This is a genomic window from Micromonospora sp. NPDC049047, from assembly GCF_040649135.1.
Classification (GTDB): domain Bacteria; phylum Actinomycetota; class Actinomycetes; order Mycobacteriales; family Micromonosporaceae; genus Micromonospora.
This window is the reverse complement of the sequence record NZ_JBEZEY010000017.1, coordinates 46,738-104,128: the sequence shown is the minus strand read 5'-3', so window position 1 is coordinate 104,128 and position 57,391 is coordinate 46,738. Positions and strand designations below refer to the sequence as shown.

The following is a 57,391-nucleotide window of genomic DNA, read 5'->3' as shown; positions in this document are numbered from 1 at the left end:
GCCAACGTCCAGCCGCACTCCGGGGCGAGCGCCAACCTGGCCGCGTACGCGGCGCTGGTGCAGCCGGGCGACACGGTGTTGGCGATGGACCTGCCGCACGGTGGGCACCTCACCCACGGCAGTCGGGTGAACTTCTCCGGCAAGTGGTTCCACCCGGTCGGTTACCCGGTCCGCCCGGACACCGAGCTGATCGACTACGACGAGGTACGCGACCTGGCGCGCACGCACCGACCCAAGCTGATCATCTGTGGCGCGACCGCGTACCCCCGGCTCATCGACTTCGCCCGGTTCCGGGAGATCGCCGACGAGGTCGGCGCGTACCTGATGGTGGACGCGGCGCACTTCATCGGCCTGGTGGCCGGCCGGGCGATCCCGTCCCCGGTGCCGTACGCGGACGTCGTCTGCGCCACCACCCACAAGGTGCTGCGCGGCCCGCGCGGCGGCATGATCCTCTGCCGCGAGTCGCTGGCCCAGCGGATCGACAAGGCGGTCTTCCCCTTCACCCAGGGTGGCCCGCTGATGCACGCGGTAGCGGCCAAGGCGGTCGCCCTGCGCGAGGCCGCCCAGCCGGAGTTCCAGACGTACGCCAAGCAGGTGGTCAGCAACGCCCAGGCGCTCGCCGCCGGGCTGGCCGACGAGGGGATGCGCCCGGTGTCCGGTGGCACCGACACCCACCTCGCCCTGATCGACCTGCGGGAGGTGGGGGTGACCGGCGCGGAGGCCGAGGCCCGCTGCGACGCCGCCGCGATCACGCTCAACAAGAACGCCATCCCGTACGACCCGCAGCCGCCGCTGGTGGCCTCCGGCATCCGGGTGGGCACGCCGAGCGTCACCACTCAGGGGATGCGCGAGGGGCAGCTGCGGCAGGTGGCCGCCCTGATCGCCCGCGCGGTGCGCACGGACCCGGGGGCACCGGGTGGCACCGATGCGCTGACCCGGATCGGCGCCGAGGTGGCCGAACTGGCCGCGGCCTTCCCGGCGTACCCCCGTGGCTGAGCCCGGGGTGGTCGAGCCCGCCGCCGACCGGCGGTGGCGGTTGCGGCACCTGCCGGTGCTCCTCGGCGCGTCGCTGGCGCTGGCCGTTGTCGCGGCGGTCGTCGGTGCGGTGACCGGCGGCGCGACGGCGGCGATCGGCGCGGCGGCCGGGGTCGGCGTCACGGTGCTCAGCTACACGCTCACCACTGTGGTGCTGGCCCGGGCCGACCAGGTCAACCCGCAGTTGCTGCTGCCGCTCGGCCTGGGTCTGTACGTGCTGAAGTTCAGCCTGCTGGGTGGGGTGCTGGTGGCGGTGGCGTCCACCGGCTGGGCGGGGTTGGTGCCGCTCTGCCTCGGCATCGTCGCCGGGGTGGCAGTGTGGACGGCAGTGCACATCTGGTGGCTGACCACGGTGCACGCCCGTCGGGTGCACGGCTGACCCGTCGGGCGTCCCACGTTTCGGACGCGCGGGAATGTGTCGGCCTCCGGTCATTTTCCGACGGGCGGAAGGGGAGTAGCGTGCCCACAGACGACGGCGCCCACGAGATGCCCACACAACGATGGTTGTGCGGGGGGTGAGGCACAGCCTCGTCTTCCCGGCTGATATCGTTCGCCCCGTCATGGCTGATGACCAAACCCCCCGTCCTGCCGGTGACCCGGACGATTATCCGTCCGGTGCCGGCCAGGGTTGGACCGCGCTCAGCTACCTCATCGGAGGCATGCTCGTGTGGGGTTTCATCGGTTGGCTTGTTGACCAGTGGCTCGACACCGGCGGCGTCGCCACCGGGATCGGCGTCGTGCTCGGTATGGCCGGGGGCATCATCCTGGTCGTCCGCCGACTCGGCACGCCTACTTAGGAAGGGACGCGGTGTTCGGACAGGCGAACGTTCTGGCAGCGGGCCAGGCGGCATTCCCACCCAGCGTGGAGGACTTCTACCTGCCCAGCATCCTGCCCTGGGGTGCGCACGACTCGTACTGGTTCACCAAGATCACGGCGATGGTCTGGGTCGCGGTCGGCGTCCTGATCATCTTCTTCCTGGCGACGTACCGGAAGCCGCAGCTGGTGCCGACCAAGAAGCAGTGGCTCGCCGAGTCGATCTACGGCTTCGTGCGCAACAACATCGCTGTCGACATGATCGGGCACCAGGGTGTGCGGTTCGCGCCGTACTTCACCACGCTGTTCTGCTTCGTGCTGCTGACGAACTTCTTCGCGATCGTGCCGTTCTTCCAGATCTCGCCGAACTCGCACATCGCCTTCCCGGCGTTCCTCGCGATCATCAGCTACGTGCTGTTCAACTACGTCGGCATCAAGAAGCACGGCTTCGCCAAGTACTTCAAGAACTCCCTGGTTCCGCCGGCGCCCTGGTTCATCCTGCCGCTGCTGATCCCGATCGAGCTCTTCTCGACCTTCATCGTCCGGCCGTTCTCGCTGGCCGTCCGTCTCTTCGCGAACATGTTCGCGGGGCACATGCTCCTGCTGGTCTTCACGCTCGGCGGCTTCGCGATGCTGAGCGCCAACGCCTGGCTGGCGCCGGTCTCGGTGCTCTCCTGGGTGATGACCATCGCGCTCACCTTCCTCGAGTTCCTGGTGATCTGCCTGCAGGCATACGTCTTCACCGTCCTGACCGCGAGCTACGTGCAGGGCGCGCTCGCCGACGAGCACTGATCCACCGCACCAACCGTTGTCGTCCCGCGTGAGAGACACGCGTGATAACCAGGAGGAACCACTAATGGATTACGTCGCCGCCGCAGAAGGTGTCGTTGGCAGCACCGCCGCCATCGGCTACGGCCTCGCGGCCATCGGTCCGGGTATCGGCGTCGGCCTGGTCTTCGCCGCCTACATCCAGTCGACCGCCCGTCAGCCGGAGTCGTCGCGGATGACCCTGCCGTACGTCTGGATCGGCTTCGCCGTCATCGAGGCGCTCGCGCTGCTGGGCATCGCCTTCGGCTTCATCTGGCAGGGCCAGCTCTAATCTCGCCCCTCGACCGGGAGGTCACCCATGTTTCTCCTCGCCGCTGAGGGTGGTGAGTCCACCCACAACCCGATCATCCCGCTCTGGCAGGAGGTCGTGGTTGGGTCGATCGCCTTCATCGTCCTCTGCTTCGTGCTGATGAAGTTCGTCTTCCCGCGCATGGAGCAGACGTTCCAGGCTCGGGTCGACGCGATCGAGGGTGGCATCAAGCGCGCCGAGGCCGCCCAGGCCGAGGCGAACCAGCTGCTCGAGCAGTACCGTGCCCAGCTCGCCGAGGCTCGGACCGACGCCGCCAAGATCCGTGACGACGCTCGGGCCGACGCCGAGGGGATCCGGCAGGACATCCTCGCCAAGGCGCGGGAGGAGTCCGACCGGGTCATCCAGGCGGGCAAGGACGCACTCGCCGCCGAGCGGGCCACCATCGTGCGCGAGCTGCGTGCGGAGGTCGGCACCATCGCGGTGGACCTGGCCAGCAAGATCGTTGGTGAGTCGCTTGCCGACGAGGCGCGACGCAAGGGCACCGTCGACCGGTTCCTGAGCGGCCTCGAGAGCACGGGGGCCCGCTGATGCAGGCCGCCAGCCGGGAGTCGTACCAGGCCGCGGCGGAGCAGCTGGAGACGTACGTCCGCGGAGCGGAGCCGTTGGCGGTGGCCAACGCCGCCGCCGGGATCCTCTCCGTGGCCACCCTGCTGCGGCGTGAGCCGCGGCTGCGTCGGGCGCTGTCCGAGCCGGCACGGTCCGGCGCGGACCGTGCCGGCCTGCTCGGCGACATGCTGCGCGGCAAGATCGACGCGGAAGCGTTGGACCTGCTCGCCACGCTGGTCTCCGGCCGATGGTCGGCACCGTCGGAGCTGCTCGACGGCGCCGAGCGGCTCGGCGTGGAGGCGCTGCTCGCCAGCGCCGACTCGGCTGGCGACCTCGGCGAGGTCGAGGACGAGTTGTTCCGCTTCGGTCAGGTCGTCATGGGTCAGTCGGCGCTGAGCAACGCGCTGGCCGACTCGGCGGCTCCGATCGAGCACCGGGCCGCCCTGGTCCGTGAACTGCTCGCCGACAAGGCCCACCCGATCACCGTCCGCCTCGTCGAGGCGGCGCTCGGCGGGTTCGGGGGCCGCTCCTTCAGCGGATCGCTCACCCGGCTCGTGGAACTCGCCGCCGCACGGCGGGACCGTCAGGTGGCGTACGTCACCGTGGCAGCCCCGTTGAGTGACGAGGAGGAGCGCCGGCTGGGTGCGAGCCTCGCCGGGATATACGGTCGAGAGGTCTCCGTCAAGCAGACGGTCGACCCCCACGTCCTGGGTGGCGTGAGCGTGCGGGTCGGCTCCGACCTGTACGACGGCACCATCCTTCGTCGCCTCAACGAGACCCGCAACGCGCTCGCGAAGCGCTGAACGGCTCGCCGCCCAGCGGCTGAGCGGCTCCGCCGCCCAGCGTCGGGGCGGCTGCGCCGCTCAGCGCCCGGATTGACAGACGCCATTCGGACCGGTCGGTACTAGGTATCCCGGGCCCCTGAATTTTAAGGAAGCAGAGGATGGCCGAGCTGACCATCTCGACGGAGGAGATCCGCGGCGCCCTGGAGCGCTACGTCTCCTCTTACTCGTCCGACGTCTCCCGCGAGGAGGTCGGCACCGTCGCCGACACCGGCGACGGCATCGCCCACGTCGAGGGCCTTCCCTCGACCAAGACCAACGAGCTCCTGGAGTTCGAGGACGGCACGCTCGGCGTGGCGTTGAACCTCGACGTCCGGGAGATCGGCGTCGTCGTCCTGGGTGACTCCGCCAAGCTGGAGGAGGGGCAGCGCGTCAAGCGCACCGACCGGGTGCTCTCGGTTCCGGTCGGCGACGCCTTCCTCGGCCGCGTGGTCAACGCGCTCGGCCAGCCGATCGACGGTCTCGGCGACATCGCCGAGGAGGGCTACCGCGAGCTGGAGCTGCAGGCTCCGAACGTGATGTCCCGGCAGTCGGTGTTCGAGCCGCTGCAGACCGGCATCAAGGCGATCGACGCGATGACGCCGATCGGTAGGGGTCAGCGGCAGCTGATCATCGGCGACCGCAAGACCGGCAAGACCACTGTCGCCCTGGATGCCATCCTCAACCAGCGGGACAACTGGAAGACCGGCGACCCGAAGAAGCAGGTTCGCTGCATCTACGTCGCCATCGGCCAGAAGGCCTCCACCATCGCCTCGATCAAGGGCCAGCTGGAGGAGGCCGGCGCGATGGAGTACACCACCATCGTGGCCTCCCCGGCGTCCGACCCGGCCGGCTTCAAGTACATCGCCCCGTACACCGGCTCGTCCATCGGGCAGCACTGGATGTACGGCGGCAAGCACGTCCTGATCGTCTTCGACGACCTGAGCAAGCAGGCCGAGGCGTACCGGGCCGTGTCGCTGCTGCTGCGTCGCCCGCCGGGCCGCGAGGCGTACCCGGGTGACGTCTTCTACCTGCACTCCCGCCTGCTGGAGCGCTGCGCGAAGCTCTCGGACGAGCTGGGTGGCGGCTCGATGACCGGTCTGCCGATCATCGAGACGAAGGCCAACGACATCTCGGCCTTCATCCCGACCAACGTCATCTCGATCACCGACGGCCAGATCTTCCTGGAGACCGACCTGTTCAATCAGGGCGTCCGTCCGGCGATCAACGTCGGCACCTCGGTCTCCCGGGTCGGTGGCGCCGCGCAGGTGAAGCCGATGCGCAAGGTCGCCGGTTCGCTGCGGCTCAACCTGGCCCAGTACCGCGAGCTGGAGGCGTTCGCCGCCTTCGCCTCCGACCTGGACAAGGCATCCCGGGCCCAGCTGGACCGCGGTGTCCGGCTGGTCGAGCTGCTCAAGCAGCCGAACTACTCGCCGTTCCCGGTGCAGGAAGAGGTCGTCACGGTCTGGGCCGGCACCGAGGGCAAGCTGGACGACATCCCGGTGGGGGAGATCCGGCGCTTCGAGTCGGAGTTCCTCCAGTACCTGCGGCACAAGCACGCGGGTGTGCTGGCGTCGATCGCCGACAACCAGTGGGGCGACGACATCGTCAACTCCCTGGACGCGGCGATCACCGAGTTCAAGCAGGTCTTCCTCGGTAAGGCGGACGAGCGCAAGGTCAACGACGCGCCGGCCGCGCCGCTGGAGGGTGAGCAGAACCGCGAGACGGTGACCCGCTTCCGCGACGGCACGACCGACCGCCCGGCCGAGAGCTGATCCGATGGCGGCCCAGGTACGCGTTCTTCGTCAACGGATCCGCTCGGCGAAGTCGATGAAGAAGATCACCAAGGCGATGGAGCTCGTGGCGACGAGCCGGATCGCCAAGGCCCAGGCCCGGGTGCAGGCGTCCCTGCCGTACGCCCAGGCCATCACCGGTGTGCTCACGGCGCTGGCGTCCAACGCGCGGATCGACCACCCGCTGCTCACCCCGCGTGAGCGGGTGCGGCGGGCGGGCGTCCTGCTGGTCACCAGCGACCGTGGCCTGGCCGGCGGCTACAGCTCCAACGCGATCAAGACGGCGGAGTCGCTCATCGCGCGGCTCCGGGCGGACGGCAAGGAGCCGGTGCTCTACGTCATCGGGCGTAAGGGCGTCGGGTTCTACCGGTTCCGCGACCGGCCGATCGAGGCGAACTGGACGGGGTTCAGCGAGCAGCCCTCGTTCGAGGACGCCCGCATGGTGGGTGAGACGCTGATCAAGGCGTTCACCGCAGGTGCGGACGACGTCGACGGCGGGGCCGGTGCGGACGGGGTGCTCGGCGTCGACGAGCTGCACATCGTCTACACCGAGTTCCACTCGCTGATGACGCAGACCCCGGTTGCCAAGATCCTCGGGCCGATGCAGGTCGAGGACCGGCCGCGCTCCGAGGGGCTGCTGCCGGCGTACGAGTTCGAGCCGGAGGCGGAGGCGCTGCTCGACGCGCTCCTGCCGAGGTACATCAACACGCGGATCTACGCGGCGTTGATCGAGTCGGCGGCGAGCGAGTCGGCGGCACGGCGGCGAGCGATGAAGAGCGCCACCGACAACGCCGAAGACATGATCGACAAGTACACGCGTGAGATGAACTCGGCACGCCAGGCCGGGATCACCCAGGAGATCAGCGAGATCGTCGGCGGCGCGAACGCGCTGGCCGCGTCGGGAAGTGAAGTGTGATGACTGCACCAGTAGAGACCAAGACGGCCACGGGTCGCGTGGTCCGGGTCATCGGCCCGGTCGTCGACGCCGAGTTCCCGCGCGACGCCATGCCGGCCCTTTTCAACGCGCTCAACGTCAACGTGAACCTGTCCGGCGGTGAGAAGACGCTGACCCTGGAGGTCGCCCAGCACCTGGGTGACAACCTGGTCCGCGCGATCTCGATGCAGCCGACGGACGGCCTGGTTCGCGGTGCTGAGGTGCGTGACCGCGGCGAGCCGATCACGGTGCCGGTGGGCGACGCGGTCAAGGGCAAGGTGTTCAACGCGATCGGCGAGGTGCTCAACCTCAAAGAGGGCGAGACGTTCGAGGCCGACGACCGGTGGGGCATCCACCGCAAGGCCCCGGCCTTCGCGGACCTGGAGCCGAAGACCGAGATGCTGGAGACCGGCATCAAGGTCATCGACCTGCTTGCCCCGTACGTCAAGGGCGGCAAGATCGGCCTGTTCGGCGGCGCGGGCGTGGGCAAGACGGTGCTCATCCAGGAGATGATCACCCGTGTTGCCCGCAACTTCGGTGGTACCTCGGTGTTCGCCGGCGTGGGTGAGCGCACCCGTGAGGGCAACGACCTCATCGCCGAGATGACCGAGTCCGGCGTCATCGACAAGACCGCGCTGGTCTACGGCCAGATGGACGAGCCGCCGGGCACCCGGCTGCGGGTGGCGCTCTCCGCGCTGACCATGGCGGAGTACTTCCGGGACGTGAAGAAGCAGGAGGTGCTGCTCTTCATCGACAACATCTTCCGCTTCACGCAGGCCGGTTCCGAGGTGTCCACCCTGCTCGGCCGCATGCCGAGCGCCGTGGGTTACCAGCCGACCCTGGCCGACGAGATGGGCGAGCTCCAGGAGCGGATCACCTCCGTCCGGGGCCAGGCCATCACCTCCATGCAGGCGATCTACGTGCCGGCGGACGACTACACCGACCCCGCCCCGGCCACCACGTTCGCCCACCTGGACGCGACCACCAACCTGGAGCGGTCGATCTCCGACAAGGGCATCTACCCGGCCGTGGACCCGCTGGCGTCCTCGTCCCGGATCCTCGCCCCGGAGTTCGTCGGTCCGGAGCACTTCCAGGTCGCCACCGAGGTTAAGCGGATCCTGCAGCGCTACAAGGACCTGCAGGACATCATCGCCATCCTCGGTATCGAGGAGCTCTCCGAGGAAGACAAGATCACCGTGGCCCGGGCCCGGCGGATCGAGCGCTTCCTGTCGCAGAACACCTACGCGGCGGAGCAGTTCACCGGCGTGCCGGGCTCGACGGTCCCGATCAAGGAGACCATCGAGGCGTTCCGGAAGATCAGCGAGGGTGAGTACGATCACTTCCCCGAGCAGGCGTTCTTCATGTGCGGCGGTCTCGAGGACCTGGAGAAGAAGGCTGAGGAGCTGATGAAGGGCTGAGAAGCCCCCATTCGCCCCGTACCAAAAAGACTGCCCCGGCAATGCCGGGGCAGTCTTTTGTTCACTTTCACGTCCTACCATCGTCGCGGTCCGTTACTCGGGGTCGTCCAGAGCGAAGAACCCGAGATACGTTCTATCCGCACGCTCACCCGAACGAGCGTTGATCTCTGCAACCTTTCGACGACGTGCGCCCGTCTTCCTCTCTGTGGGCGTAACGAACGGAGCTGCTCGTGGGTAAGGCCGGCAAGCGTGGCCGCAAGTCCTCCGTCTGGCGCGGCGTCCCGCGCTGGGCCAGGCTCTGCACGGTGTTCGGCACCGTGCTTGTCGTGCTCAGCGGCGCGGTGCTGGTCGGCACGGAGGCCCTGATGGCCCGCTACGAGGGTGCGGTCGGCAAGGCGGACCTCTTCGGTGACCAGGCGGCGGGCGCCCAGCCGAAGAAGAGCGACATCAAGGGTCCCCTCAACATCCTGCTCGTCGGCATCGACCCCCGTACGCCGACGGCCGCCCCGCTGGCCGACTCGATCATGGTGCTGCACGTGCCGGCGTCGATGGACCGGGCCTACCTCTTCTCCCTGCCGCGCGACCTCTACGTGCCGATCCCGCCGTTCAAGAAGGCGAACTTCCCGGGCGAGACCACGAAGATCAACGCAGCGATGTCGTACGGCAGCAAGGTGCCCGGGGCCAACCCCGACGCGGCGCGGGGCTTCGAGTTGCTCGCCACCACCGTGCAGAACGTGACGGGCATCAAGCGGTTCGACGCCGGTGCCATCATCAACTTCACCGGCTTCCAGAAGATCGTCGACGCGATGGGTGGCGTCGACATGTACATCGAGCGCGAGGTCAAGTCCGAGCACAAGCAGCCGGACGGCAAGCCGCGGCCGGGCAAGACGTACGGCGAGGGTTACGTCGGCCCGCAGGCGGTGTACAAGAAGGGCAACCAGCACCTCAGTGGGTGGCAGGCGCTCGACTACGTCCGGCAGCGCTACCCGAAGAACGGTGTGCCGGACTCCGACTACGGCCGGCAGCGCCACCAGCAGCAGTTCGTCAAGGCCATGGTCGGCCAGGCGTTCAGCGCCGACGTGGTGGCCAACCCGCTCAAGCTGGACAAGGTGCTCCGCGCCGCCGGCCAGTCGCTGATCTTCAACGGTCGGGGCAGCAGCGTCGTCGACTTCGGGCTCGCCCTCAAGGACATCCGCCCCAACACCATCCAGATGATCAAGCTCCAGGGTGGTGAGCTGAAAAACAGCCGGGGCGCCTACCTCGGTGAGCAGTTCCAACCGGACGTCCCGGACTTCTTCACCGCCCTGCACAACGAGCAGCTCGACCCCTTCCTGCTGGAGCATCCGAACTTCGTGAACAAGACCAAGTAGTCGTGGCGCGGGTTCGCCCACCCGCGTTGGGAGCCCGGGCGCGTCAGGCTAGACTTTCGGCAATCCGTAGCCGCAGCAAGGAGACAGCGTGGCAAAGCAGCTTCACGTCGAGCTCGTCGCCGTCGAGGAGAAGGTCTGGTCCGGTGACGCCGAGATGGTCGTCGCCCGGACGACCGAAGGCGAGCTGGGCGTTCTCCCGGGGCACGCCCCGCTGCTCGGCCAGCTCGCGGAGCCCGGTCAGGTCCGGATCAAGCTCGCCGGCGGTGAGCAGGTCTCCTACGAGGTGGCCGGCGGCTTCCTCTCGGTGAGCGCCGACGGCGTCACCGTGTTGGCCGAGAGCGCAACCCCGGTCTCCGCGCAGAGCCGCTGAGCCACACCGGGGATGGACATCGTCGAAGGAATCGGGATCGGCGTAGTCGTCATCCTCGGCGCGCTGCTCACCCTCTTCGTCCGGCGAGCCCTGGTCACCCGCAGCGGTGGCATCATCCGGCTCAGCGTCCGCGTCACCACCATGCTCGACGGCCGTGGCTGGTCGCCCGGCTTCGGCCGGTTCGCCGGTGACGAGCTGCGGTGGTACCGAATGTTCAGCTTCGCGATCCGACCCAAGCGGGTGCTCTCCCGCAAAGATCTGGCGGTCGAACGCCGCCGGCTGCCGGAGGGTCAGGAACGCCTCTCCATGCCGGCCGACTGGGTGATCCTCCGCTGTACCAGTCACCACGCACCGGTGGAGATCGCCATGGCGCGGTCTACCGTCACCGGTTTCCTCTCCTGGCTCGAGGCCGCCCCTCCGGGGGCGGTCTCGCCGCGTATGGCCTCCCAGGACTGGCCGGCTGCCTGAGCGTCGCCTCTGGCCGATCCCGGCGTCTGTGGTTGCGGCCGGGCTATCCGGGACCGCGACCACGAACAGCCGCACCCGCTCCCGGAAGCCCGGACCACGAACAGCCGCACCGCCGCCGGAAACCCGGACCACGAACAGCCGCACCCACAGCCGGAAGCCCGGACCCGCGACCACGAACAGCCGCGCCGCCGCCGGCAACCCCGGGTTTGCGCGGGCGGATGCGGCTGTCTTCGGTTGCGGTCCGGGTTTCCGGGGAGCCCACCCGGCTCCGGGCGGTCAAGCTTGATCCCTGCGCCGGGCGGGCTCCCCGGAAACCCGTCGGGGGCACTCTGTGTCACGTCGGCGCGGGGTTTCGTCACCTACCGTTGCTGGTGCGGCTGGGTCTAGCCGCTCCCGGCTCCCAGGCGGCCTTGATCGACACGGTTTTCATGATGTCGGGGTGTCCTGGCGACTTGATGCCGCGGTTTCAATGAACACGAGTGGATCATGCCCCAGCCGCGCCCGGCGTGCCGGGCCAGGGCTGACGCCCGGCTGGACCCAGCCGGCCAGGGCTGACGGGCCCAGCCGCCCAGGGCTGACGGGCCGGCGGTCGGCGTGCTGGTGGGCGAGCCGGCCGGCTGTCTTGGTTACGCGTGGCGGCGGCCAGAGTGGGAATTCAGACCTCGACGTGGTGCGGTGCACCGACGGTCAGCGCTTGCCGCCCGGCACCCATAGCACATCTCCTGCCGGATTTGCCGTTCTTGACAGGATAAAGAGCAGATCGGAGAGCCGGTTGAGATACTTTGCCGGGAGGGTGCTGGTCCGGTCCGGATCGTGGCTGACCAGCGCCCACGCCGCGCGTTCGGCTCGCCGGGCGGTGGTCCGTGCCACGTGGAGCAGCGCCGCGCCGGGGGTGCCGCCGGGGAGGATGAAGGAGTCGAGCTTGCTGAGGCGTGCGTTGTACTCGTCGCACCAACCTTCGAGGCGCTCGACGTACTCCTCGGTCACCCGCAGCGGCGGGTACTTCGGCTCCGGCTCGACCGGGGTGGACAGGTCGGCGCCGACGTCGAACAGATCGTTCTGCACCGACGCCAGCACGTCGCGAAGCTCCGCTTCGAGGTTTCCCAGTGCGAGTGCGACGCCGATCGCGGCGTTGCACTCGTCGACATCCGCGTACGCGGCGATCCGAGGATCGGTCTTCGGCACCTGCTCGTTGTTGCTCAGCCTGGTCATGCCGGCATCGCCGGCCTTGGTGTAGATGCGCGTGAGGTGGACGGCCATGACGCACAGCCTACGGATACCCGACCTGACGATCCCGGCGCCGCCGGAGAGCGCGACCGGTTGGCCGGTGGTGGTGGGCGCCGGCGACGCGGGCGACCCGGCGGTAAACGATGTCGACGTCATCCGGGTGCACGGCGACGCCCGGCTCACCGGCACCGTGCACGTGGTGGGGGCGAAGAACTCGGCGTTGAAGCTGATGGCCGCCGCGCTGCTCGCCCCGGGCCGCAGTGTGATCACGAACGTCCCACGGATCACCGACATCGCGATCATGGGCGAGGTGCTGCGCCGGCTGGGCTGCGACGTCCGGTTCGACGCGGATGACCCGGTCGACCCGATGGTGGCCCGGGGCGGGGTGGCCCGGTCCCGCTCGGTGACCATCGACGTACCGGAGCAACCGGGCGCGGAGGCCGACTACGACCTGGTCCGGCGGTTGCGCGCGTCGATCTGTGTGCTCGGCCCGCTGCTGGCCCGCCGGGGGTACGTGCGGGTGGCCCACCCCGGCGGCGACGCGATCGGCTCGCGTGGCCTGGACATGCACATCTCCGGGCTGACCCGGATGGGTGCGGAGATCTCCGGCGAGCACGGGTTCGTGATCGCCGAGGCCCCGCACGGGCTGCACGGCGCGGACATCGTGTTGGACTTCCCCAGCGTGGGCGCGACCGAGAACCTGGTGATGGCGGCGGTGCTGGCCCAGGGCGTCACGACGATCGACAATGCCGCTCGGGAGCCGGAGATCGTCGACATCTGCACGATGCTCAGCCAGATGGGCGCGCGGATCTCCGGTGCGGGCACCTCCACGTTGCGGATCACCGGGGTGCCCGGTCTGCACGCGGTGCGGCACGCCACGGTGGGGGACCGGATCGTCGCCGGCACCTGGGCGTTCGGGGCGGCGATGACCCGCGGCGACGTGACGGTGACCGGGCTGGACCCGGCGTACCTGGAGGTCGCGCTGGACAAGGTGGTGGCGGCCGGCGGCCTGGTCGAGACGCGCGGTGACGGCTTCCGGGTACGCATGGACGACCGGCCCCGCGCGGTGGACGTGGTGACCCTGCCGTATCCCGGCTTCGCCACCGACCTGCTGCCGATGGCGATCGGGCTGGCCGCGGTCAGTGACGGGGCCTCGCTGATCACCGAGAACATCTTCGACGGTCGGTTCATGTTCGCGAACGAGATGATGCGGCTCGGCGCGGACATCAAGACCGACGGGCACCACGCGGTGGTCCGCGGGCGGGACCGGCTCTCCGGCGCACCGGTGCAGGCGACCGACATCCGCGCCGGCGCTGGGCTGATCATCGCCGGGCTGTGCGCACAGGGGGTCACCGAGGTTTCCCACGTGCACCACGTCGACCGCGGTTACCCGGACTTCGTGGCCGATCTCCGCGCGCTCGGGGTGGCGGTCGAGCGGGGCACCACCCCGGAGGAACCGGCGCTGGAGATCTGAGACCCGCGGACCACGCGACCGGTGCCTGTCGCGGCGCTCGTGCTGTCAGGCGGCCCGCAGCGAGGCGCGTACGTGCCGTCGCGCGTCGTGGATGCGTGACTTCAGGGTGCCGACCGGAATGTCGAGATGGTCGGCGATCTCGTCGTAGGTCAACTGGCACAGGTCACGCATCACCAGTGGGGCGACCAGTTCGGGTCGGTGCGCCTCAAGCCGTTCCAGTGCGTCGAGCAGGTCGAGCCGGGAGCCCGCGATCACGCTCGTCGTGCGCGGGTCGGCGGCGTCGAGGGGCAGCACTCCCGTGGACTGCTCGTCGGCCCGGCGCTTGAGGCTCCGGTACGTCTGCCGGGCGCAGTTGGCCGTGACGACGTACAGCCAGGTGGAGAACTTCGAGCGTCCCGCGAAGCTGTCAATCTTGCGTGCGACCTGCAGCAGGGCGTCCTGGCACGCCTCCTCGGCGTCCTGCCGGCACGGGAGCAGGCGCAGGCACTGCCGCAGGACCTGCGGGCCGACCCTGATCAGCAGCGCGTCGAGAGCGGCGGCGTCGCCCGTGGCGGCACGGCCGGCAAGCTCCTCAATTTCAAGATCGTCTGACATGCTCCGGCCCCGTTCGTCCCCGTCCTGGGGGCCATAATACGGGCGTGTCAGTACCCGACAAGATCGGCCGATATCGCGTTCTGCGACGAATCGGTTCCGGAGCGTTCGCCACCGTGTGGCTCGGCGCGGACGACGCCCTGGACGCGTCGGTGGCGATCAAGGTGCTGGCCGACAACTGGTCGTACCACGCCGATCTGCGGGAGCGCTTCGAGCAGGAGGCGCGGATCATGCGGCGGACGGATTCCAGCCTGCTCGTGCGTGTTCTCGACGTCGGTGAGCTGCCCGACGGTCGGCCGTACCTGGTGATGCCGTACGCGGCCGGTGGCACCCTCGCGGATCGGCTGGTCTCGGGGCCGATGCCGGTACGGGAGGCCCTGCTCGTCGCGGCCGACATCGCCGGTGCCGTCACGGTGCTGCACGAGGCCGGTGTGCTGCACCGTGATCTCAAGCCGTCCAATGTGCTGTTTCAGCCGGGGGCGGATCGGGATCGGGTGCTCGTCGCCGACCTCGGCCTGGCCAAGGCGCTCGCGAACGCGTCAGGCTTCACCATCGCCGCCGGCACACCCGGCTACATGCCGCCGGAGCAGGCCACTCCTGGCGGCGGCCTGGACATCCGCGCCGACGTGTACGCGATCGGCGCGACCCTGTACCACATGCTGACCGGGAGCCCGCCCGAGCAGGTCAGCCGCGCGGGCCGGGGTGGGCGGTCGGTGCCCAGGCCGTCCCAGGTGCGACCCGGAGTGCCGTCCATGGTGGACGATCTGGTGCGACGCGCGCTGCATCACGATCCCCGGCAACGGTGGGCGTCCGCCGCGGTCCTGCTCGACGAGCTGCACCGGGTCATCGCGTCGATGGAACGACACAGGGGCCGTGGCCGTTTCGTGCGGTGGTCGGGAAGGGTTGTCGGGGTCGGGGTCGCACTGACCGCGGTGCTGGCGACGGCGGGCTCCAACGCCACACTGGCGACCCGGTCGGGTTGGGTACGCGTGTACGACGTCTCTGGTGCCCTGTCGGTCGCGGTGCCGTCGAGCTGGGCCGGCGAGGTGAAGGACGCCGGCTGGGATCCTTCGGTGCTGCGACTCCCCGCTGGCCAGGCGCCGGGTCTCGTGATCGCCCCGGACCTCGGCGCCTGGCCCGACCCGGCGAGCGACATACCCGGGGTGTTCGTCGGTGCGAGCAAGGCGTTGCTTGCCGGCGGCGCGGCACCCGCGCTGCCCAGCCACACCTCCTGCGTCAGGCAGCCCGACCGGACCCTGGACGTGGGTGGTAACCAGGCCCGGGTGCGGCGCTGGACCTCGTGCGGCGCCGCGGTCTCCTTCAGCGAGGTGGTGCTCGGCGTGCCGCAGCGCGGCTTCGGCGTCTACCTACAGATCAAGCAGGTAGGCGCCGCCGACCTGACCGACGAGATCCTGGCCGACCTGCGGTTGTCCAGCTCACTGGCGCCGCAGGCCGGCCGGGTCCGATCCGTCTATTCGTAGCAGTCCTGGTTCTTGAGCTGCAGGGCCAGCGCGGTGACCTTGCCGTTCCTCGTCGCGATGCGGTAGGAGGCCTTGTTGTTGCCGGGGGTCGTTGCGTAGCCCCGGGCGTTTGCCGCGTCCGCGTTCTCGGCGGGCCGGTACGCCGGGTAGATCCGGAGCATCTCGGCGCTTGACATGCCGATGCGCAGACCCTCGGGCGTCTTGATGCCGGACCACGCGCTGATGGCGGCGATTCCCAGGGTCGGCGAGAGGGTGACGGCTCCCTCTTCGAACGGGGCGGCGCGCAGGGTTGCCGTACCGCAGCGGCCCGTGGTGGCGAACGGGCGCAGCATTTCTGTCGCGGTGGCCTGCTGACGGGTCATTCCGAGCTTCAGCGAGCCGATGCCATCCGGGCCCAGGACGAGCGGAGCGCTGGTGGTGGCGCTGCTCGACGGCCGCACCGACGGCGTGGACGGCGTGGACGACGCGGACGGCGTGGGCGGCGTGGACGACGCGGGCGTCCCGGTGGTGGCCGCGCTGGTCGTGGGGTCTGGTGAGCCGGCCGGGGCGGCGTTGCCGTCCTGGTGCGCGGGTGTCGCACACCCGGCGACGAGGAGAAGGCAGGCGAGGGTTCCGGCAACGGACGTGGCACGCATCGTGAGCTCCTGGCTTGTTCCGCTTGGTGTTTGTTGTCGTAGGGTTCGATGCACCCGCGAGGGAGTTTGTTCGGAGAACGGAGTCGTGAATCCGTCACCGGTCGCCCTGGGGGGCGCCAGACATCCTTTCGTGCCGAGCACTTAGTCATCGTTCAGGTCTGCCGGCTAGGGTGCAGTGAGGCACTCAATCGCAGCGAGGGAGAAGTAGATGGCGGGTCGACTCGCGGTCGTCGGGGCGGGGTTGATGGGTTCCGGCATCGCCCAGGTGGCGGCGCAGGCGGGCTGGCAGGTGACGCTGCGCGACCTGGACGACGCGGCCACCAACCGGGGGATCGGCGGCATTCGGAAGTCACTTGAGAAGTTCGCCGAGAAGGGCAAGATCGAGGCGTCCGAGGTCGAGGCGACGCTGGCCCGGATCACCCCGACCACCGAGCTGGAGGCGGCGGCCGACGCGGACATCGTGGTCGAGGCGGTCTTCGAGCGGCTGGAGATCAAGCACGAGGTGTTCCGCGCCCTGGACAAGATCTGCAAGTCGGACGCGGTGCTCGCCACCAACACCTCGGCCATCCCGGTCACCCAGATCGCCGCGGTGACCGAGCGGCCCGAGGCGGTCGTCGGCACCCACTTCTTCTCCCCGGTGCCGATGATGCAGCTCTGCGAGCTGGTGCGCGGTTATTCGACAAGCGACGCGACGCTCGACACCGCGCGGGCGTTCGCCGAGGAGATCGGCAAGACGGTGGTGGTGGTCAACAGGGACATCGCCGGCTTCGTCACCACCCGGTTGATCTCTGTCCTGGTGATGGAGGCGGTCAAGCTCGTGGAGTCCGGCGTGGTGTCGGCCGAGGATCTGGACACCGCCTGCCGGCTGGGCTTCGGGCACGCGATGGGCCCGCTGGCCACCACCGACCTGACCGGCGTGGACGTGCTGCTGCACGCCTCGAAGAACATCTACACCGACACGGCCGACGAGAAGTTCTTTCCGCCGGAGCTGCTCCAGCGGATGGTCACCGCCGGCGACCTGGGCCGCAAGACCGGCAAGGGTTTCTACACGTACTGAGGGAGGTCGGCCGGGGCGGCATCCCGCCCCGGCCGGTCGGTCAGCCGTCGCGCCTGGTGGTCCAGCGGAACGTGGTCAGGCAGAGCACCAGACCGATCACGCACCACAGGGCCAGCACCAGCGCGACCCGGCCCAGCTCGAACGAGCCGCCCGGTTCCTGGGCGCCGAAGCTCTCCGGCAGGAAGACCGACCGCAGCCCCTGGCACATCCACTTGAGCGGGAACAGCGCCGCCACCTGCTGCATCCAGGTGGGCAGGTCGGTGAAGACGAAGAACACCCCGGAGATGAACTGGAGCACCAGGGCGACCGGGGTGACCACCGCCGAGCCGCTGCGGGCGGTGCGGGCCAGCGACGAGATGGCGATGCCGCACAGGGTGCACGCGGTCACGCCGAGCACGGCTACCCAGCCGAAGGTGAGCCACTTCCCGGCGGTGCCCGGCAGGTCGAGGTCGAACAACGCCACAGCGACGGCAAGCAGCAGCGCGGTCTCGGCGATGCCGATCCCCACCACCATGAGGACCTTGCCGGCGAACCACACCCACTTCGGCATCGGCGTGCCCTGGTAGCGCTTGAGCACCCCGCGGTCGCGCTCGATCGGGATCCAGACGCCCAGGTTCTGGAAGCTCACAGTCATCAGGCCGGTCGCGATCATGCCGGTGATGAAGTACTGCGTGTACTTGACCCCGCCACCGATCTCGCCGCTGAAGATCGACGCGAAGATCAGGATCATGATGATCGGGAAGCCCATTGTGAAGACCACAGACTCCCGGCTGCGCAGGAACTGGGTGATCTCCAGTCGGCCCTGGCGCAGGGCGAGCGCGCCAGCACGTGGTAGCCGGCCGCGGGTGATGGTGAGCGGTGTGGCCGGCTTCGTCGTGGTCGTCATCGCGCGTGTCCGATCATGGTGAGGTAAACGTCCTCCAGGGTCGGTCGGGTCACCGTGAGCCCGGGAACCTCGCCGCCATAACGCGCGGCCAGGTCGGCCACCAGGGCCGTCGGCGTCGCGGTTTGGGCAAGCTCCGGCGTCCCGTCCGGGGTACGCCAGGAGACCGTGGCAAGGGCCTCCTGCCGGTTGCCCAGCCGGTTCGGGGCGGCCACCTCGACCAGCCGGCCGCCGGCGATCACCCCGACCCGGTCGGCGAGCGCCTCCGCCTCGTCCAGATAGTGCGTGGTGAGCACGATCGTGGTGCCGGCCGCGGCGAGGTCGCGGATCAGCTCCCAGAACTCGCGGCGGGCCTCCGGGTCGAAGCCGGTGGTCGGCTCGTCGAGGAAGAGCAGCTCGGGGCGACCGATGATGCCCAGCGCCACGTCCAGGCGGCGCTTCTGACCGCCGGAGAGGGTGTGCGTACGCGCCTTCGCCTTGTCGGCCAGCCCGACCCGTTCGATCACCTTGCCCGGGTCGTCGGCGTCGGGATAGAAGCCGGAGAAGTGCCGGATCACCTCGGCCACTGTCAGCTCGTCGAACTCGCCGGTGCCCTGGAGCACGATGCCGACGCGGGAGCGCCAGTCGGTGTCCGGTTTCTCGGGGTCCGTGCCGAGCACCGAGACCTCACCGGCATCCCGGTGTCGGTAACCCTCCAGGATCTCCACGGTGGTGGTCTTCCCGGCGCCGTTCGGGCCGAGCAACGCGAACACCTCGCCCCGGCGTACGTCGAGGTCCACGCCCGCCACCGCGACGTTGTCGCCGTACGCCTTGCGCAGCCCACGGACGGAGATGGCCAGCTCGTCATCCATGCCGTCAAGTGTGCGTCCTGACCCGACCGGCGTCGTGTCCGGGGTGTAGCGGTGCGCACCACTGCGCGTACTTCGCACCCGGACATCCCCGACATGGACCTGTGTGGTTTTCCACAACCCGTTTTACTGAACGGTAACTTAAGCTCCAGGCATGGATGAGACGGCATCTGCGGGGCGGCTGCCCGAGCGGGACCGCCCGTGGGTGATGCGCACCTACGCCGGGCACTCGTCGGCCACCGCGTCCAACGCCCTCTTCCGGCGCAACCTGGCAAAGGGGCAGACCGGCCTCTCGGTCGCCTTCGACCTGCCCACCCAGACCGGGTACGACCCGGACCACGAGTTGGCCGCCGGTGAGGTCGGCCGGGTCGGCGTGCCGGTGGCCCACCTCGGCGACATGCGGGCGCTCTTCGACGGCATACCGCTCGCCGAGATGAACACCTCGATGACCATCAACGCCCCGGCGATGTGGCTGCTCTCCCTCTACGGCACCGTCGCCATGGAGCAGGGCTGGACCGCCGACATGCTCGCCGGGACCACCCAGAACGACATCATCAAGGAGTACCTGTCCCGGGGGACCTACATCTTTCCGCCGGCCGCGTCGCTGCGGCTCACCGCCGACGTCATCGCCCACACGGTGACGACGATGCCCCGGTGGAACCCGGTGAACATCTGCTCGTACCACCTCCAGGAGGCCGGTGCCACGCCGGTGCAGGAGGTGGGCTTCGCGCTGGCCACCGCGGTAGCCGTGCTCGACGCGGTCCGGGACTCCGGCCAGGTGCCGCCGGAGCGGATGGGTGACGTGGTGCAGCGGGTCTCGTTCTTCGTCAACGCAGGTGTGCGCTTCGTCGAGGAGATCGCCAAGATGCGCGCGTTCGGCGTGCTCTGGGACGAGATCACCCGGGACCGGTACGCGGTCACCGACGCCCGGCAACGACGGTTCCGCTACGGCGTGCAGGTCAACTCGCTCGGCCTCACCGAGGCGCAGCCGGAGAACAACATCCAGCGCATCGTGCTGGAGATGCTCGGGGTGACGATGTCCCGCGACGCGCGGGCCCGCGCCGTGCAGCTGCCCGCCTGGAACGAGGCGCTCGGCCTGCCCCGCCCCTGGGACCAGCAGTGGTCGCTGCGGATGCAGCAGGTCCTGGCGTACGAGTCGGATCTGCTCGAATACCCGGACCTGTTCGCCGGCTCGCACGTGATGACAGCGCTGGTGGACGAGATCGTCACCGGGGCCCGGGTCGAACTGGACAAGGTGCTGGAACTGGGCGGCGTGGTGGCGGCCGTGGAGACCGGCTACCTCAAGAGCGCGCTCGTCGCCTCGCTGGCCGAGCGCCGCCGCCGGATCGAGTCCGGTGCCGACGTGGTGGTCGGGGTCAACCGCTACCCCGAGACCGAGCCCTCGCCGCTCACCGCCGCCGGAGCGGACGCCGTCGAGCAGGTCGACCCCGCGGTCGAGGCCGCCGCTGTCGAGGGCGTACGCCGATGGCGTGCCGATCGGGACGGCGCGGCAGTGGACGCGGCACTCGACCGGCTCCGCGCGGACGCCGCGACCACCACCAACCTGATGCCGGCCACCCTGGCGTGCGTGCGGGCCGGGGTGACCACCGGCGAGTGGGCCGGCGCGCTGCGGCAGGTCTTCGGCGAGTACCGGGCACCCACCGGCCTGGCCGGTGCCACCGGCGGCGGTGGCGGGGGCCCGCGCCTCGCCGCCGTCCGCGAACGGGTCGTCGCCACCGCCCGGGAGTTGGGCAGCGGCCGGCTGCGGCTGCTGGTCGGCAAACCGGGACTGGACGGGCACTCCAACGGCGCGGAGCAGATCGCGGTACGCGCCCGCGACGCCGGTTTCGAGGTCGTCTACCAGGGCATCCGGCTGACCGCGGGACAGATCGTCGCCGCCGCGGTAGAGGAGGACGTCGACCTGGTCGGGCTGTCGGTGCTCTCCGGTTCGCATCTGGCCGCCGTGCCCGCGGTGCTCGACGGGCTGCGCGCCGCCGGGCGGGCGGACCTACCGGTGGTCGTGGGCGGCATCATCCCCGCCGGTGACGCGGACACGCTCCGGGCGGCCGGGGTGGCCCGGGTCTTCACCCCGAAGGACTTCGCCCTCACCGACATCATCGACGACCTGGTGACCGTCATCCGGAGGGCCAACGACCTGCCCTGATCCGGCCGTCGGCGGGTCAGCGGCTGGCGTACGTCATGCAGTCGGCCAGGTCGTTGTCCGGGCCGACCCGGATGGCCGACGCGTGGCACTCCAACTGCTCGTTGTGCCGGCAGTCGGCCCGCTGGCAGGCGCCGACCTGGGCGGTCAGGCCATCCACCCCGCCGCGTACCGGCGACTCGACGAAGGTGTGGCAGTGCGCGTGATCCATGCTGCCGATCGTGATCGCGAAGGCGTGGCAGTCACCCGCCTGGTTGTACGCGCACGCGGCGACGACACATTCCTGGACTCGGGGCATCTCCAACGCTGCGGTCATGCCAACCTCCTCTAGGTCTTTGCCCCGATCCTAGGCTTTTGTCGGCCCGGCCGACCCCGATATGCCAGGCCCGACCGGCACCTGCGCTCAGACCCGGAAGCCGGCGGCGCGGGCCGCCTCGCGTTCCCGGCGGCGTTCCGAGCGCCGTCGCAGGAACCAGTAGAAGAAGGCCACCAGGCCGAGCAGGAAAGCAAGCACCAGCACCGGCAGGACGATCGCCACCAGGGAGACCACAACGCTTGTGGCATCCTCGGCGGTGCTGGCCACCGGGGCGCCGAACCCGGCGGTGGTCGCGTTGATCACCGGCCGGGCGGCGGACTTGAGCAGGTGTACGCCCAACGCCAGCAGCACGCCGGTGGCGACCGGCACCCACTCGTGCGACGAGAAGAAACTCCCCGGGTCGCTGACCGTCACCGTCTCCGACGAGGATCCGGCACCGAAGGCCAGGCCACCGGCGGTGGGACGGACCACTGTCTGCACCACGTCGTTTATGTGGTCGACCACCGGCACCTTGTCCGCCACCGTCTCCACGGCGAGCAACACGGCCAGGATGACGATGACCCAGCCGTTGCCGAGCCAGGTCCAGCCGCTTGGCAGGTCGATCAGGTCGGTGTAGCGGCCGAGCAGGCCGAGGACAAGAAGGGGTATGTAGGCGTTCAGGCCCGCCGAGGCGGCGAGGCCGGTGCCGGTGAGGACTTCGAACACGGTCTCAGCATCGCATCGACGCGCCAGTGCCGCTCGGTGGCGACCGCTGGGTCCTCGGCTACCCTCGTCGGGTGCGGTTGGTCATTGCGAAGTGCTCGGTGGACTATGTCGGACGGCTCTCGGCTCACCTGCCGCCGGCCACCCGGTTGCTGATGGTGAAGGCGGACGGGTCGGTGTCGATCCATGCCGACGACCGGGCGTACAAGCCGTTGAACTGGATGAGCCCGCCGTGCCGGTTGGAGGAGGCCCCCGGCGTGTGGCGGGTGGTCAACAAGGCCGGCGAGGAGCTGCGGATCACCCTGGAGGAGATCTTCCAGGACACCTCGTACGAGCTGGGCGTGGACCCGGGCCTGCGCAAGGACGGGGTGGAGGCGCACCTGCAGGAGTTGTTGGCCGCCAACCCCGGTGCGTTGGGCGAGGGGTTCACGCTTGTCCGCCGCGAGTACATGACGGCGATCGGCCCGGTCGACCTGCTCTGCCGGGACGCCAACTCCGGTGCGGTCGCCGTGGAGGTCAAGCGGCGCGGCGACATCGACGGTGTGGAGCAGCTGACTCGATACCTCGAGTTGATGAACCGTGACCCGCTGCTCAGCCCGGTGGCCGGGGTCTTCGCGGCTCAGGAGATCAAGCCGCAGGCCCGGGTGCTCGCCGCCGACCGGGGCATCCGGTGCGTGGTCGTGAACTACGACCAGTTGCGGGGCATCGAGAAGGACGAACTGACGCTCTTCTGATCGGGCTCACCCGCCGGTACGCACCGCGATCAGCGACTTGGGCAGGCCGAACGCCCGCTCGACAAGCATTGTCGAGTCGGGGAAGTAGTGGCGCATCTGCGAGCGGTCGAGCAGTTCGGTCCAGAGCACCTGGTGGATGGCGGCCTCGTGACTGCGGGTCGGCTTGTGGCCCAGCGGCCAACGGCGGGCGAGCGCGGTGCGCAGTCGCACCGGCAGGAACTGCATCCCGGGCGCGATCCAGTGTGGCTCGATGGGGAAGTAGCGGTAGGGCGTCTGCACCCAGTGCCGGTCGGCCATCGCGCGGGCGGTGGCGGCGAAGCGCAGCCGGCGTTCGTGCCCGCCCACATGCTCCAGCACGGAGTTGGAGAAGACCAGGTCGTAGTCGCTCCTGGTGAGGCGCGGTGGCAGCTCGCAGGCGTCGGCCTGTTCGACGTGGGCCCAGTCCGGCACGACGGCTGGCGGCTGCTCCAGGTTGATGACCGTCACCCGGGCCGGCCGGACGGTCGCGCGGTGCCAGGTGCCGAGCCGGCCGCCCAGGTCGACCACGTGCATGTCGCCGATGTCGGGAAAGGTGCGCGCCAACCAGTCCGAGCGGTGCCGGCGCCGCCGCGCACTCCACGACTGGTCGCTGTCGACAAGGCGGTAGCGCAATCGATTGGGGCCCATTTAACGTAATGTACCGCCGCTGACATCGCACATAAACATGTGGATACGCCGATCCTTAGTGAAGATCGGTTATCTGACACTCACCTTCCGTACATAATTTTGATGGCCTTGACGAGTCGGGCCACGTCGGTCGGGGTCCGTTCGAAGGTCATCGAGGGCAGCAGCGAGCGGGCCCGACGGCGGGTCACGGCCTTGGCCCGGCCGAACTCGCGCAGCCCGTCCGCCCCGTGGATCCGCCCGAAGCCGGAGTCGCCGACCCCACCGAAGGGCAGGGTGGACATGCCGGCGAAGGTCAGTGAAGAGTTGATCGCGGCCATTCCGGAGCGCAGCTGCCTCGCGATGGCCACCGCCCGCCGCCGGCCGAAGACCGAACCGCCGAGGCCGTACGACAGGGCGTTGGCGCGGCTGACGGCCTCGTCGGCGTCGCGGACCCGGCTGATGGTGAGCGTCGGGCCGAAGGTCTCCTCACGGACGGCGGCCGACTCCTCCGGGACGTCCACGAGCACCGTCGGGTGCACGTACGGCGGCTGGACCGCGCTCGGGCCGCCGAGCACGGCACGCCCGCCGGAGGCGATCGCCGCGTCGATGTGCTGGCGGATCACGTCGAGTTGCCGGGGCATGGTGATCGGCCCGATGTCGGTGCCCTCCGGCCCGACGGTCAACCGACCGGCCCGGGCGACCACCTTGTCGACGAAGGCGTCGAAGACCGAGTCGACGGCGTACACCCGCTCGATGCCGATGCAGGTCTGACCCGCGTTTGTCATGCCGCCCCAGACGCACGCCTCGGCCGCGGCGTCCAGGTCGGCGTCGCTGTCGACGATCATGGCGTCCTTGCCGCCGCCCTCGATCAGCACCGGGGTCAGCGTCTCGGCGCAGGCGGCCATCACCTTCCGGGCGGTGGCGGTCGAGCCGGTGAAGGCCACCTTGTCGACCCCGGAGCGGCACAGCGCCGCCCCCACGTCGCCCAGCCCGTGCACTGCGGTGAACACCTGGTGCTCGGGCACCACCTCGGCGAAGCTGTCCACCAGCCACTGGCCGGCGGCCGGGGTGTATTCGCTCGGCTTGAGCACCACGGCGTTGCCGGCGGCCAACGCGTACGCGGCGGAACCGATCGGGGTGAAGACCGGATAGTTCCAGGGCCCGATCACGCCGACGACACCGTGCGGCTGGTATTCGAGGTGGCCGGAGAACTCGGCGAGGATCAGCCGGGACCGCACCCGGCGCGGGCCGAGTACGCGGCTGGCGTTGCGGGCGGCCCAGTCGATGTGCTCGATCGCGGTGACGATCTCGACGATGGCGTCGGCGGTCGGCTTGCCGCCCTCGACATGCACCAGCTGGGCCAGCTCCTCGATGCGTTTGGCGAGCAGGGCACGCCAGCGCAGCATCCGTTCGCGGCGGTCGGTGAAGTCGAGCCCGGCCCACCACCCGCCGGCCGTGCGGGCGTTCTCGACGGCCCGCCGGACGTCGGCGTCGGTAGCGACCGGGAACCGGCCGGCTTCCGCACCGGTGGCCGGGCTGGTGGAGACCAGCCGACCTGCCTCGATGACCGGAAGACCGGGGACATGCACAGCCGTCATGGCGGAAGTCTAGACCCGAAGATTACTCACGGGTAGGTCCGGATCGTGACCAACCGGGCCGGAGCCGTAGCGCTTCGCCTGATCGTTTATCAGTGCAGGCCACGATGCCGATGACGAAAACGACCCGCCCGAACCGTCGAACGGTGGGTAGCCGGGAGGTGACGAGGAGCTGACCGGCCGGTCGGTATCGATGACTACCGTCTGATGGCAGGCTGACGCGCGGAGTAACGGTGTGGGGTGGAGGGCTGACTGTCCATGGAGGAACATCCGGAACTTATGCCGCTGTTGACTGTGGCGGGTGGGCCGATGCGCGGAGCGAGCTTTCGACTTCGGGTCGAGCCGCAGGTGGTCGGTCGGGCACCGACCGGTCACGTCGTCATCAGCGACCCGCACCTGAGCCGCCGCCACGCGGAGGTGTGGTTGGCCCCGGAGGGCCCGTCGCTGCGCGACCTCGGCTCGACAAACGGCACCTGGCTCAACGATCGCCGGATAACCGACGTCGAGCGGCTCTCCGACGGCGACGTGATCCGACTCGGCCGTACCGAGCTGCGCCTGTTCGACCCGGGGGTGGCCCACACCGATCCGGTGGGGCTCAGTTTCGGCCCGTCCCGGCGCGACGTTCGACCGACACTGCCGCTGCCGTTGGCCGCGCCGCCCAGCGCCCGCCGCTGACCGGGGCACGCCGACCCGGGCGTGGCCCACACCTGGGCCGCACCCGGGGTGGCGGTCCCGCACCTGGACCCGCACCGGCCGGCCTGGCACCATCGCGCGGATGGAAACCGAGCAGCGCAGCGTCCCGGCGAACGGCATCACCCAGGCGGTACGGGTGGCCGGACCGCCGGACGGCACCCCGGTGCTGCTGATCCACGGCAACTGCTCGTCGGCGCTGTTCTGGGAGCCGCTGGTCCGGCGGCTACCGCCGACCCTGCGGGTGGTCGCCCCCGACCTGCGCGGATACGGCGACACCGAGACCGCCCCGGTAGACGCCACCCGAGGCCTGCGCGACTTCGCCGACGACGTGGCCGCCCTGCTCGACGACCCGACCCTGTTCGACAGCGACGGCACCCGCCCGGTGGTGGTCGGGCACTCCCTCGGCGGCGGGGTGGCGATGCGCCTCCTCGTCGACCACCCGGACCGGGTGGGCGCGTTGCTGCTCGCGGCACCGGTCTCCCCGTACGGCTTCGGTGGCACCCGCGACCTGACCGGCACCCCGACCACCGCCGACTTCGCCGGCACCGGCGCGGGCTCGGCCAACCCGGACTTCGTCGCCCGGCTCGCCGCCGGCGACCGGAGCGCGGACACCCCAGCCAGCCCGCGCGCCGTCCTGCGCGCCACCTACGTGGCCGACCCGGCGACCCTGGGCACCGACGAGGACCTGCTGCTGGACACCGTGCTCTCCACCGCCACCGGCGACGACAACTACCCGGGCACGGCGGTGCCCTCGACGAACTGGCCGGGCACCGCGCCGGGCGAACGTGGCGTGCTCAACGCGCTCGCACCGACCTGGTTCCGGCTCGCCGACGAGCTGGTGGCCGTCGCCGACAAGCCTCCGGTCACCTGGGTACGCGGCGACGCCGACGTCATCGTCTCGGACACCTCGCTGTTCGACCTGGCGTACCTGGGCTCGCTCGGTCTCGTGCCCGGCTGGCCGGGCGAGGCGGCCTGCCCACCCCAGCCGATGGTCGGCCAGACCCGGTCGGTGCTGGATCGGTACGCGGCGGCCGGCGGCGCGTACCAAGAGGTGGTGTTGCCCGGCTGCGGGCACAGCCCGCACCTGGAACGGCCTGCGGAATTCGTCGCCGAGCTAATGGCGCTCACCGACGGGCTGGCCGCCTAGCGACGGTCCCGCATCGTCGGCGGTGACATGTGCCACGGCGTCTCGACAACCGGACGTCACGTGGCAGACTCGCGCGCAAAGCCTTAGCGGCCGTTCAGGGTCGTGTGGAGTGTCTGGGGAGGCCGGTCGTGGCGCGCGAGTTCAACACCGTGGGTGTGGTGGGGCTGGGCACCATGGGTGCCGGCATCGTCGAGGTCTTCGCCCGCAACGGCATCGACGTGGTCGCTGTCGAGATCTCCGAGGCGGCGCTGGACCGCGGCCGGGCCACCCTCACCGCCTCCACCGACCGGGCGGTCGCCAAGGGCAAGCTCGCCGCGGCGGACCGCGACGCCCTGCACGAGCGCGTGCACTTCGCTGTCGGGCTGCCCGCGCTGCACTCCGTCGACCTGGTCATCGAGGCGGTGCCCGAGCACCTCGACCTCAAGCAGCGGATCTTCGCCGAGCTGGACCGGGTCTGCCGGCCGGACGCCATCCTCGCCACCAACACCTCGTCGCTGAGCGTCACCGAGATCTCGGTGGCCACCACCCGGCCCAACCAGGTGATCGGGATCCACTTCTTCAACCCGGCGCCGGTGATGAAGCTTGTCGAGGTGGTCCGCACCGTGGTCACCTCGCCCGAGGTCGTCGCCGACGTCGAGGCGCTCTGCGCCCGGCTCGGCAAGGTCGACGTCACCATCAACGACCGGGCCGGTTTCATCGCCAATGCGCTGCTCTTCGGCTACCTCAACCACGCGGTCGGCATGTTCGAGGCGCACTACGCGACCCGGGAGGACATCGACGCGGCCATGAAGCTCGGCTGCGGCCTGCCGATGGGCCCGCTGGCGCTGATGGACCTGATCGGCCTGGACACCGCGTACGAGATCCTGGACACCATGTACCGGCGCGGCGGGCGGGACCGCAGGCACGCCCCGGTGCCGCTGCTGAAGCAGATGGTGACCGCCGGGTTGCTCGGTCGGAAGTCCGGCCGGGGCTTCTACACCTACGAGCGGCCCGGCTCGCCGGTGGTCGTACCGGATGAGGTGACGCCGCTGACGTCGGACGGCGGGCTCGCCGACGGCGCGCGAGTGATCGCCAAGGTCGGCGTGGTGGGGTCCGGAACGATGGCCACCGGAATCATCGAGGTCTTCGCGAAGGCCGGCTACGAGGTCGTCTCGGTGACCCGCGGCGCGGAGAAGTCCGCGACGGTCTGCGAGGCGGTGAAGACGTCGCTGAACAAGGGCGTGGTGCGCGGCAGGCTCACCGAGGCTGACCGCGACGCCGCGCTCGGCCGGATCAGCTGGTCGGCCACGCTCGACCACCTCGCCGACGTGGACCTGGTGGTCGAGGCGGTGATCGAGGAGTTGAGCGTGAAGAAGGCGCTCTTCGCGAGCCTCGACGAGATCTGCAAGCCGGGCGTGGTGCTTGCCACCACCACCTCCTCGCTGCCGGTGATCGACGTGGCGATGGCCACCCACCGACCGGCCGACGTGGTGGGACTGCACTTCTTCAACCCGGCACCGGTCATGCCGCTGGTCGAGGTGGTCCGCACGATCCGCACCTCCCCGGAGACCATCGCCACCGCCCGTGCCGCCTGCGCCGCACTCGACAAGACCGGTGTGGTCTGCGCTGACCGGTCCGGGTTCATCGTCAACGCGTTGCTCTTCCCCTACCTGAACGACGCGGTGAAGATGCTCGAGGCCAGCTACTCGACGGCCGACGACATCGACCACGCCATGAAACTCGGCTGCGGCTACCCGATGGGCCCGTTCGAGCTGCTCGACGTGGTCGGCCTGGACGTCGCGCTGGCGATCCAGCGCGAGCTGTACCTGGAGCTGCGCGAGCCGGGCTTCGCGCCCGCGCCGCTGCTGGAGCACCTGGTCACCGCCGGCTACCTGGGCCGCAAGACCCGTCGCGGTTTCCGCGACCACTCGCACCGCTGACGGGGTCAACGCCGGAGGGGCCCGGCCGCGTCTGAGGGATGTGACCTTCGAGGAGTACGTCGGTAGCCGCGGCCCGGCCCTGATCCGGCTGGCGCGGCTGCTGACCGGTGACGAGCACCGGGCTGAAGACCTCACCCAGGAGGTGCTGTCCCGGGCGTACGTGCACTGGCGCAAGATCTCGCGGGCGGACCGACCCGACGTGTATGTACGTCGAATGCTGGTCAACGCCAACAACTCCTGGTGGCGTCGCCGGTCCAACCGTGAGTTGGTCGTCGACACCTTCGCCGACCGGGCGCAGCGTGGCGACCTCGGCCGCGAGGCGGCCGACCGGGACGAGATGTGGCGGCTCATCCTCGGCCTGCCCGAACGCCAGCGGGCGGTGCTGGTGCTGCGCTTCTACGAGGACCTCGACGACGCGACGATCGCCCAGATCCTGGACTGCTCGCCGGTCACCGTCCGCACCCACGCGATGCGGGCGCTCGCCAACCTCCGGGAGCGCTGCGGTGCCCCGGCCACGAACGGGAGCCGGTCGTGATCGACCTCGACGAACAGATCGCCCAGACCCTGCGGGAGCATGCCGAGGGTGGCGTGGACACCGACCGGCTGTTGCGAGCCTCCCGTGCTCGGGGCCGCCGCAGACAGGTGCACCGCCGGGCCGCCATGGGCACCGCCCTGTGCCTCGTCGGGGCGCTCGGCTTCGTCGGAGTTACCGGATCGGACCTCGACGAACTGACCGGCCGCCTGCCCTGGACCACTGCGACGTCCACGCCCTCCGTGGTCCTGCCGCGCGCCGACGGAGTGCCCGGCGCCGCCGCCGACCCGACGCTGGTGGGTGCCGATCCGCAGGTGCTGCACTTCGGCGTCGACCCGGCGCGGGCGCGCTACCTGGGCTGGGAGGTGATCCGAGATCACGCCGAGAGGGTACGGCTCAGCGTGGCGGGCAGTGAGGAGGTGCTTATCGACGTGAGTCGCAACGTGGAGGTGTTCTCCGGCAGCGTCACCGTCGACGGCACCTCGTTCGACGTGACCGAGTCGGGACGCCCGGTGTTCGACGGCGCGATCCGCCCGGCCAGCGGTGTGGCCGGCGCGCTCGTCATGTTGTGGCAGCCCGTGCCGGGCCTGTACGCCCGCGCCGTCATGTTGCAGGGAAACCGGGCCGTGCTGACCAAGGCGGTCGAGGCCCTGCGGTGGAAGGAGGCCCGACGGTGCGCCGCGCCGCTGCGGCTCGGTGCCCTGCCCGAGGGCGCGAAGGTCACCGGCTGCTCGGTCGACGTCGACTCGTACCCGAGAGTGGTCACCGCCCGGTTCGACGTGGTGCGAGCCCCGACGGAGAGAATGTCGGTGGAGTACCGGTATGTGAGTCAGGGGGGTACCTACACCAACGCCGATCGGACCATCGCCGGCCGGCCGGCGTTGCTCTCGGGGAGGGGGACGAGGTTGGAACTGGTCGGCATCCCCAAGACGACGGTGCTCGCCGATTTCGCGTGGCCCGCCGGCGAAGGAACTCCCATGAACTGGCCGAAAAGCTTCACCGAGGCGGACGCGACGCTGGTGCTGGCGGACGTGAAACTGTCGGAGGACCCGACCAGGTCGCAGACCTGGGAGTGACCTCGACCGTCGGGCGGGCCGGCCGGAAGGTCGTCCCGCCCGACGGAACGTACGCTTGGTGACTGTGAGCCCCCGTCGCAACCGCCCTCGCCGGGACGAGAACGCCAACCTGGACGCCGACCGTGTCCGGCAGGGCGTCGCCTCGGTGCAGCAGTGGACCGACGGCGCCTGGCAGGTGCGTGGGATCGGCGCGGGGGCGTCCGTCAAGACGTACCGCTGCCCCGGTTGTGACCAGGAGATCCGACCCGGGGTGGCGCACCTGGTGGCCTGGCCGGCGGACGGCCTGGGTGACCTGACCGACCGGCGGCACTGGCACAGCGGCTGCTGGCGGGCCCGGGACCGGCGCGGGCCGGCGGTGCAGCGCGGCCGGGGCACCCCGCGCTACTGACCGAGCGACCTGGATCACCCTGTTCGTGCCTGGGCGGGCGGCGGCGCTCACTTCACGACACACTTGGGCGGTGAGCACAGCGATCCGCGCGTCGTCGATCCTGCCCGGCCGCCGGGAGGACATCGAGCTGCACACCGCCGACGGTCTGCGGCTGGTCGGCGAACTGGCACTGCCGGCCGACCGGCCGCCGGTGGCCACCCTGGTCTGCCTGCACCCGCTGCCCACCCACGGCGGAATGATGGACAGCCACGTCTTCCGTAAGGCGGCCTGGCGGTTGCCCGCCCTGGCCGACCTGGCCGTGCTGCGGTTCAACACCCGGGGCACCAGCAGCCTGCGCGGCACCAGCGAGGGAGCCTTCGACGGCGCGGTGGGGGAGCGCTACGACGTGGCCGCCGCCATCGAGTACGCGGAGTTCGCCGAGCTGCCCAACATCTGGCTGGTCGGTTGGTCGTTCGGCACCGACCTGGCGTTGAAGTACGGCTGTGACCCGGCGGTCGCCGGGGCGATCCTGCTCTCCCCGCCGCTGCGCTTCTCCGCCCCGGAGGACCTGGCCACCTGGGCCGCCTCGGGTCGGCCGCTGACGGCGCTGGTGCCCGAGTTCGACGACTACCTGCGGCCGACCGAGGCGCGGGAGCGGTTCGCCGCCGTGCCGCAGGCCGAGGTGGTCGGGGTCCCGGGCGCCAAGCACCTCTGGGTGGGCGACGCGGAGACGGTGCTCGACGAGATCGTCCGGCGGGTCAACCCGGCCGTCGAGGTGCCGCTCCCGACGACCTGGGACGGCCCGATGGAGTCCGGCGACGTCAGCGCGTACGCCGACCGGACGGTGGCGTCGTTCGCGGACACACCAGTCCCCGGGCCGGCCGCCGGTCAGGCCGGCTGACCCTCAGCGGGTCTCCTGACGGGGCAGCACCACCTCGCGCAGGATCAGTTGCAGCGCGGCGACCGTGGGGATGGCGATCAGCGCGCCCACGACGCCCAGCAGCGCCACCCCGAGCAACGCGGCCAGCAGGGCGGCCACCTCGTTGACCTCCACCGAGCGCCGCATCACCTTCGGGTAGATCAGGTAGTTCTCCACCTGCTGGTAGATGAGGAAGAAGATCGCGCAGGCGATGCCGGTGGGCAGGTCGGCGGCGAAGCCGACAAGGCTCACGATCACCGCGCCCAGGGTGGCACCGATCTGCGGGATCAGATCGGTCACCGCCACCACCACGGCCAGCGCGAACGGGTACGGCAGCCCGACGATCAGCGCGAAGACGAAGGTGGTCGCGCCGGCCAGCACCGCGATGCTCAGCGCGCCGACCATGTAGGCACCCACCTTGGCCAGGATCTCGTCGCCGATCAGCTGCACCCGCTCCCGCCGGGACCGGGGCACCAACGAGTAGCCCAGACCGCGCAGCTTGTTGAAGTAGGCCAGGAAGTAGATCGTCAGCACCAGCACGGTGAGCGTCCGGAACACCGTGCCGAAGATCAGTTGGGCGCCGCCCAGTACCCCGCCGAGCGCCCGCCCGATGGTCTGCGCGTTGGCCGCGCTCTGCACGCGCTCCACCACGTCGTACCGCTCCACCAGGTCGTTGACCGTCGGATTGCGGCGCAGCTCGTCGAGCAGGCTCGGGATCTGGTCGATGAACTGCCCCGACTGCGTCACGATCGGCGGCACCAGCGCCACCACGCCACCGCAGAGCAGCAGCACCACTGTCAACGCGACAGCCGCCACCGCCAGGCCGTGCGGCACGCCCCAGCGGCGTAGCCGGACCACCGCCGGGTTGAGGCCGACCGCCAGGAACAGCGCGATCACCACAAGCACCAGGATGCCGCCGGCATTGCGAATCCCCAGATAGAGGGTGTACGCCAGCAGCACGCCGAGCGCCCCGGTGAACCCGATCAGGAAACTGCTGCGGCGTAACGGACGACCAGGAGTGCCGAACTTCCCGGACGGGACCGCCGGCGGCTCGTCCGGGTCGAACCCCGGAGCGGGAACCGGCACCGGCGGTGGCGTCTCCGCCGACGGGGCACCGGACGTCGCGTCCGGGTCGTCAGTCGACGGATCGTGCTGTGGCAACAGAACCCCCGGCTCAGGCCGTCGGACGAGCGGCGACAGCGACGAACGCCCGCCACGCGGCCGGCGCGAACATCAGCACCGGACCGGTCGGGTCCTTGCTGTCCCGAACCCCCACGACCCCGGGCAGATTGTCCGCCACCTCGACGCAGTCGCCCCCGCTAACGCCGCTGCGGGTTGATTTGCGCCATTCAGCGCTCTTCAGCTCCATGTCGTCACGATCCTCTTCATCAGCTCGATGGACTGCCGGCGGGACAGGGCATCGTTCCGCACGCTTTCCCATCTCGCGAGCAGCGTAGCCAGACCATCCTCGGTGTCCACAACGGTGCCGCCAAGCTGGTTTTCCAGGTGCCCCACCCAGCCGCCGTCGGCGCCCCGGGCCAAGACGAACGGCCCCGACAGCCCTGGATGCAGCCCGACCTCGGCGGGCACGATGTGCACGCTGACGTTGGGCTGTTCCGCGCAGGAGACCAGGTGGGTGACCTGTTCGACCATCAGGCCGACGAACTCTTCCCCGGTGCGCCTCAGCACCAGTTCGTCGATGACGGCAACGAACTGCGGGGGCTCGGCCTGAACGAGCAGCGACTGGCGGTCCATACGGCCGGCCAGCAACCGGTCCAAGCCGTCGGCGCTAAGGGACTCGTCGCCGCGCAGCACCGCGCGGGCGTAGTTTTCGGTCTGTAGCAGGCCGGGGATCAGCGTGGGTTGGAAGCAGCGCAGTTGGCGGGCGTTGCGCTCGGCGTCCAGCCACGGCCGGAACCAGCTCGGCTGGCCGTCGCGCTCGGCGAGTTTGAGCAGGTAGACGAGCAGACCGCCGGTGGCCAGGACCTCGTCGGCGCGGGCCAGGAAGAGCCGGTCCAGCGGACGCTGGCCCAGCTCCAGCGCGGACACCATCGAGCCGGAGTAGTGCACCAGCCGGCCGAAATCCTCCTGGCTCATCCCGGCGGCGGTCCGCAGCCGCCGCAGCTGCGCACGGATCATGTCGGCCGTCGGCGCGGCGTCGCCTTCCACAGTGCCTCCGCAGGTCGAGGGTCCTCTCCACCGGTCGACCCGGCGGGTCATGCCGTCACCGCAGTCACCCCACCGGACCCGGCGATGCCTTCCGACCGTAGCGGTGCCCTCAGCAGACTGTCACCTACCGGGTCGTCCCGGACCACTCCGGTTCCCACCGCGCGGGCCTGCCGTTTCCACAACGGCCCGACCGTGCCTAGTCGAGGAGACAATCTGATGCCCCCGTCTCGCCCCGCCGGCCGGTCGCTGCCCGTCACTGTCGTCGCCGCGTCGCCGCCGTCGACCGGCTGCACACCGTTGGGTCCCCGCTCGGGCGGGAGGGCGCGTACACCGGTGTCGGGGTTGCCCCAGCCGAGGCTCGGGCCGTACCCCGTGTTTCCTCGACCCTGCGGCGCGCGGACGCCGCACACCCCGCTGCGACCCATGTGGTGCTGCCGGGCAGACGGCCTACCGTGGCCCTGCGCGGACGCCCGGCTGCTGCTCAAGGCGGAGTTCGCCACCGATCCGGCGGCGCTGACCATCTACCTCGCCGGGCTCTACCACGAGGCGGCACACGACCTGTACCAGCTCGATCCCTACGCCGGGCCGGCGCCTCGGGAGCTGTTCGAACGTTTCGTGGCGTGGGGGCCGTTCCGTCGCCCGGTCATCGACCCACCACCCGACCAGCAGCCCTGATCCACTCGCCCTTCAGGAAATCGGGGTGTCTGGGTTACCCGGACACCCCGAAGTCACTGATGTCGTGTCGATCATGCGGCTGGCGACGCCGGCCGTCAGTCCTTGTCGATGGTGACCTTGCTGGGCTTGGCGCTGCGCTCGTCGGTGGTGGGCTTGCTGGGCCGCTTACCGTTCTCACCGGTGCTGGTGATCTTGGTCGGCTTGGCGCCCCGGCCGCCCTCGCCCGGAACGGCGGCCACTGTCGGCTCCCCGTCCACCCCGGCGCTCGCCGCACCTCCATCGACTGTGGTCACCGGCTCGGCCACCGGTCGGGTCGTGGACTGCCCGGCGCCCTCGGCCCCGGCGTTCACCGGCTGACGGGTGTCGGCGGGCTCGGTCTTGACGCCGGTGGCCGCACCCGACCCGGGCGACGTGCCCGCGTCGACGGTGCCCGCGTCGACGGTCGCCGCGCTGGAGACTGTCGCGCCCTCGGCACCGTCGTCGGTGGTGTTCCGGCCCGCACCGTCAGCGGCGGCCGGCGCGGTCGGGCCGTCGACCGGGCCCGCCACGCTCTGCAACCGCAGCTCGGCCATCTGCCGTTGCAGCTCGTCCGACTCCTGCCGAGCCTTCCAGGTCTCCTGTCGCAGGTCGGCGAGCTGCTGCTGGGCCTGGGCGATCTCCAGCATCACCTGGGCGAGCTGCTGTCGACCGGCCGCCGACTCCTGCTGGGTGGCCGCCAGGTGCTGCTGGGTGGTGGCCAGGTGCTGCTGGGTGGTGGCCGCGTACTCCTCGAACTGCCGACGCGACGCCGCGACGTGCTCGTCAGCCTCGCGGCGCTTGGCGCCGGCCTCGGTCTCGGCCCGGCTCAGCAGCTCGGCCGCCTCCGCCTCGGACCGCTGGCGCAGAGCCGCCGCCTCCTGCTCGGCCGCCTGAAGAATCCCGGCCGCGCTCTGCTCGATCTCGTTCTTACGCGTGGAGTAGTCGGTCTCCAGCTCGTTCCTGCGGCTCGTGTACTCGGTTTCCAACTCGTCGCGGCGGGTGGTGTAACCCGCCTCCAACTCCTGCTGACGGCTGGCGAACCCGGACTCCAACTCCTGCTGGCGGGACGTGTGCTGCTTGTCCAGCTCGTCGCGGTGCTTGGCGAACTCCTGCTCGGCAGTGGACCGACGCTGCGCCAACTCCCGGTCGGCAGCCTCCCGACGCGAGTTGACCTCCTGCTCCACACCGGCCCGCCACGCGCCCAGCTCCTGCTGGGTCTGCGCCCGGGTCTGCTGCACGTACGCCTCGGTCTCGGCGCGCATCCGCTGCACGTACGCCTCGGTGTCGGCCCGGCTGCGCTTGGCCGCCTCGGCGGCCTGCGTGGTCAGCCGCTCCGCCTCCTGTTGCGCCTTCGCGCGGGTGGCCCGCCCGGCCATCGACGCATCATCGATGATCTGCTTTGCCTCCTGCTGCGCCTTGGCGTGACTCGCCCGACCGGCCTCGGTCGCGGTGTCGGTGAGCCGCTTGGCCTCCTGGAGGGCCTTGGCGTGCACCTCCTTGGCGGCCTCGCGCAGGTCGCTGGCCTCCTGCCGGGCGTTCGCCAACGCCTCGCGGGCCGTCTCACGCAGCTTGGCCGACTCCTGTTGGGCCCGAGCGTGGATCTCCTTGGCGTTGTCCCGCAGCTGGGTGGCCTCCTGCTGCGCCTTCGCCAGCGCGTCCTGCGCCGCCTTGCGCAACTGCGCCGACTCGTCCTTGGCGGACCGCAGAGTGGCCTCGGCCTCGGCCCGCCGGGCCGCGCTCTGCCGCTCCTCCTCCGAGCGGCGCGCGGCGAGCGCGATCTCGAAGTCCTTCAGCGCCCGCGCGGCCTGCTCGCGGGCCTCCTCGATGATGTGCTCGGCCGCGGCGCGGCGGGCGTCGATCTCCACATTCGCATCGGCCACCAGCTTGTCGGCCAACTCCTGGGCCTGCGTCACGATCGAGTCGACAAGTGGGCCGAGGTGCCGGAGCGAGGCCGGGTCGACCACGTTCATCTGCTTGCGCACCTGCGTCAGGTCACGCTGGAGCACCTCGACCTGGCCGGCGAGCTTGTGGATCTGTGTATAGGCCTGCTCGCGTTCGGCGGCGAGGGTCGCGATCTCGTGCTCGGCACGCGCGACATACCGATCAACCTGTTTCTTCTCGTACCCCCGCAGAGCGGACTCGAAGCTGGGCTCCGTCGTCACGTCCCCGCCGAGAGCGAACAGTTCCTCGCCGTGCGACATGCCCCCATCCTCACACGCAACCGGGCCGGCTGGGGCGATACGGACGCGCCTTGTGCGACCTACTTCACTCCGTCATGAGCGAGGGACACCGACGGTTGGGAAACGCATACGGCGCGAGGTTGCACCGGTTACCCGGTGTCACCTCGCGCCGTCGATGCCCCGACCTGACGCCTCGCGTCAGCCGGCGGTCTCCGCCGGCACCCGATCCTGACCGCCCTCGGTCTTCTTGGCCTCCGGCTTGGCCGCCGGAGCAGCCGCCGGCATCCCCGGCACGATGCCGGCGAGCCCGGAGAGCATCTGGCCCAGCTGCGAGGTGACCGCGTCCTTCTGCCGGGTGAGGTCCTCGACCTCGCGGCGGGCGGCCTGCGTGGTCAGCTCCGCCTCGGTGCGGGCCTCGGAGAGCAGACGCTGCGACTCGGACTTGGCCTCGTTGAGCATCTTCTCGGAGTGCGCCTTGGCCTTGTCCACAGTCTCGGCGGCGTTGCGCTCCGACTCGACCCGGCGAGCCTCGGCGCGCTGCTCGATCTCCTTCGCCCGATCCTGAGCGGCCCGAGCACGCTGCTCGGCCTCGCTCACCATCTTCTGGGTCTGCGCGACCTGGGCGGCGTGCCGCTCGGACTCCTCGCGCTCGGACTTCTCCCGCCGCTCAGCCAGCTGGAGCTCCAGCGCCTGGAGGTCCTTGTCGCGCTTGTCCCGTGCGTCGGTGAGCAGCTTGGTCGCCTCGGCGCGCTTCTCCTCAGCCTCGCGGGCGGCCTTCGCCCGCTGCTGGGTGATCTCCCGCTCGGCGGTGGCCCGGAGGGTGGCGACCTCCCGCTCGACAGTCGACTTCAGCTCGGCGACCTCGTGCGCGGTCACGGTGCGCAGCTGCTTGGTCTCCCGGTCGGCGTCCGCGCGCAGCGTGTCGGCCTCCCGGCGGGCCTGCACCCGGACCTCGGCGGCCTCGCGCTCGGCGGTCGTGCGGAGGTTGCCCGCCTCGCGCTCGGCGCTCGCCTTCATGGCCGCCGCCTCGGCACGTGCCTTGTCGGTGATCTCGCGGGCCTCGAGGCGGGCTGCGGAGAGGATGCCCTCCGCCTCGCGCTTGGCCTCGTTGCGGTGGTCGTTGGCCTGCTCCTCGGCGAGCCGGAGGATCTGCTCGACGCGGGTGCCGAGCCCGGAGAGGGTGGGCCGGCTGTTCTCTTCGAGCTGCTTGTTCGTCTCGGTGAGCTTCTGCTCGAGCGCGCCCATGCGCTGCTCGGCCTGGCGGAGTCGACGCTGGGCGTCGTTCATCCGCTGCTCGGCCTCGGCGCGGGCCTGCTCGGACTGGGTAAGCGCGGCGGTCATCCGGCCGAGGAAGTCATCGACCTGGTGGGTGTTGTAACCGCGCAGGCCGACGGTGAAGTCTGGCTGCGAGTTCGCGTTATCGAAGAACGCGAGAGGGGAGGACTGCTGCTGGGGCATTGGGACATACTGGCAGACGCCCCAGGGTGCTTCGCAAGAGCGGTGCGCAGCTTTCGTGGCCTCTTTACATGGTCAACTCCCACCATCGGCGGGGCGGGACCAATCGGCGATCTTGGCAGGTCCCGGGCGGGTCGGACGCCACGCAGCGTGACGCGGAAAAGGGCCCCGGGGTTACCCCGAGGCCCTTTGTTCGATCCGGGTGGGTTTCCCGGTAATGGGAGCGGAAGAACAATGTCGATCGCCGCATTGGTCATCACGCGTTCATCCGTCCGGCTGGTCGGTGCCTCCGGTCCGCCGGTGCCGGTCAGTGCCCCCGGAACCGGTTGATCGCGTCCTCGTGCCGGGCCCGCAGCTCCCAGTCGCGCACGCCCAGGCCGTCGGTGGGCGCGAGGCAACGCACGCCGACCTTGCCCTGGTGGGCGTTGCGGTGCACCTCGTACGCGGCCTGACCGGTCTGCTCGAGTGAGTAGGTGCGGGACACCGTCGGGTGCACCTTGCCGAGCGCGACCAGACGGTTGGCCTGCCACGCCTCGTGATAGTTGGCGAAGTGGCTGCCGACGATCCGCTTGAGGTGCATCCAGAGGTAGCGGTTGTCGTACTGGTGCTGGAAGCCGCTGGTGGAGGCGCAGGTGACGATGGTCCCACCGCGCCGGGCCACGTAGACGCTGGCGCCGAACGTCTCCCGCCCCGGGTGCTCGAAGACGATGTCCGGGTCCTCGCCGGCGGTCAGCTCGCGAATCCGTTCGCCGAAGCGCTTCCACTCGTCCGGGTCCTGGGTCTCCTCGTCCTTCCAGAAGCGGAAACCCTCCGCCGCCCGGTCGATGACCAGCTCCGCGCCCATCCGGCGGCACAGCTCCGCCTTCTCCGGCGAGGAGACGACGCACACCGGGATCGCGCCACCGTTGAGTGCCATCTGGGTGGCGTACCCGCCGAGGCCGCCGGAGGCCCCCCAGATCAAAACCACGTCGCCCTGCTTCATGTTGGCCCCGTGGTGCGAGACGAGCTGCCGGTACGCGGTGGAGTTGACAAGCCCGGGGCTGGCCGCCTCCTCCCAGCTCAGGTGCCGTGGCTTGGGCATCAGCTGGTTGGCCTTGACCACCGCCAGCTCGGCCAGCCCACCGAAGTTGGTCTCGAAGCCCCAGATCCGCTGCTGCGGGTCGAGCATGGTGTCGTCGTGCCCGGCGGCGTCCTCGAGCTCGACGGAGAGGCAGTGCGCCACAACCTCGTCGCCGGGCGCCCACCGGGTCACCCCGGGACCGGTGCGCAGCACCACGCCGGCCGCGTCCGACCCGACGACGTGGTACGGGAGGTCGTGCCGGCGGGTCAGCTCGGAGACCCGGCCGTAGCGCTGGAGGAACTTGAAGGTGGGCAGCGGCTCGAAGATGCTCGTCCACACGGTGTTGTAGTTGATCGCGCTGGCCATCACCGCTACCAACGCCTCGCCCGGCGCCAGCTCCGGCGTCGGCACCTCCTGGACGTGCAACGCCTTGCGGGGGTCCTTGTCCCGGGTGGCCATGCCGTCGAACATCCGGGCCTCCTCGGCGCGGACCACCACGCCTCGGTAACTCTCCGGTACGGGCAGCCCGGCGATGCCTGTGAGTTCGCGGTCCGGATCGCTCGATTCCTCCGCCGCCATGATCGCTTCGAGGATGTCCTGCACGGTGACCTCCGGTTCGTCCGCACCCGCGCGGGCCCGGGTGCTGCCATCGTCGGCGCCGGTAGGGCACGACCGCCATGTCGGCATTCGACACATCCGACCCCGGTCGAGCTCCGGTGGAGGCGGACGTTACTGAACGGTAGCTAGGCCGGGAAGTCCTCTGTGAAAAACTGCATCCGCCGATGCGTGAAGGTGTCCGGCCGCCCCGCCAACCGCGCACTGACGTGCGCGGCCGACGGCTTCGACGGGCGCGGGCTACGTGATGCGGATCTTGCCGGGCGGGCGTCAGTGGGCGGTGGGGGCGGGCTGGACCAGTTCGACGAGGACGCCACCGGCGTCCTTGGGGTGGACGAAGTTGATCCGGCTGTCCGCGGTGCCGCGCCGTGGTGCGTCGTAGAGCAGCCGCATGCCCCGCTCGCGCAGCGCCGCGCAGGCCGCGTCGATGTCCACCACCGTGTACGCGACCTGCTGCACACCCGGCCCGTTGCGGTCCAGGAACTTGGCGATCTTCGACTCCGGGGTGAGTGGGGCGAGCAGTTGCACGCAGCCGCCCTCGGTGGTCGGCCCGACGGCGAGCATCGCCTCCCGGACGCCCTGCTCGGTGTTGGTCTCGACGTGCACGCAGCGCATCCCGAACGTCCGCTGGTAGAAGTCGATCGCGGCGTCCAGGTCGGCCACGGCGATCCCGACGTGGTCGATCTTGCGAAGCCCGATGTCTGTGACGGAGTCGGCACCGGGCTCGGCGGAGGAGTTCTCAGTCATGACGCTAGTCTGGCCGAACATTCGTTAAGGCGTACAGCACGGCACCCCCTCGGAGGCAGGCATGGCTTCGGTGATCGTCAGCGGCGCACGGACCCCGATGGGTCGGCTGCTGGGCAACCTCAAGGACCTCCCGGCCACGAAGCTCGGTGGGATCGCCATCAAGGCCGCGTTGGAGCGCGCCGGGGTCAGCCCCGACCAGGTCCAGTACGTGATCATGGGGCAGGTGCTGCAGGCCGGCGCCGGCCAGATCCCGGCGCGGCAGGCGGCGGTCGAGGCCGGCGTACCGATGTCCGTGCCGGCGCTGACCATCAACAAGGTTTGCCTCTCCGGCCTGGACGCGATCGCCCTGGCCGACCAGCTGATCCGGGCCGGCGAGTTCGACATCGTGGTGGCCGGTGGCATGGAGTCGATGACAAACGCCCCGCACCTGCTGATGGGTCAACGCACCGGCTACAAGTACGGCGACGTGGTGGTCAAGGACCACATGGCGCACGACGGGCTCAGCGACGCCTGGGACTGCTGCTCGATGGGCGAGTCGACCGAGCGGATCGGCACGAAGCACGGCATCACCCGCGAGGAGCAGGACGCCTTCGCCGCCGCCAGCCACCAGCGGGCCGCCGCGGCGCAGAAGAACGGCCACTTCGCCGACGAGATCGCCCCGGTGGTGATCCCGCAGCGCAAGGGTGACCCGCTGGTGATCAGCGAGGACGAGGGCATCCGCCCGAACACCACCGTCGAGTCGCTTGCCAAGCTGCGCCCGGCCTTCGCCAAGGACGGCACCATCACCGCCGGCAGCTCGTCGCCGATCTCCGACGGCGCTGCCGCCGTGCTCGTGATGAGCAAGGCCAAGGCCACCGAGCTGGGCTTGACCTGGCTGGCCGAGATCGGTGCGCACGGCAACGTGGCGGGCCCGGACAACTCCCTGCACTCGCAGCCGTCAAACGCGATCAACCACGCCCTGAAGAAGGGTGGCCTGAGCGTCGCCGACCTGGACCTCATCGAGATCAACGAGGCGTTCGCCCAGGTCGGCATCCAGTCCACCCGGGACCTCGGGATCAGCCCCGACAAGGTCAACGTCAACGGCGGCGCGATCGCGCTGGGCCACCCGATCGGCATGTCCGGCGCGCGGCTGGTCCTCACCCTCGCCCTGGAGCTGAAGCGGCGTGGCGGCGGCACCGGCGCGGCGGCCCTCTGCGGCGGCGGCGGTCAGGGCGACGCGCTGATCATCCACGTGCCGGGCAAGGTTGTGTCGGACCGGTGAGCGAGGCGGCCGAGCAGGTCCCGTCGGCGGGCACCACGTCGGTGCGCCGCTCCCGGGACGTACCGATGCTTGTCGAGCGGGCCCGCGCGGGTGACCCCCGCGCGGTGGCTCGGCTGATCACGCTTGTGGAGAACGGCGACCCGCTGCTGCCGGCGGTCGCCGCCGCGCTGGCGCCGTACGCCGGGCAGGCCCAGGTGGTCGGGTTGACCGGCTCGCCCGGGGTGGGCAAGTCGACAACCACCAACGAGCTGGTCCGCGCGCTGCGGGCGCAGGGGCACCGGGTCGGCGTGCTGGCGGTCGACCCGTCCAGCCCGTTCACCGGCGGGGCGATCCTCGGCGACCGGGTGCGGATGCAGGACCACGCCACCGACCCGGGCGTCTACATCCGGTCCATGTCCAGCCGGGGCCACCTCGGCGGGTTGGCCGCTGCGACGCCGCAGGCGGTCCGGGTGCTGGAGGGCGCCGGCTGTGACGTGGTGCTTGTGGAGACCGTCGGCGTCGGGCAGGCCGAGGTCGAGGTCGCCTCGCTTGCCGACACCACGTTGGTGCTGCTCGCGCCCGGGATGGGCGACGCGATCCAGGCGGTCAAGGCCGGCATCCTGGAGATCGCTGACGTCTTCGTGGTCAACAAGGCCGACCGGGACGGCGTCGACGCCACCGTCCGCGACATCCAGGGCATGATCGCCCTCGGTGAGCGTGGGCCGGGGCAGTGGCGACCGCAGGTGGTCCGCTCGGTAGCCGCCCGGGGCGAGGGCATCGACGACATCGCCGCCGCCATCGACAAGCACCGCGGCTGGCTGGTCGAGCACGGCGAGCTGCGCCGCCGCCAGGAGGCGCGGGCCGCCGCCGAGATCGAGGCCATCGCGCTCGGCATCCTCCGCGCCCGGATCGGCTCCCTGCGCGACGGTACGGAGCTGAGCACGCTCGCCGCCTCCGTCGCTGCCGGTGGCCTCGACCCGTACGCGGCGGCGGACACCCTGCTCGCCCAACTCGCCCGCTGAACAGGAAGGCGGCGCTTCACTGGGAGCGGTGCAGCGGGCCTCATGCAGCGAGATCGCGTAGCTCGTAGACCTGGACCGCCTCGGTGAGGCAGTGCCCGGCGCTCGCTTTCGGGTGATCATGAAGTTGTAGCGCCGACACGCCGACATCGGTGGTAATAACCTCATGATCGATCAACCGAGGGCACCGGCCGCTCCCGGCGGCGCCTAACACCTGCACTCATCGAGCGCTTGAGATTGATCGTCAGGGAGTTGGCGGCTCTACTTGCGACCGCGGGCCCCCGTCGCTGCGTCCAGATCGGTACGCTCGCACCCGCCCGACGGTGTTCGGGCTGGGCGGTGACGCGGCGAGCAGGGGAGCGGGACGTGAACCACGAGGCGACGCAGGAGTTGGGCGCGGTGTCGGTTCCAGCAGGCGGTACGACGCACGTCTCCGACGAGGTTATCGAGAAGATCGCGGTCGCGGCGGCTCGCGCAGTGCCCGGGGTGGCGGAGTTGGGCGGGGACGTGGCCCGATTCTTCAACTCGGTGCTCGACCGGGTCGGGTTGGATCAGGTGGGCGACGCCCGGCGGGGTTGCTCGGCCCACGTGACCGGCGACGCGGCAGTGGTCAACCTGGTGCTCGTCATCGACGCCGGCCAGCCGGTGCCCCAGGTCACCAGCGAGGTACGGGCACGGGTGACCGAGGCCGTCGAGGCGTACGGGCTGCGGGTCGACGAGGTCAACATCCGGGTCGACGACGTGGCGATGGGCGGCCCGGCCGCCTGACCGCGCGTCGAGACAGTGACGACCCGGCCGTCAGCCCTGGCCCGGCCGGGTCAACCTCGACCTCGTCGCCGGGTAGCACCTTCACCTCGCCCGTCGCGTCCCGGACCTCGAGGATCGGCACGCCATCGTCGAGCTGCATCGCTCGCCGCTCGATGCCGCTCGGCATCCGGGCGATGACCGAACTGACCGAACTGCCGGCGGCGAGTTCGACAGTGGTGCGCCGCGGGGTCTCACTAACCCTGGTGCTCTGGCCCCGGCTGGTGGTGACCAGGTCCTCAGAACGCAGAAGTGAGACCGCCATACGTACCGCGTCGCGGCCGATGCTGTGCTCCTGAGCCATCCGCGCCTCACTGGCCAGGGTCGATCCTGCCGGGAGATCTTCGTCATCCACCTGCCGGTGGTCGCTACCGACCTGGGCGGCGCGGTACGGCTGGCCCGGGTGGTGGCGCGGTGGGCCGACGTACTCGCCCAGGCCGAACCCGGTGAGACCACCCTCTCGGCCGAGGACGCCTAGTGCGTACGCCATCGGGTCTTCTGCGACCTGCGGCTCGACGGCGGCCGGCGCTGCCTGCTGCGGGCCGACCACGACGGCCCGTGCGCCAGGCGGTGGCTCCGGTGACGGTTACCCGTCGGTACGACGGGACTTAGCGATCGTTCAGGTATGGGCCCTACACTCGACCTGCCAGTCGAGGACCCGAGGAGGAGCCCTGCTCATGGACGCCGACGAGATCGACGCCGGACGGGCGCGTTGGCAGGCCCGCTACGACGCCGCCCGCAAGCGCGACGCTGACTTCACCACGCTCTCCGGGATGCCGGTCGAGCCGGTCTACGGACCGCCCGAGGGCAGCGCGTACCCGGGCTTCGAGCGGATCGGCTGGCCGGGCGAGTACCCGTACACCCGGGGCCTCTATCCGACCGGTTACCGGGGGCGGACCTGGACGATCCGGCAGTTCGCCGGCTTCGGCAACGCCCAGCAGACGAACGAGCGCTACAAGATGATCCTCGGCGCCGGCGGCGGCGGCCTCTCGGTCGCGTTCGACATGCCGACGCTGATGGGCCGCGACTCGGACGACCCGCAGGCACTCGGCGAGGTCGGCCACTGCGGTGTCGCGATCGACAGCGCCACCGACATGCAGGCGCTCTTCGACGGCATCGACCTGGCCGACGTCACCACCTCGATGACCATCTCCGGCCCGGCGGTGCCGGTGTTCTGCATGTACCTGGTCGCCGCCGAACGGCAGGGCGCCGACCTGTCCAAGCTGGACGGCACCCTGCAGACGGACATCTTCAAGGAGTACATCGCGCAGAAGGAGTGGCTCTTCGACCCCGAGCCGCACCTGCGCCTGATCGGCGACCTGATGGAATACTGCGCCGCCGAGATCCCGCGCTACAAGCCGCTGTCGGTCTCCGGCTACCACATCCGCGAGGCCGGCTCGACCGCCGCGCAGGAGCTTGCGTACACCCTGGCCGACGGTTTCGGGTACGTCGAGCTGGGCCTCTCCCGCGGCCTGGACGTGAACGTCTTCGCGCCGGGGCTGAGCTTCTTCTTCGACTCGCACCTCGACTTCTTCGAGGAGATCGCCAAGTTCCGCGCCGCCCGCCGGATCTGGGCCCGTTGGCTGCGCGACGTCTACGGCGCTACCAGCGAGAAGGCACTCTGGCTGCGGTTCCACACGCAGACCGCCGGGGTGTCGCTCACCGCGCAGCAGCCGGTGAACAACGTCGTACGTACCGCCGTCGAGGCCCTCGCGGCAGTGCTCGGCGGCACCAACTCGCTGCACACCAACGCGCTCGACGAGACCCTGGCGCTACCCACCGACGAGTCCGCCGAGATCGCCCTGCGTACCCAGCAGGTGCTGATGGAGGAGACCGGCGTCGTCAACGTCGCCGACCCGCTCGGCGGCTCCTGGTACGTCGAGGCGCTGACCGACAAGATCGAGGCCGAGGCGGAGGAGATCTTCGCCCGGATCCGGCAGCTCGGCGGCGACGGGCCGCACCAGATCGGCCCGATGACCTCCGGCATCCTGCGCGGCATCGAGGACGGCTGGTTCACCGGGCACATCGCCGAGTCGGCCTTCGTCTACCAGCAGGCCCTCGAAAAGGGCGACAAGAAGATCGTCGGGGTCAACTGCCACACCGGCACCGTCGCCAAGGAGTTGGAGATCCTGCGCATCTCGCACGAGGTGGAGCTGGAGCAGCGCCGGGTGCTGGCCGCGCGCAAGGGCGCCCGGGACGAGGCGGCGGTCCGGACGGCGGTGGCCAGGATGGTCGACGCCAGCCGCACCGACGAGAACATGATCCCCGCGATGCTCGACGCCGTTCGCGCCGAGGCAACCCTCGGCGAGATCTGCGACGCCCTGCGCGCCGAATGGGGCACCCACCGCGAACCCGCCCGCTTCTGACCACCCCACCCCCGCGTTTCCCCCCGCCCCGCAACCCCCGCGAATCGTGCACCTGCGGTCCCGGCGAACGGCCTGAAAGCCGCGTCCCGCCGGGCCGGAAGTGCACGATCGCGAGGTTGCGGCGTGGGGTGCCGGGCGGGGGTGCCGGGCGGGGTGGAAGGGCAGGGTGAGAGTTGCAACGTCGGGGTTGTGGGTGACCTGAGAACGGCGGGTCACGTGCGAGACTAGGTAACCATGAGCGACCCACGGATCACCTCGTCGATCTTCACCCGCGGCGCGGTCGACCTCAGCAACCTGCGTGGCCCCGCACCAGCCAGTTCCCGCCCCGGCACGCCCCCGCAGGGCGGCCCGTCCAACGGCACCCCCGGCGCCCCCGCCGCCGGCGGAAGCACCGCCATCGTCGACGTCACCGAAGCGACAATCCAGTCCGAGGTGCTCGAACGGTCGATGGCCATGCCCGTCGTCGTGTTCTTCGGCGCGGCCGGCTTCCCGGAGAGCGACGAGTTCGCCCCGGTCCTGGAGCAGTTGAACGCCGAGGGCGGCGGCACCTGGGTGCTGGCCCGGGTAGACGTGCAGGAAAATCCGCGCATCGCCCAGATGTTCCGGGTCCAGGGCATCCCCATGGTCTACGCGGTCGTCGGCGGGCAGCCGGTCGACGCCTTCTCCGGTGTGGTGCCCGAGCCGCAGCTGCGCCAGTGGCTCCAGGCCGTGCTCAAGGCCGGCGGCGTGACAGTCGCCGAACCGGAGGACCCCCGCCTCGACGAGGCCGACGACGCGCTGATGAGCGGTGACCTGGACGCCGCCGAGCAGGCGTACAAGAAGATCCTCGCCGACGCTCCGGCGGACGCCGCGGCGACGGCCGGGCTGGCCCAGGTCGGGGTGGCCCGCCGGGTGGCCGGCGCGGACCCCGCCGCCGCGCTGGCCGCCGCCGAGAGTGCCCCCGACGACGTGGCCGCGCAACTGCTGGCCGCCGACATCGAGGTGCTCAGCGGCCTGGCCGAGCAGGCGTACGCCCGGCTCGTCGGTCTGGTCCGGCGCACCGCCGGAGAGGACCGGGAGACCGCCCGCCAGCACCTGGTCTCGCTCTTCTCCATCGCCGGCCCCGACGATCCGGCGGTCGCCTCGGCCCGCCGGGCCCTGGCCAGCGCCCTGTTCTGAGTTCGAAGCACGCCAGCGCGGGCCGGCGTTCCGGCCGGCCCGCCCGACAAACGAGGACGGGAGCTCATGATGCGCCGGATCGCCGTCCTCGACGCGCCGACAAATCTCGGTCTGCGGCCACCGACGTCCACGTCGGTCCCGGGTTGCGCCAAGGCACCCGGCGCGCTGCGCGACCACGAACTGCTGGCCCGGCTCCGCGCCCGCGACGCGGGCTGCGTCACCCCGGCTCGGTACGACCCGGGTGACTGGCGGCCCGGCGACGGGGTGTGCCACGCCCGGGAGATCGCCGACTACTCGCTCGCCCTCGCCGAACGGATCGGCTCGATCATCGACCGGGGTGAGTTCCCGGTGGTGCTGGGCGGCGACTGCTCAGTGCTGCTCGGCTCGGCGCTGGCCATGCACCGCCTCGGTGAGGCAGTCGGCGGCCGGATCGGGCTGGTCTTCGTCGACGGGCACTCCGACTTCCGGCACCCCGGCAACGCCTCCTACGTGGGAGCGGCAGCCGGGGAGGACCTGGCCCTCGTCACCGGTCGCGGCCAGGCCGACCTGGCCGCGATCGAGGGTCGCCGGCCGTACTTCCGCGACATCGACGTGGTGGTGCTCGGCATCCGAGCCCAGGACGAATACCGGCTCGACCTGCAGGCCGCGGGGATCACCACCCGACCGGTGCCGGCGCTGCGCGCCGAAGGCGCCGCCCGGACGGCGCAGTGGGCGCACGAGCAACTCGCCGACTGCGCGGGCTACTGGGTGCACATCGACGTGGACGTGCTCGACCCCGCGGTGATGCCCGCCGTCGACGCCCCCGACCCCGGTGGGATCGCCTTCGCCGAGCTGGAGATCCTGCTCGCCGGCCTGGTCGACACCCCGCACTGCCTCGGCGTGGAGCTGACCGTCTTCGACCCCGACTACGACCCGGACGGCTCGTACGCGGCCGAGATCGTCAACACTGTCGTGGCCGGTCTGGCCCCGGTGACCGCCCCGGAGGCCGTGCCGCCCCGGCTGCTGTCGTCCCGGCCGACCCCCAACCCCCGGCGCGCCGCCCCCACCGAGCGGGTGGAGAGGTCCAGTGGCGTGGAGCGGTCCGGTGGTGTGGGGCGGCTCGACGGTGTGGAGGGGCTTGCGCAGCGGCGGGATGGGCGTGGCGCTGCGAGGCTTGCCGGCGTCGACAGCCCCGGTGCCGAAATGGCCGATGCCGACGGCACCCGCGCGGTCGAGGCGGAGCAGTCGGGTGTGCCCGGACCTGCCTACGTCGAGCCGTCGGGGGCGGCGGCCGTGATCCCGGTTGCGACCGAGCGCGAACCGGTCGGCCCGCCCGCTTCGGCCGGCCCGGGTCTGCTCCGGCGAAACTCGCCGCCCGCCCAGGACTCTTCCGGCCCGAACTCAGCCCGGGAAAAGGGAGCAGATCTCCACAAAGCCGACACCGCCTGACCCGCTCGCGACCGCTGGCTGCTGATCGACTCGCGTTCAATGAAAATCGCGGTGTCCGATCGCGTCGGATAGGGCAGTTTCAAAGAACGCGAGTCGATCAAGGCCGCAGCGGTCAAGGCCGCAGCGGTCAGGGCCGCAGGGGTCGGGGCGCAGCGGTCGGGGTCAGGGGGTCGGGAGGGCGCGGAGGAAGCGCTCGGCGATCGGGACGGCCGACGCCGTGCTGGCGCCACCCTTCTCCACGAAGACGGCGAACGCCACGTCGCCCCGCCAACCGACGAACCAGGCGTGGGTGTGGGCCGGGTTGTCGTCGTACTCGGCGGTGCCGGTCTTGCCGTACACCTCGCCCGGCACATCCTTCAGCGCGCTGCCGGTGCCGGTGGTGACCACCTCGCGCATCATCGCCCGCAGGGCCGCTACCGATTCTGGCTTGAGTTGCTCGCCCGGCGCGACCGGCTTGGCCGGCGCCGGCTCGATCAGCAGCTTCGGTTGCTCGAAGCGGCCCCGGGCGACCGCCGCGGTGGCACCGGCCATGGCCAGCGGGCTGACCAGCGTGGTGCCCTGCCCGAACGACGCTGCGGCCTGCTCGGCCAGGCTGCCGCCGGTCGACACCTTGCCGGTGAAGGCGTCCGTGCCAAGATCCCACTGACCCTCCAGGCCCAACGAGCGGCCGGCGGCGGCCAGCCCGTCGCCGCCGAGCTTCGGTGCCAACGAGGCGAACGCCGTGTTGCAGGACTTGGCGAAGTCGGTGCGGAACGGCACCGAACCGAGCTCGAAGTTGTCGGAGTTCTTGAAGGACCGGCCGTCCACGGTGAAGGTCTTCGGGCAGGCCACCGGCCCGTCCAACGTGACCGCGCCCCGATCAAGGAGGCCCAGCGTGCTCACCATCTTGAACGTGGAGCCCGGCGGGACCTGAGCGGTGAAGGCCAGGTTTTCCCCGGCCGGTCCGGGGCCGTTCGCCGCGGCCAGCACCGCACCGTCGCTGATCCGCAGCGCCACCAGCGCGGAGCGCCGTGGCTCGGCGCGCAGGGCCCCGTCCGCAGCGTTCTGGACGGTTACGTCAAGGGTGGTCTTCAGCGGCTGACCCGGCTGCGGCTCGCGGCGGAACAACTCGGCGCCGGTGGGCTCCAGTTTGCCGCCCTCGGCGGGACGCTCGACCACCACTGTCAGCCCGGGGCCGCCGCGCAGCTGCTCGTCGTAGCGGCCCTGGAGCCCGCCGTGCCCGACCAGGTCGCCGACGACGTACCGGTCGGGGTGGGCGGCGAGGTCGTCGGCCTGCGCCGGGTCGACGGTGCCGAGCAGTGCCCTGGCGAATTCCCGGGTCGGCGCCAGGTCGATCTTGTCGGAGATGAACTTGGTGCCGGGCAGGTCGTAGATCCGGGGCTTGATCTGCCGGTACGCCTCCTCGCGGAGCGACACCACCTCGACGAAGGCGCCCGGCTCGGCCTTGGTCACCCGCTCGGGCAGGTCGGTCAGGTCGACCGCGGGGACCAGAGCGGGACGGATCGCCTTGAACGCCGCGTCGAGGTCCTTCACGAGCTTCTTGAGGTCGGTGACCCCGTCGGGCTGCACGCCGACCCGCACCACCGGCCGGGGGGTCACGATCGGCTGCCCGGCAGCGTCAAGCACCCCGGCGCGAGGGCTGGGGTCGCGCCGCAGCGCCAACCGGTCGCCCTTGGTGAGCTGCTCGTGCACCACCTTCGGCTCCCAGATCACCTGCCACTGGTCGTCGTCGCCCTGGGAGAGCCGGACCTCCCGGTCGTACGCCCAGCGGGTCTGACCGGGCAGGTTCCACTCCACCTGCACGGTTGTGGTGGCGATGTCCGCGGTGACCGCCGGCTCGCCGCGCCGGGTAAGCGTGGGCGGGGTCGCCGCCAGCTCGCCGGAGAGCTCCTTGATCTCGCGACTCACGTCTGTCGCCGGCAGCTTGCTGCCGGTCGGGTCGATCAGACCGACGGCCTGGAGATCGCCGCTGCGCCACCCGGCGAGGAAGGCGTCGAGGGTCTTCTCCGGCCCGTCGTCACCCGAGCAGCCGGCCAACACGCCGGCCGTGAGCAGCGCCGCGGTGAGGGCGGCGACCACCCGGCGGACGGGGTTCGGCCGGTGGGGCCGGGGGTACGACGAAGACATGAAGCTGGTCCTTCCGATCTCGGAGCGCCTTCGCACGGTAGTACGCCGACGTCGTCCCCAACGTCCCCCAGGGCGGTGGCCGGGCTCAAAGACGGGCCGGGCCGGTGTGATGAACATCGCGTGGCGGGGTATCCCGCAGCCGGCCTACCTCGGACCCGCAACGGGTGAAAGGACAAAGTCCCGATCCGGACGTCTGGCCAGTGGTCCGCCGACGAAGGTGTGGAACGGCAGGGCCTAGGCTGGGCGGCAGAGTGACCCACAACGCGGTGGGTCGAGGGGAGTGGCACCGATGGACCGGCGTCCGGCGATCAAACCGGAACCCGACCTCCGGCAGGATGACTCCGGCCGGGACGACGACAGCTTCGATTCGGCGACCGACGGGGACGGCTACGGCCGGCTCGACACGGGCGTCACCGGGCTGACCGGGTCGAGCATCGACACCATCTACGATCTGGGCCTGCCCACCGAGGCGTTGGCCGACGACGTGGAGGACGCCGAGCTCGACGAACCCGTTCCCAACGCGGAGCGCCTGGTGGCTCAGGCCGTCGCGCTCGCGGGGGACGACCACGACGCGGCGACACTTGTCGGCCGTTTCTGGCGGTTCGCACCGGACGAGGAGCTGGTCGGCTTCACGGCGGAGGAGATGCTCGACGCGGCCCGGGCGCACCGGGACCTCGCCCAGCAGCGGGTTCCCGGCGAGTTGAAGCTGCGGATCCACGAGCCGCACGCCGACCAGCACCACACGGTCGTCGAGATCGTCACCGACGACATGCCGTTCCTCGTCGACTCGGTCACCGCGCTGCTCAACTCGTACCACCTGGACGTGCACCTGCTGGTGCACCCGCTGGTGGTGGTCCGGCGCGAGCCGCTGGGCCGGCTCACCGAGGTCTCCGCGGACGTGGAGCCGGACGACGCGATCGCCGGCGACATCATCGAGAGCTGGATGCGGATCGAGATCGACCCGGTCCGGGACGCGGCCGAGCGGGATCGGCTGCGCCGCGAGTTGCAGCGGGTGCTCACCGACGTGCGGGAGGCGGTGGAGGACTGGCCGAAGATGCGCCAGCGTGCCCTCGCCCTCGCTGACGAGCTGGCCTCCGCGCGTACCGCCGACAACCGGCCACCGGTGCCGGAAAAGGACATCACCGACTCGGTCGAGCTGCTGCGCTGGTTGGCCCACGACCACTTCACCTTCCTCGGCTACCGGGAGTACCGGCTGGTGGACACCGCAGGCGGCGGTGCCCAAGACACTGTCGACGGCAAGGCGTTGGAGGCGGTGCTCGGCACCGGTCTGGGCATCCTTCGCTCCGACGCTCCGGAGGCCCGGCCGCTGGCGTCGATGACACCCGAGGCGCACGAGAAGGTGTTGGAGAAGCGCCTGCTCATCATCACCAAGGCCAACTCGCGGGCCACAGTGCACCGCTCGGCCTACCTCGACTACATCGGCTTCAAGATCTTCAATGAGGCCGGCGAGGTGATCGGCGAGCGGCGTTTCCTCGGCCTGTTCTCCACCGCCGCGTACCGGACCAGCGTCCGGGAGCTGCCGGTGGTGCGCCGCAAGGTGGCCGAGGTGCTGGACCGCTCCGGTCTGAGCCGGCGCAGTCACTCCGGCAAGGATCTGATCCAGATCCTGGAGACCTACCCGCGCGACGAGCTGTTCCAGATCAAGACCGACGACCTCTACCACGCGGTGATCGGCGTACTGCGGATGGCCGGCCGCCGGCAGCTGCGGGTCTTCCTGCGAAGGGACGCGTACGGGCGGTTCATCTCCTGCCTGATCTACCTGCCCCGGGACCGCTTCACCACCCAGAACCGGCTGCGCATGCAGGACATCCTGCTGCGCGAGCTGAACGGTGTCGGGGTGGACTACACCACCCGGGTCACCGAGTCGATGCTGGCCCGGGTGCACTTCATCGTGCGTACCGACCCGACCCGGCCGCCCGGCGAGATCGACGCCGACCTGTTGGCCGAGGAGTTGGCCGACGCGACCCGACTCTGGGACGACGACTACCGGCTGGTGCTGGAGCGCAAGCTCGGCGACGAGCAGGCCAAGCACCTGTTCACCAGGTACGCCGACGCGTTCCCGGAGGGCTACAAGGACGGGCACACGCCGTACGAGGCGATGAAGGACCTGGCGAAGCTGGAGCTGCTTGAGGAGCCCGGCCAGCTGGAGATGCACCTGTTCCGCAAGCAGTTGGCACCCCGCCCCGGCACCCGGATGCCCGGCGCGGACCTGGCCGAGGCGATGGACGTCCGGTTCAAGGTCTACCGGTACGGCGAACCGATGATGCTCTCCGCCGTGCTGCCGGTGCTGCACTCCCTCGGGGTGCGGGTCGTCGACGAGCACCCGTACGAGGTGGACCGGATCGACGGTCGGGTCTACCTGTACGACTTCGGCCTGATGCTGCCCGAGGGGCACCACGAGCTGGCCGAGGTGCGCCCGCACGTGGAGAACGCGTTCGCGGCGGCCTGGCGTGGCGAGGCCGAGGTGGACCGGTTCAACGAGCTGGTGCTGCGCGGCGGGCTCACCTGGCGGCAGGTGGTGGTGCTGCGGGCGTACGCGAAGTACCTGCGGCAGGCCGGCACGGTCTTCTCGCAGGACTACATGGAGCAGACCTTCATCGCGTACCCGAAGCTCGCCGCGTTGCTTGTGGAGCTCTTCGAGACCCGGTTCGCGCCGGGCGAGGAGACCACCGAGCAGCGGCAGCAGCGCAGCGGTGAGCTGGTGGAGCAGATCCGGGCCGGGCTGGACGACGTGGCGAGCCTGGACCAGGACCGGATCCTGCGCTCGTACCTGACGCTTATCGAGGCGACCCTGCGAACCAGCTTCTACCAGAGGCGGGAAGACGGGCGGCCGAAGGCGTACGTGGCGTTCAAGCTCGACCCGCAGGCCCTCCCGGACCTGCCGGCGCCGCGCCCGAAGTTCGAGATCTTCGTCTACTCGCCCCGGTTCGAGGGCGTGCACCTGCGGTTCGGGCCGGTGGCCCGGGGCGGGTTGCGCTGGTCCGACCGCCGCGAGGACTTCCGGACCGAGGTGCTCGGCCTGGTCAAGGCGCAGATGGTGAAGAACACGGTGATCGTGCCGGTGGGTGCCAAGGGCGGCTTCGTGCTGAAGCAGAAGCCGGGCGACCGGGACGAGGCGGTAGCCTGCTACCAGGAGTTCGTCGGCGCGATGCTGGACGTCACCGACAACATCGTCAGTGGGCAGATCGTGCCTCCCGAGGACGTGGTCCGGCACGACGGCGACGACCCGTACCTGGTGGTGGCGGCCGACAAGGGCACCGCGACGTTCTCCGACATCGCCAACGAGATCTCCAAGGCGCACAACTTCTGGATGGGCGACGCGTTCGCCTCCGGCGGTTCCGCCGGCTACGACCACAAGAAGATGGGCATCACCGCCCGGGGCGCCTGGGAGTCGGTGAAGCGGCACTTCCGGGAGTTGGGCCTGGACACCCAGACCCAGGACTTCACAGTGGTCGGCGTCGGCGACATGTCCGGCGACGTCTTCGGCAACGGGATGCTGCTGTCCGAGCACATCCGGTTGGTGGCCGCCTTCGACCACCGGCACATCTTCCTGGACCCGGAGCCGGACGCGGCCACCTCGTACGCGGAGCGGCGGCGGCTGTTCGATCTGCCCCGGTCCTCCTGGGAGGACTACAACCCGGAGCTGATCTCGGCAGGTGGTGGCATCTTCCCGCGTACCGCGAAGTCCATCCCGATCACCCCGCAGGTCCGGGCGGCGATCGGCCTGGACGACGACGTCACGCAGATGTCGCCCCAGGACCTGATGAAGGCGATCGTCACCGCCCCGGTGGACCTGTTCTGGAACGGCGGCATCGGCACCTACGTCAAGGCGTCCAGCCAGACCAACGCCGAGGTGGGCGACAAGTCCAACGACGCGATCCGGGTGGACGGGCGCAACCTGCGGTGCCGGGTCGCGGGCGAGGGCGGCAACCTGGGCTGGACCCAGCTCGGCCGCATCGAGTACGCGTTGACCGGTGGCCGGATCTACACCGACTTCATCGACAACGCGGCCGGCGTGGACACCTCCGACCACGAGGTGAACATCAAGATCCTGCTGAACACGGCGGTGGCCGACGGTGAGTTGACCACTGCCGAGCGGGACGAGCTGCTGGCCGGGATGACCAGTGAGGTCGCGGAGTTGGTCCTGCGGGACAACTACGACCAGGCGCGGGCGATCAACAACGCCCAGGCGCAGGCCGCCTCGCTGCTCCCGGTGCACCGCCGGATGATCAACGAGCTGGAACGCTCCGGTGCCCTGGACCGGGCACTGGAGGCGCTGCCGCCGGACGAGGAGCTGGCGGTCCGCAGCGAGTCCGGCCTGACCGCGCCGGAGTTCGCGGTGCTGCTCGCGTACGTGAAGATCGTCCTGGAGCGGGAGATCCTCACCGAGGGCCTGGCCGACGAGGAGTGGACGACCGAGGTCCTGGTCAACTACTTCCCGACGCCGATGCGGGAGCGGTTCGCCGACCGGATGGGCCGGCACCGGCTGCGCCGGGACATCGTCACCACAGTGCTGGTCAACGAGGCGATCAACCGGGGTGGCATCTCGTTCATCTTCCGGGTGGTCGAGGAGACGGCGGCCAGCGCGGCGGACGTGATCCGGGCGTACGTGGTGGTCAGCGAGGTGTTCGGGCTGCGCGACCTGTGGGACGCAGTGGAGGCGCTCGACAACAAGGTCGCGCCGGAGCTACAGACGAGCGTCTACCTGGACACCCGCCGGCTGCTCGACCGGGCGGTGCGGTGGCTGGTCTCCAACCGGCGCTCGCCGATCGACGTACCGGCCGAGATCGCCCGGCTGCGCGACGGCGTCACCCGCCTGTTGCCGGGGCTGGAGGAGCTGTTCTACGGCAACGAGCGGCAGGGCATCGCCGCCCACATGGACTCGATGACCGAGCGTGGGCTGCCCCGCGAGTTGGCGGAACGCGCGACCCGGCTGATGTACAGCTTCGGTCTGATGGACGTGGTGGAGACGGCGAACGCCAGCGGGCGGGACGTCAGCGAGGTGGCCTCGGTCTACTTCGTGCTCTCCGACCTGTTCCGGGTGGACTCGCTGCTGTCGAAGATCTCCCTGCTGCCGCGGGAGGACCGCTGGCAGACGTTGGCCCGGATGGCGCTGCGCTACGACCTGTACGCCGCGCTCGCCGCGCTCACCGCGGAGGTGCTCGACTCCACCCCGGACGACCTGCCGCCGCACGAGCGGGTGCAGCAGTGGGAACAGTCGAACGCGACTTCGATCCACCGCGCCCGGCGGGCGATGGGGGAGTTCGACGAGTCCCGGGCGGATCTCGCCGCCCTGTCGGTGCTGCTGCGCCAGATCCGCACCCTGGTGCGCACCTCCGCAGCCGCCTGAGTCGAGGTACGCCGGACGCGGTCCGGCCGGTCGGGTCACCCCGATCGGCCGGACCGCGTTTCGTGTTTCGTGCCGTCCCCGATCAGGCCACCAGGGTGGCGAAGACGACGATGTTGTCCCGATAGCTCTTGGCGGCCTCGTCGAACTGACCGCCGCAGGTGACCACCCGCAGACCGGGCCGGTCGCTGGGCCCGTACACCAACTCGGTGGGAAAGGCGGTCTTCGGGTACGACTTCACCGAGTCGACCTGGAACGTGGCCGGCTGACCGTCCGCCCGTCGCACGGTGATCGAGTCACCGGGCACGAGGGAACCGAGGTCGAAGAAGACGGCCGGACCGAGCTTCGCCGAGTCCACGTGCCCGACGATGACCGCGTTACCGGTCTCGCCCGGGCTCGCGCCCGGCTCGTACCACCCAGCCTGGTCGGCCTGCTCCAACGGGGGGACCTGGACGGTGCCGTCCGGGTTGGTGCCGAGGGACAGGATCGTCGCGTTGACGCCGATCCGGGGGATCTCGATGCTTGTCGGCGCGGAACGGGCCAGCCCGTCCGGCACCTGCGTCTGGTCCACCGACTGTCCGTCGACCGGCGGAACGGCACTGGTCGTTTCGGCCGGCCCGCTCACCTCCGGGCCGGCCTGGGCCAGCGGCTGTGGCGGGCGGGCTGGGGGCGTGGTCCGCACGGCGAAGCCGATCATGCCGGCCCCGATCATGGCCATGGTGACGACGACGGCCGCGCCGGCGGCACGCCACGGTCTCCCGTGACGGCCGCCGGCCCGTGTCGTCGTCACGTCAGACGAGCGAACCATCGGTCCGCCGACGACGCATCAGCACGATCCCGCCGAGCGCGGCAGCGCCGAGCAGGCCCGCCCCGCCGGTGGCCAGGCCACGGTCGGCACCGGTGCTGGCGCCACCGTCACCACCGTCGACGCCGCCGTGCGGCAGCACGACGAGCTCGCCCTCGCCGCACGAACCCTTGAGTTCGTAGCGACCCGGCTTGGCGTCCTTGTCGACAGTGGCCTCGCCGTAGTAGACGAACTCGCGCTCCTTCTCCCAGCTGTCCTCGTCGGAGCCGTGCTCGTCGCGGGAGTCCCAGCTCTTGTCGGAGCCGTGTTCGTCCTTGGATTCCCAGCCCTTGTCCGAGCCGTACTCGTCCTCTTCGCGGGAGTCCCAGCTCTTGTCGGAGCCGTGTTCGTCCTTGGATTCCCAGCCCTTGTCCGAGCCGTACTCGTCCTCTTCGCGGGAGTCCCAGCT

The 57,391-nt window shown here is 70.5% G+C and carries 51 protein-coding genes and 2 pseudogenes (1 of these 53 cut by a window edge); 34 read left to right on the top strand and 19 right to left on the bottom strand.

Annotation, left to right across the window (positions count from 1 at the left end; genetic code table 11):
• The 13 genes from glyA to AB0B86_RS24175 all read left to right on the top strand — a co-directional run.
• Positions 1-996, top strand: the 3' portion of a protein-coding gene (gene glyA / locus AB0B86_RS24235) for a serine hydroxymethyltransferase (protein ID WP_357412321.1). Its footprint begins 294 nt before the window's first position; 996 of the gene's 1,290 nt are visible here — the last part of the coding sequence; its start codon lies off the left edge, out of view; the stop codon is at positions 994-996.
• Entirely contained in the window at positions 989-1,414 is a 426-nt protein-coding gene (locus tag AB0B86_RS24230) for a hypothetical protein (protein ID WP_357412319.1), read from the top strand. Before glyA ends, AB0B86_RS24230 begins: the two co-directional genes overlap by 8 nt.
• A gap of 181 nt (positions 1,415-1,595) precedes the next feature.
• The gene (locus AB0B86_RS24225; protein WP_357412317.1) at positions 1,596-1,832 is read left to right on the top strand and encodes a hypothetical protein; all 237 of its coding nucleotides are present in this window, start codon (positions 1,596-1,598) and stop codon (positions 1,830-1,832) included.
• 11 nt (positions 1,833-1,843) lie between these two features.
• The gene (gene atpB / locus AB0B86_RS24220) at positions 1,844-2,641 is read left to right on the top strand and encodes a F0F1 ATP synthase subunit A (RefSeq protein ID WP_357412315.1); all 798 of its coding nucleotides are present in this window, start codon (positions 1,844-1,846) and stop codon (positions 2,639-2,641) included.
• 64 nt (positions 2,642-2,705) lie between these two features.
• Positions 2,706-2,948: a hypothetical protein gene (locus AB0B86_RS24215; RefSeq protein ID WP_088949916.1), complete on the top strand. Its 243-nt coding sequence runs from the start codon at positions 2,706-2,708 to the stop codon at positions 2,946-2,948.
• Positions 2,949-2,975: 27 nt separating this feature from the next.
• Entirely contained in the window at positions 2,976-3,515 is a 540-nt protein-coding gene (locus tag AB0B86_RS24210; protein ID WP_357412313.1) for a F0F1 ATP synthase subunit B, read from the top strand.
• The gene (locus AB0B86_RS24205) at positions 3,515-4,336 is read left to right on the top strand and encodes a F0F1 ATP synthase subunit delta (RefSeq protein ID WP_357412310.1); all 822 of its coding nucleotides are present in this window, start codon (positions 3,515-3,517) and stop codon (positions 4,334-4,336) included. Before AB0B86_RS24210 ends, AB0B86_RS24205 begins: the two co-directional genes overlap by 1 nt.
• Before the next feature lie 140 nt (positions 4,337-4,476).
• Positions 4,477-6,129, top strand: a complete 1,653-nt coding sequence (gene atpA, locus AB0B86_RS24200; protein WP_357412308.1) for a F0F1 ATP synthase subunit alpha — start codon at positions 4,477-4,479, stop codon at positions 6,127-6,129.
• A gap of 4 nt (positions 6,130-6,133) precedes the next feature.
• On the top strand, positions 6,134-7,063 hold the full coding sequence (locus AB0B86_RS24195) for a F0F1 ATP synthase subunit gamma (RefSeq protein WP_234588723.1): 930 nt from the start codon (positions 6,134-6,136) through the stop codon (positions 7,061-7,063).
• On the top strand, positions 7,063-8,499 hold the full coding sequence (atpD, locus tag AB0B86_RS24190; RefSeq protein WP_357412307.1) for a F0F1 ATP synthase subunit beta: 1,437 nt from the start codon (positions 7,063-7,065) through the stop codon (positions 8,497-8,499). The genes AB0B86_RS24195 and atpD overlap by 1 nt, the downstream gene beginning before the upstream one ends.
• A gap of 224 nt (positions 8,500-8,723) precedes the next feature.
• On the top strand, positions 8,724-9,869 hold the full coding sequence (locus AB0B86_RS24185; protein ID WP_357412339.1) for an LCP family protein: 1,146 nt from the start codon (positions 8,724-8,726) through the stop codon (positions 9,867-9,869).
• An 88-nt stretch (positions 9,870-9,957) separates the two neighbouring features.
• Positions 9,958-10,239 carry a F0F1 ATP synthase subunit epsilon gene (locus AB0B86_RS24180; protein WP_357412305.1) on the top strand — a complete coding sequence of 94 codons (282 nt, stop codon included), beginning with the start codon at positions 9,958-9,960 and terminating at the stop codon, positions 10,237-10,239.
• Between the two features lie 12 nt (positions 10,240-10,251).
• Positions 10,252-10,707, top strand: a complete 456-nt coding sequence (locus AB0B86_RS24175; protein ID WP_357412303.1) for a DUF2550 domain-containing protein — start codon at positions 10,252-10,254, stop codon at positions 10,705-10,707.
• 687 nt (positions 10,708-11,394) lie between these two features.
• On the opposite strand, the gene AB0B86_RS24170 is transcribed toward AB0B86_RS24175, so the two are convergent.
• Complete coding sequence (locus tag AB0B86_RS24170; protein WP_357412301.1) at positions 11,395-11,967, bottom strand: cob(I)yrinic acid a,c-diamide adenosyltransferase; 573 nt, start codon at positions 11,965-11,967, stop codon at positions 11,395-11,397.
• Between AB0B86_RS24170 and murA the strand changes: the two genes are divergently transcribed.
• Positions 11,966-13,408 (top strand): UDP-N-acetylglucosamine 1-carboxyvinyltransferase, encoded by a 1,443-nt coding sequence (gene murA / locus AB0B86_RS24165; RefSeq protein ID WP_357419858.1) that lies wholly within the window; start codon positions 11,966-11,968, stop codon positions 13,406-13,408. The genes AB0B86_RS24170 and murA overlap by 2 nt on opposite strands.
• A 45-nt stretch (positions 13,409-13,453) precedes the next feature.
• On the opposite strand, the gene AB0B86_RS24160 is transcribed toward murA, so the two are convergent.
• Positions 13,454-14,002: an RNA polymerase sigma factor gene (locus AB0B86_RS24160; protein ID WP_357419857.1), complete on the bottom strand. Its 549-nt coding sequence runs from the start codon at positions 14,000-14,002 to the stop codon at positions 13,454-13,456.
• Between the two features lie 44 nt (positions 14,003-14,046).
• Here AB0B86_RS24160 and AB0B86_RS24155 point away from each other — a divergent pair, with 44 nt between their 5' ends.
• On the top strand, positions 14,047-15,480 hold the full coding sequence (locus tag AB0B86_RS24155) for a serine/threonine-protein kinase (protein ID WP_357419856.1): 1,434 nt from the start codon (positions 14,047-14,049) through the stop codon (positions 15,478-15,480).
• Here AB0B86_RS24155 and AB0B86_RS24150 read toward each other — a convergent pair.
• Positions 15,471-16,115 carry a hypothetical protein gene (locus AB0B86_RS24150; protein ID WP_357419855.1) on the bottom strand — a complete coding sequence of 215 codons (645 nt, stop codon included), beginning with the start codon at positions 16,113-16,115 and terminating at the stop codon, positions 15,471-15,473. The two genes, AB0B86_RS24155 and AB0B86_RS24150, sit on opposite strands and share 10 nt — an antisense overlap.
• 208 nt (positions 16,116-16,323) lie before the next feature.
• Here AB0B86_RS24150 and AB0B86_RS24145 point away from each other — a divergent pair, with 208 nt between their 5' ends.
• The gene (locus AB0B86_RS24145) at positions 16,324-17,172 is read left to right on the top strand and encodes a 3-hydroxyacyl-CoA dehydrogenase family protein (RefSeq protein WP_357412291.1); all 849 of its coding nucleotides are present in this window, start codon (positions 16,324-16,326) and stop codon (positions 17,170-17,172) included.
• A gap of 40 nt (positions 17,173-17,212) precedes the next feature.
• Here AB0B86_RS24145 and AB0B86_RS24140 read toward each other — a convergent pair whose 3' ends face one another.
• On the bottom strand, positions 17,213-18,058 hold the full coding sequence (locus AB0B86_RS24140; protein ID WP_357412289.1) for an ABC transporter permease: 846 nt from the start codon (positions 18,056-18,058) through the stop codon (positions 17,213-17,215).
• On the bottom strand, positions 18,055-18,906 hold the full coding sequence (locus tag AB0B86_RS24135; protein WP_357412287.1) for an ABC transporter ATP-binding protein: 852 nt from the start codon (positions 18,904-18,906) through the stop codon (positions 18,055-18,057). Before AB0B86_RS24135 ends, AB0B86_RS24140 begins: the two co-directional genes overlap by 4 nt.
• A 151-nt stretch (positions 18,907-19,057) precedes the next feature.
• Here AB0B86_RS24135 and AB0B86_RS24130 point away from each other — a divergent pair, with 151 nt between their 5' ends.
• Positions 19,058-21,067 carry a protein meaA gene (locus AB0B86_RS24130; protein WP_357419854.1) on the top strand — a complete coding sequence of 670 codons (2,010 nt, stop codon included), beginning with the start codon at positions 19,058-19,060 and terminating at the stop codon, positions 21,065-21,067.
• A gap of 16 nt (positions 21,068-21,083) precedes the next feature.
• Here AB0B86_RS24130 and AB0B86_RS24125 read toward each other — a convergent pair whose 3' ends face one another.
• Both AB0B86_RS24125 and AB0B86_RS24120 read right to left on the bottom strand, forming a co-directional pair.
• Positions 21,084-21,380, bottom strand: coding sequence for a DUF1540 domain-containing protein (locus AB0B86_RS24125; RefSeq protein ID WP_357412283.1), 297 nt, complete (start codon positions 21,378-21,380; stop codon positions 21,084-21,086).
• A gap of 87 nt (positions 21,381-21,467) precedes the next feature.
• The gene (locus tag AB0B86_RS24120) at positions 21,468-22,085 is read right to left on the bottom strand and encodes a DUF4126 domain-containing protein (RefSeq protein ID WP_357419853.1); all 618 of its coding nucleotides are present in this window, start codon (positions 22,083-22,085) and stop codon (positions 21,468-21,470) included.
• A gap of 71 nt (positions 22,086-22,156) precedes the next feature.
• On the opposite strand from AB0B86_RS24120, the gene nucS reads away from it, so the two are divergent.
• A complete protein-coding gene (gene nucS / locus AB0B86_RS24115; protein ID WP_357419852.1) occupies positions 22,157-22,816 on the top strand; it encodes an endonuclease NucS in 660 nt (219 codons plus the stop codon).
• Between the two features lie 6 nt (positions 22,817-22,822).
• Here nucS and AB0B86_RS24110 read toward each other — a convergent pair whose 3' ends face one another.
• Positions 22,823-23,482, bottom strand: coding sequence for a class I SAM-dependent methyltransferase (locus tag AB0B86_RS24110; protein WP_357419851.1), 660 nt, complete (start codon positions 23,480-23,482; stop codon positions 22,823-22,825).
• Positions 23,483-23,562: 80 nt separating this feature from the next.
• Positions 23,563-25,059 (bottom strand): aldehyde dehydrogenase family protein, encoded by a 1,497-nt coding sequence (locus AB0B86_RS24105; RefSeq protein ID WP_357419850.1) that lies wholly within the window; start codon positions 25,057-25,059, stop codon positions 23,563-23,565.
• A 306-nt stretch (positions 25,060-25,365) separates the two neighbouring features.
• On the opposite strand from AB0B86_RS24105, the gene AB0B86_RS24100 reads away from it, so the two are divergent.
• From AB0B86_RS24100 to AB0B86_RS24070, 7 genes are all read left to right on the top strand, one after another.
• Positions 25,366-25,731, top strand: coding sequence for an FHA domain-containing protein (locus AB0B86_RS24100; protein WP_357412275.1), 366 nt, complete (start codon positions 25,366-25,368; stop codon positions 25,729-25,731).
• Positions 25,732-25,831: 100 nt separating this feature from the next.
• On the top strand, positions 25,832-26,896 hold the full coding sequence (locus tag AB0B86_RS24095; protein ID WP_357412273.1) for an alpha/beta hydrolase: 1,065 nt from the start codon (positions 25,832-25,834) through the stop codon (positions 26,894-26,896).
• A gap of 128 nt (positions 26,897-27,024) precedes the next feature.
• A complete protein-coding gene (locus AB0B86_RS24090; RefSeq protein ID WP_357412271.1) occupies positions 27,025-28,815 on the top strand; it encodes a 3-hydroxybutyryl-CoA dehydrogenase in 1,791 nt (596 codons plus the stop codon).
• A 40-nt stretch (positions 28,816-28,855) separates the two neighbouring features.
• Entirely contained in the window at positions 28,856-29,350 is a 495-nt protein-coding gene (locus AB0B86_RS24085; protein WP_357412268.1) for a SigE family RNA polymerase sigma factor, read from the top strand.
• Positions 29,347-30,423, top strand: coding sequence for a hypothetical protein (locus tag AB0B86_RS24080; protein WP_357419849.1), 1,077 nt, complete (start codon positions 29,347-29,349; stop codon positions 30,421-30,423). Before AB0B86_RS24085 ends, AB0B86_RS24080 begins: the two co-directional genes overlap by 4 nt.
• A 58-nt stretch (positions 30,424-30,481) precedes the next feature.
• Complete coding sequence (locus AB0B86_RS24075; RefSeq protein WP_036411703.1) at positions 30,482-30,811, top strand: hypothetical protein; 330 nt, start codon at positions 30,482-30,484, stop codon at positions 30,809-30,811.
• A gap of 70 nt (positions 30,812-30,881) precedes the next feature.
• Positions 30,882-31,691: an alpha/beta hydrolase gene (locus AB0B86_RS24070; RefSeq protein ID WP_357412263.1), complete on the top strand. Its 810-nt coding sequence runs from the start codon at positions 30,882-30,884 to the stop codon at positions 31,689-31,691.
• A gap of 3 nt (positions 31,692-31,694) precedes the next feature.
• Here the strand turns inward: AB0B86_RS24070 and AB0B86_RS24065 are convergent, their stop codons facing one another.
• From AB0B86_RS24065 to AB0B86_RS24055, 3 genes are all read right to left on the bottom strand, one after another.
• Positions 31,695-32,795, bottom strand: a complete 1,101-nt coding sequence (locus AB0B86_RS24065; RefSeq protein ID WP_357412337.1) for an AI-2E family transporter — start codon at positions 32,793-32,795, stop codon at positions 31,695-31,697.
• 88 nt (positions 32,796-32,883) lie between these two features.
• Positions 32,884-33,078: a DUF397 domain-containing protein gene (locus AB0B86_RS24060; protein ID WP_357412261.1), complete on the bottom strand. Its 195-nt coding sequence runs from the start codon at positions 33,076-33,078 to the stop codon at positions 32,884-32,886.
• Positions 33,069-33,848, bottom strand: a complete 780-nt coding sequence (locus AB0B86_RS24055) for a helix-turn-helix transcriptional regulator (protein ID WP_357412335.1) — start codon at positions 33,846-33,848, stop codon at positions 33,069-33,071. The genes AB0B86_RS24060 and AB0B86_RS24055 overlap by 10 nt, the downstream gene beginning before the upstream one ends.
• A 402-nt stretch (positions 33,849-34,250) precedes the next feature.
• Here AB0B86_RS24055 and AB0B86_RS24050 point away from each other — a divergent pair, with 402 nt between their 5' ends.
• Positions 34,251-34,553, top strand: a complete 303-nt coding sequence (locus AB0B86_RS24050) for a hypothetical protein (RefSeq protein ID WP_357412259.1) — start codon at positions 34,251-34,253, stop codon at positions 34,551-34,553.
• Positions 34,554-34,648: 95 nt separating this feature from the next.
• On the opposite strand, the gene AB0B86_RS24045 is transcribed toward AB0B86_RS24050, so the two are convergent.
• From AB0B86_RS24045 to mce, 4 genes are all read right to left on the bottom strand, one after another.
• Entirely contained in the window at positions 34,649-36,772 is a 2,124-nt protein-coding gene (locus AB0B86_RS24045; protein WP_357419848.1) for a hypothetical protein, read from the bottom strand.
• A 177-nt stretch (positions 36,773-36,949) separates the two neighbouring features.
• Positions 36,950-38,209, bottom strand: coding sequence for a DivIVA domain-containing protein (locus tag AB0B86_RS24040; RefSeq protein WP_357412255.1), 1,260 nt, complete (start codon positions 38,207-38,209; stop codon positions 36,950-36,952).
• Positions 38,210-38,513: 304 nt separating this feature from the next.
• Entirely contained in the window at positions 38,514-39,869 is a 1,356-nt protein-coding gene (gene ccrA / locus AB0B86_RS24035) for a crotonyl-CoA carboxylase/reductase (protein ID WP_357412333.1), read from the bottom strand.
• A gap of 282 nt (positions 39,870-40,151) precedes the next feature.
• Positions 40,152-40,628 (bottom strand): methylmalonyl-CoA epimerase, encoded by a 477-nt coding sequence (gene mce, locus AB0B86_RS24030; RefSeq protein ID WP_357412253.1) that lies wholly within the window; start codon positions 40,626-40,628, stop codon positions 40,152-40,154.
• A 61-nt stretch (positions 40,629-40,689) separates the two neighbouring features.
• Between mce and AB0B86_RS24025 the strand changes: the two genes are divergently transcribed.
• The 7 genes and pseudogenes from AB0B86_RS24025 to AB0B86_RS23995 all read left to right on the top strand — a co-directional run bounded on the left by AB0B86_RS24025 (position 40,690) and on the right by AB0B86_RS23995 (position 48,643).
• On the top strand, positions 40,690-41,889 hold the full coding sequence (locus AB0B86_RS24025) for an acetyl-CoA C-acetyltransferase (protein ID WP_357412251.1): 1,200 nt from the start codon (positions 40,690-40,692) through the stop codon (positions 41,887-41,889).
• On the top strand, positions 41,886-42,890 hold the full coding sequence (gene meaB / locus AB0B86_RS24020) for a methylmalonyl Co-A mutase-associated GTPase MeaB (protein WP_357412249.1): 1,005 nt from the start codon (positions 41,886-41,888) through the stop codon (positions 42,888-42,890). The genes AB0B86_RS24025 and meaB overlap by 4 nt, the downstream gene beginning before the upstream one ends.
• A 363-nt stretch (positions 42,891-43,253) precedes the next feature.
• On the top strand, positions 43,254-43,655 hold the full coding sequence (locus AB0B86_RS24015) for an Asp23/Gls24 family envelope stress response protein (RefSeq protein WP_357412247.1): 402 nt from the start codon (positions 43,254-43,256) through the stop codon (positions 43,653-43,655).
• A 376-nt stretch (positions 43,656-44,031) separates the two neighbouring features.
• Positions 44,032-44,274: pseudogene (locus AB0B86_RS24010) on the top strand (hypothetical protein).
• A gap of 94 nt (positions 44,275-44,368) precedes the next feature.
• Positions 44,369-46,057, top strand: coding sequence for a methylmalonyl-CoA mutase family protein (locus AB0B86_RS24005; protein ID WP_357412245.1), 1,689 nt, complete (start codon positions 44,369-44,371; stop codon positions 46,055-46,057).
• 234 nt (positions 46,058-46,291) lie between these two features.
• Positions 46,292-47,215 (top strand): tetratricopeptide repeat protein, encoded by a 924-nt coding sequence (locus AB0B86_RS24000; RefSeq protein WP_357419847.1) that lies wholly within the window; start codon positions 46,292-46,294, stop codon positions 47,213-47,215.
• 66 nt (positions 47,216-47,281) lie between these two features.
• Entirely contained in the window at positions 47,282-48,643 is a 1,362-nt protein-coding gene (locus tag AB0B86_RS23995) for an arginase family protein (protein WP_357412241.1), read from the top strand.
• Between the two features lie 162 nt (positions 48,644-48,805).
• On the opposite strand, the gene AB0B86_RS23990 is transcribed toward AB0B86_RS23995, so the two are convergent.
• The gene (locus tag AB0B86_RS23990) at positions 48,806-50,770 is read right to left on the bottom strand and encodes a penicillin-binding transpeptidase domain-containing protein (protein ID WP_357407087.1); all 1,965 of its coding nucleotides are present in this window, start codon (positions 50,768-50,770) and stop codon (positions 48,806-48,808) included.
• Positions 50,771-51,059: 289 nt separating this feature from the next.
• Between AB0B86_RS23990 and AB0B86_RS23985 the strand changes: the two genes are divergently transcribed.
• Entirely contained in the window at positions 51,060-56,141 is a 5,082-nt protein-coding gene (locus AB0B86_RS23985; protein WP_357407085.1) for an NAD-glutamate dehydrogenase, read from the top strand.
• Between the two features lie 82 nt (positions 56,142-56,223).
• Here the strand turns inward: AB0B86_RS23985 and AB0B86_RS23980 are convergent, their stop codons facing one another.
• Together AB0B86_RS23980 and AB0B86_RS23975 are read right to left on the bottom strand one after the other, a co-directional pair.
• Positions 56,224-56,928: a class F sortase gene (locus AB0B86_RS23980; RefSeq protein ID WP_357407083.1), complete on the bottom strand. Its 705-nt coding sequence runs from the start codon at positions 56,926-56,928 to the stop codon at positions 56,224-56,226.
• A 1-nt stretch (position 56,929) separates the two neighbouring features.
• A pseudogene (locus tag AB0B86_RS23975) lies at positions 56,930-57,391 on the bottom strand (hypothetical protein); the annotation flags it as partial.

Bases quoted from the DNA above. Each gene is read 5' to 3' on its own strand.
- AB0B86_RS24025 (WP_357412251.1), top strand. From the start codon at position 40,690: ATGGCTTCGGTGATCGTCAGCGGCGCACGGACCCCGATGGGTCGGCTG.
- AB0B86_RS24135 (WP_357412287.1), bottom strand. From the start codon at position 18,906: ATGGATGACGAGCTGGCCATCTCCGTCCGTGGGCTGCGCAAGGCGTAC.
- AB0B86_RS24145 (WP_357412291.1), top strand. From the start codon at position 16,324: ATGGCGGGTCGACTCGCGGTCGTCGGGGCGGGGTTGATGGGTTCCGGC.
- AB0B86_RS24040 (WP_357412255.1), bottom strand. From the start codon at position 38,209: ATGCCCCAGCAGCAGTCCTCCCCTCTCGCGTTCTTCGATAACGCGAAC.
- AB0B86_RS24060 (WP_357412261.1), bottom strand. From the start codon at position 33,078: ATGGAGCTGAAGAGCGCTGAATGGCGCAAATCAACCCGCAGCGGCGTT.
- AB0B86_RS24210 (WP_357412313.1), top strand. From the start codon at position 2,976: ATGTTTCTCCTCGCCGCTGAGGGTGGTGAGTCCACCCACAACCCGATC.
- AB0B86_RS23990 (WP_357407087.1), bottom strand. From the start codon at position 50,770: ATGTCTTCGTCGTACCCCCGGCCCCACCGGCCGAACCCCGTCCGCCGG.
- AB0B86_RS23995 (WP_357412241.1), top strand. From the start codon at position 47,282: ATGATGCGCCGGATCGCCGTCCTCGACGCGCCGACAAATCTCGGTCTG.
- atpD (WP_357412307.1), top strand. From the start codon at position 7,063: ATGACTGCACCAGTAGAGACCAAGACGGCCACGGGTCGCGTGGTCCGG.
- atpA (WP_357412308.1), top strand. From the start codon at position 4,477: ATGGCCGAGCTGACCATCTCGACGGAGGAGATCCGCGGCGCCCTGGAG.
- mce (WP_357412253.1), bottom strand. From the start codon at position 40,628: ATGACTGAGAACTCCTCCGCCGAGCCCGGTGCCGACTCCGTCACAGAC.
- AB0B86_RS24105 (WP_357419850.1), bottom strand. From the start codon at position 25,059: ATGACGGCTGTGCATGTCCCCGGTCTTCCGGTCATCGAGGCAGGTCGG.
- AB0B86_RS24150 (WP_357419855.1), bottom strand. From the start codon at position 16,115: ATGCGTGCCACGTCCGTTGCCGGAACCCTCGCCTGCCTTCTCCTCGTC.
- AB0B86_RS24095 (WP_357412273.1), top strand. From the start codon at position 25,832: ATGGAAACCGAGCAGCGCAGCGTCCCGGCGAACGGCATCACCCAGGCG.
- AB0B86_RS24215 (WP_088949916.1), top strand. From the start codon at position 2,706: ATGGATTACGTCGCCGCCGCAGAAGGTGTCGTTGGCAGCACCGCCGCC.
- AB0B86_RS24055 (WP_357412335.1), bottom strand. From the start codon at position 33,848: ATGATCCGTGCGCAGCTGCGGCGGCTGCGGACCGCCGCCGGGATGAGC.
- AB0B86_RS24140 (WP_357412289.1), bottom strand. From the start codon at position 18,058: ATGACGACCACGACGAAGCCGGCCACACCGCTCACCATCACCCGCGGC.
- AB0B86_RS24205 (WP_357412310.1), top strand. From the start codon at position 3,515: ATGCAGGCCGCCAGCCGGGAGTCGTACCAGGCCGCGGCGGAGCAGCTG.
- AB0B86_RS24000 (WP_357419847.1), top strand. From the start codon at position 46,292: ATGAGCGACCCACGGATCACCTCGTCGATCTTCACCCGCGGCGCGGTC.
- AB0B86_RS24045 (WP_357419848.1), bottom strand. From the start codon at position 36,772: ATGTCGCACGGCGAGGAACTGTTCGCTCTCGGCGGGGACGTGACGACG.
- AB0B86_RS24175 (WP_357412303.1), top strand. From the start codon at position 10,252: ATGGACATCGTCGAAGGAATCGGGATCGGCGTAGTCGTCATCCTCGGC.
- AB0B86_RS24005 (WP_357412245.1), top strand. From the start codon at position 44,369: ATGGACGCCGACGAGATCGACGCCGGACGGGCGCGTTGGCAGGCCCGC.
- AB0B86_RS23985 (WP_357407085.1), top strand. From the start codon at position 51,060: ATGGACCGGCGTCCGGCGATCAAACCGGAACCCGACCTCCGGCAGGAT.
- AB0B86_RS24110 (WP_357419851.1), bottom strand. From the start codon at position 23,482: ATGGGCCCCAATCGATTGCGCTACCGCCTTGTCGACAGCGACCAGTCG.
- murA (WP_357419858.1), top strand. From the start codon at position 11,966: ATGACGCACAGCCTACGGATACCCGACCTGACGATCCCGGCGCCGCCG.
- AB0B86_RS24130 (WP_357419854.1), top strand. From the start codon at position 19,058: ATGGATGAGACGGCATCTGCGGGGCGGCTGCCCGAGCGGGACCGCCCG.
- AB0B86_RS24225 (WP_357412317.1), top strand. From the start codon at position 1,596: ATGGCTGATGACCAAACCCCCCGTCCTGCCGGTGACCCGGACGATTAT.
- AB0B86_RS24170 (WP_357412301.1), bottom strand. From the start codon at position 11,967: ATGGCCGTCCACCTCACGCGCATCTACACCAAGGCCGGCGATGCCGGC.
- AB0B86_RS24195 (WP_234588723.1), top strand. From the start codon at position 6,134: ATGGCGGCCCAGGTACGCGTTCTTCGTCAACGGATCCGCTCGGCGAAG.
- AB0B86_RS24100 (WP_357412275.1), top strand. From the start codon at position 25,366: ATGCGCGGAGCGAGCTTTCGACTTCGGGTCGAGCCGCAGGTGGTCGGT.
- AB0B86_RS24125 (WP_357412283.1), bottom strand. From the start codon at position 21,380: ATGACCGCAGCGTTGGAGATGCCCCGAGTCCAGGAATGTGTCGTCGCC.
- AB0B86_RS24160 (WP_357419857.1), bottom strand. From the start codon at position 14,002: ATGTCAGACGATCTTGAAATTGAGGAGCTTGCCGGCCGTGCCGCCACG.